We start from the raw sequence: 57,671 nt of genomic DNA, 5'->3' as shown, positions 1-57,671 counted from the left end.
GATCGAAGCGAGGAGTTTCATGACCGGCGACATTCAGTCACTGTCCCTGCGCGCGCTCGCGGCACACATCCGTGATCGCGAGATCTCGGCCCGCGAGGCGCTCGAGTCGCATCTGGCTCGCATCGACGACGTCAACCCTGTCGTCAACGCGATCGTGACCTTCGACATCGATGGGGCGACCGAACGTGCGAGTGCAGCAGACCGCGCAACGGTGTCCGGCGAGGCACTGCCCGTTCTGCACGGCGTCCCGATGACGCACAAGGACAATCACCTGACCGCCGGTCTGCGCACGACTTTCGGCTCGCCGATTCTGGCCGACAACATCCCCACCGAGGACTCGGGCATCGTCGCCCGCCTCAAGCGCGCAGGTGTCAACACCACCGGCAAATCCAACGTTCCCGAATTCGCTGCAGGCTCACACACTTTCAATCCGCTGTTCGGTACCACCACCAATCCGTACGATCCGACTCGCAGTGCCGGCGGCAGCAGTGGCGGTGCCGCCGCCGCCATCGCCGCCGGGATACAACCGGCGGGCGACGGGTCGGACATGGGCGGGTCGCTGCGCACTCCGGGATCGTTCTGCAACCTCGTCGGATACCGGCCGTCGTTGGGCCGAATTCCGATGCTTCCCGCAAAGAACCCGTGGGCCTGGATCGCTCGGCAGGGCGTGCTCGCGCACGACATCGAGGACGTGCGCTTTCTGATGCGCGCACTCGCCGGTCCGGATTCGTCCAGCCCTCGTGGTCTCCCGCTCGACGACTCGTACCGCTCGGAGGAGGCCGGCTCGCTGCGTGGGCTGAAAGTAGCGTGGACAACGGATTTCGGTCTCGGCGTACCCGTCGACCGTGAGGTGATCGACGTCCTGAGCCGCCAACTGCACGTGTTCGAGCAACTCGGTGCCAGTGTGGACGTCGATTGCCCGGACCTGTCCGGCGCGGACGAGGTGTTCCAGACGACGCGTGCGTTCGACTTCGCCACCGCCTACGGGCACCTGTTGGAGGAACATCGGCACCGCATGAAGAGCGCCGTGCAGTGGAACGTCGACAAGGGAATGGCGCTCACGACACGAGACATGATCTCCGCCAACACCGCTCGCAAGAATCTCGATGCCGGAGTGCGGCAGTTCTTCTCGCGATACGACGTGTTGATCGCGCCTGCCGTTCAGGTACTTCCGTTCCCCGCGGACGAGGAGTACCCCGCCGTCGTCGACGGCACGCCGATGAACAATTACCTCGACTGGATGCGGGCCGCTTCGCTGATCTCGGCGACAGGCCTACCGTCGCTGTCGATGCCCGGCGGCTTCAGCTCCTCCGGTCTTCCGGTTGGATTGCAGATCGTCACCGCCGACCGCGCCGATCACCTGCTGCTCCGGGTCGCGCATGCCTTCGAGGCCGAGACGGCATTCCACCGTCGTGCCCCCGCATCGGCGGCCGCCACCGTCTGACAGATCCGGCGGGCCGAGTTCAGGACCTGTCGACCGCGGCGACGATCAGATCGGTCAACTCCCCGATCGCTTCGGCCGGTGTGAGTGACCCGGATACGGCACCGTGGGACAACGCGTCTGCGGCACCGAAGACGGCGGTCAGAGATGGCGTGGACATGCCGTCGGCATCGGTGAACGGACGCAGAATCTCCCGACACCGCTCGAAGTAGGCGCGCTCGGCGGTGCGCTTGACCTGTTCGAGTTCGGGCGAACCTTCGAGTGCCGCAAGCACACCCGTCAATTCCCTCCCCTGGGCCAATGCGCACCCCACGTAGGAGTCGGCGATGGCCTTCGCCCGACCGCGGACCGTCATGGGTGCCGAGTCGAGAGATTCCTCCAGCATCGCCGCCTGCCTGGCATCGAATTCGGTGAACAGAGCGGCAAGAAGTTCGGCGCGGGAAGCGAAGTGGCTGTACACCACCGGTTTCGCGACACCGGCATGCTCTGCGAGCCGTCCGAGAGTCAACGCGTCGGCTCCTTCGGCGCGTACGAGAGCCCAGGACACCTTGATCAACTGGGCGTTTCGATCGGAGCGCGACAGCCTCGTCCGTGCCATTCCGCCACCTCCTTGCTTATGTACTAATAGTAACCTACTGTTCGTACATAGCCGATCTTCCCCAGCCGAAGGAACAGCCATGAACACGCTCGTCGTAGTCTCCCATCCCGACCCGCACTCTCTGACCCATCAGGTCGCTCACTCCGTAGTCGAGGCCATCCGATCCACCGGCACCACCGTGGAGACCGCAGATTTCGCCGCAGAGAGCTTCGATCCACGATTTTCGGCTGCAGATCTGAGCCTGTTTCGTGGAAACGGGAGCACACCGTCCGATGTAGCCGAGGAGCAGACACGGATCGACCGCGCCGAACACCTGATTCTCGTCTTCCCGATGTACTGGTGGTCGATGCCCGCACTACTGAAAGGCTGGATCGACCGCGTGTTCGTCGAGGGCTGGGCCTACGAATACGGGGACAGAGTATTCGTGAAGAAGCTGGACCGACTCACCATCCATCTGGTCGTCGTCGCGGGAGACGATGCAGACAGCTTCGAGCGCCATGGCGTCCATGAGGCCATTCGAACGCAGATCGAGCGCGGCATCATCGAATACTGCGGTGCCACAGTGGGACCCACGAACTTCGTATACGGGTCGGACACCAGGAGTCGCGCGGAACTCGCTACCGAGATCTCCGCTATCGGTAGCACGGTCGCAGACCGGGTCGCCGCGCAGCGCGCGCTCACCTGACCTGCCACCGCCACGCGGGACGAGGGTGGTCAGCGATTCCGCTTCTGCTCGGCACGGATCAAACCGCCGCCGACGATCAGCCGCTGAATTTCGCTCGTGCCCTCGTACAGGCGGAGAAGACGGACATCTCGATAGATTCGCTCGACGGGAACGCCGCGCATGTACCCTGCGCCGCCGTGGATTTGGACCGCGAGGTCGGCAACTGTGCCGACCATCTCGGTGCAGAACAGCTTCACCGCCGACGGCGCGATCCGTCGATCGGTGTTTTCCACCCAGGCCCGGGCAGCCTCACGCACCATGGCCCGGCCTGCCATGACTCCCGTCTGCTGGTCGGCGATCATCGCCTGGACGAGTTGATGATTGCCGATGGGCTCGCCACCCTGTGTGGAAGACGCAGCGTAGGAGACGGATTCGTCCAGGGCACGCTGCGCTTGACCGACGGCGAGAGCGGCGATGTGGACGCGGCCGCGCGCCAACGACGTCATCGCCGCCCGGTATCCGATGTCACCGTTGCCACCCACCAGAGCGTCGGCGTCGACCTCGACGTCGGTGAACGTCACATCCGCGGTTCCTGCTCCCTGCTGACCCATCTTCGCGTCCTTGTCACCGACCTCGACACCCGCAGCGTCGGCGGGGACCAGAAACACCGCGATCCCGTTGCCGCTGTTCGGCTTCGGGTCCACTCGCGCGAACACGACGAACAGGTCCGCGATGGGCGCATTGGTGATGTAGCGCTTGCTTCCGCTGATGATCCAGCCCGTACCGTCCACTACTGCAGTCGTTCTCAACCCTGCCGGGTTCGAGCCGGCACCGTCCTCGGTCAACGCGAACGACGCGACGACGTCGCCGGCCGCCATGCCGGGCAACCACGTTGCCTTCTGCTCGTCGGTGCCGAACCCGACGAGCACTTGGCCCGCGATTCCGTTGTTGGTGCCGAACATCGACCGCAACGACAGTGTGGTGTAGCCGAGCTCCATGGCAATCTCGACATCCTGAATCAAGTCCAGGCCGAGACCACCGAACTCTTGCGGAATCGCGTATCCGAACAACCCCATCTCGGCGGACTGTCTCCGCAGATCGTCGGGAATCGAATCGGCGTTCATGATCTCGAGTTCACGCGGAACCACCCGCGATCGGACGAACTGGGAGACCTGCTTCTTCACGTCCGCGAAGACGTCGTCGGGTACCTCGGCATTGCGCACGGTCATGGCACCACTATCGACGCTGCCCACGGATCGGACAACCGACAACCGCGAGTAATTGACACAACAATCATATTGAGTACTATCGAATACAGTTGACATCGCAACTACTTCGGATGTCCACCCGACGAAAGGTCTCATCGATGACGAAGATCGCAATCATCTACTACTCCGCAACCGGCCACGGATCCACGATGGCGAACAAGCTCGCCGACGCAGCGACGGCGGCTGGAGCCGAAGTACGCGTGCGGCACATCGCGGAGACGCGCGACCCCAGCACCTTCGCCGAGAACCCCGCCTGGTCCGCCAACTACGAGGCAACCAAGGATCTTCCCGCTGCCAGCGGCGACGACATCGTCTGGGCCGATGGCGTCATCCTCGGATCTCCGACGCGTTTCGGTAGCACCGCAGCACCGTTCCAGAACTTCATGGACTCGCTCGGCGGCTACTGGGCCAAGGGTGAACTTGCGAACAAGGCATACGCCGCCTTCACCTCGAGCCAGACCGCGCACGGCGGCCAGGAGACCACGCTCATCGGTCTCTACACCTCGCTGATGCACTTCGGCGGCGTCCTGGTTCCGCCCGGATACACCGACGGACTGAAGTTCGCCGACGGCAACCCCTACGGCGTCAGCCACGTCACCGGACCCGAGAACAAGAACGAGCTGGACGACGCGACCACCGCAGCGCTGACCCACATGGCCACGCGCGTCGTCACCATCGCCGAGGCTCTGGCGAAGTAGAGGCCGGCTCTCGTCACCTCGAGAAGACCGCCCGATTCGCGTTCGCGTCCGGGTCCGCACATCGCCAGTGCGGACCCGGACGTAGTACATGCGTGATGACAAACGGCGTGTTTGTCATCTCGGGCGTGCACCGCCATGCTGTGTGCAGGGAACAGCAACTCCGCTGACTTCTGCGATCGGTCGGTGGCGTCGCCCACCGACTCGTCGCTGCGACGAGTGCGAAACGGACATCGATGAACGATCCCGGCTTCGATCCGCTCGTTCTCCGCGCCCTGTTCGACGAATCCCCCGACATGGTGGCCCTGTCCGCGTTCTCCGGCAGCGTGATCGACGTCAATCCGGTCGGCCTCCACCTGGTCGGCCTGGAGGAACTGCCGTCGACAGGCCTGCTCACAGCAGATTTCTTCACCGCCCGCGGGCTCGAAGTCTCCGGTGACGTCGAACATGCGTTGCAGACGACCGGTCACTGGCAGGGCCGTACCGAATTACGCCACTTCGTCTCCGGCGCGGGCATTCCCGTTGCCCTGTCCACGTTCGTCGTCCGACGTTCCGGGCGAGAACCCGACCTGATCGCCACCATCGTCCGCGACCGCACCCGTGGACACCAGCGTGATCTGGACCTGCTGGCCGCGGCCGTATCGGCGGAGAGAATCGCAGTCGAGCAACGGGCACTGGCCGAATTGAGCGCACTTGCCGTCACGGCGGACTTCGATACTGTGCTGACTGCGGCCACGAGCACGGCGGCCAAGTTGGTGGGCGTCGAGTCTGCGGCCCTGGCCCGACGTTCGGAGGACTCGACCGACCCGCTTCTGTCCGTCGACGCGATCACCCGCACGCTCCCACACGATTTCGTGCTTGCCACCGGCGACGGGTCGTTGACCGGTTACGCCCTGGCGCGAAGGGCGATCACCGTGTGTTCCGACATCGAATCCGAAACACGATTCGACACCTCGGCCATGGCTGCCCTGGGCTTTCGCAGCGGTGCCGCCGTTCCGATCACCATCGGTGCCGGGCTGTGGGGCGTACTGATTCTGTTCGGCCGAGAACCACACGTTTTCGGCGACGGAGACATTGCGTTCGTCTCCGCAGTCGCCGGAGTGCTCTCCGCTGCACTCGAACGGGTGGAACTCGACCGCGAGCTGCGCTGGCGCAGCGCGCACGATCCCTTGACCGAACTGCCGAATCGCGCGGTGGCGTACGACGCGATCGACACTGCGCTCGCACAGGTCGCGGACACCGGCGGCCGAGTGGCCCTGCTGTTGCTCGACGTCGACGATTTCAAGATCATCAACGACAGCCTCGGCCACGACGTCGGAGACCGCGCACTCGTGCACTTCTCACGCCGCCTGGCCGCGACCGCGAGACCCGGCGATACCGTGGCCAGGCTCGGCGGCGACGAATTCCTGATGATCTGCAATCACATCGACGACGTCGCACATGCCGAACGCGTCGCCGAGTGCATCCGTTCCGCTCTCGCGGCCCCTACCGCGGAAGACGAGGGCGACGACCCGATTCCGGTGAGCGCCAGCATCGGAGTTGCGGTGTCCACTGCGGGCTCGACCCGACGCGAGCTCCTTCGATCGGCCGACCTGGCGATGTACCGCGCCAAGGACACCAGGGCCGGGCACGCCGTCTTCGACTCGAGCGACCTCTACGACGCCGACCGTGTGCGCTCCATGTCGGTGGACCTGCGCCGCGCCGTGGCCTCCGGCGACCTGACACTGGATTATCAACCCGTGATCGACGTCGAGACCGGACAGATCGTTTCCGTCGAAGCTCTGGCGCGTTGGCAGCACCCGAATCTCGGTCCCATCGAACCGTCCGAATTCGTTGCCGTGGCCGAACGCACGGGTGTGGCAACGCTTCTCGACGATTGGGCCCTCACCACCGCCTGTCGACAACTCGTCGACTGGCGCGGGCTGGGCTGCGTCGGCATGCGCGTCAACATCAGCGCGCTGCAACTGCGCGACCCGGCCTTTCCCGATCGAGTGGCTGCCGCCCTGCTCACCACCGGTGCGCACGCTGACGGCGTCGTTCTCGAACTCACCGAGACGGAATGGCTCGCCGACACCGGCACGGTTGCGTCCAATTTGGCGAGACTCCACGAGATGGGAGTTGCGTTGTCACTCGACGATGTCGGGAAGGGCTACAGCAGCCTGGCCTACCTCGAACGATTCCCGGTGATCGGCAGCTTCAAGATCGACCGAACGTACATCGACGCTCTCGACACCGAGCGAGGACGAGAAGTGTTGACCGCCATCGTGTCACTGGCGAAAGCCTACGGCGTGACAGTCGTGGGCGAAGGCGTCGAAACGCAGGCGCAGCTCGACGCTCTCACCGCAGCGGGATGCAATCTGGTGCAAGGGTTTCTGCTGGGTCGGCCCGCCGACGCCGAGCACACGGCGCTACTACTGTCGCGTGACAGCGCAGCGCGACAACGCTGAGCACGTCGAACACGGGCCTCGATCTCACCGCCGGGGGCGCGCCGATGCGACGAGCATCGCCAGACCCATCTCGAAGGCGCGGGTGGCAATGGGATCGTCGGCATCCTCGTGTTGGACGGTCTCGTAGGCCGCGGCCAACCGCGGGAAAGCCTCCTCCTGGCCGGCAGGATCGAATACGACACTCGGGCCGGACATGTCGAGGACACTGCCGAGGATGAACGATTCGAACGCGGTCAGCAGAGGCAACACGTCCCTGCTCGCCCAGCCCACCGCCTCTGCGGCAACAGAGAAATCCTCGTACTCCGCCAACAGCACCGGGGTCGATGCGCGTGTGGTCATGAGGAGGGGAACGGCGCGGTGATGCTCCGCGAACGCCCATCGATAGGACCTCGCCCATTCGACGAGGCCCTCCTCCCAGGGCAATTCGCGTAGCGGTGCCGAGTCGATTCGGGCCGAGACCAGAGCTCGGACGTCTTCGATCATCGCCGCGCGGTCGGCGACGTGGTTGTAGAGGGAAGTAGGGTTCACGCCCAATTTCAGCGCCACGCCCCGCATGCTCGCACCGTCGGCTCCGTGCCGATCGACCAGGGCCAATGCGGTGCGGGCGATCAGGTCACGGCTGAGAATGGCGCGAGGTGGTCGTGCCATGGTCGCCTCCTCTCGGGCGGTCGTCGAGTACGGACAGCCTTGCATGTCGGGATTTTTTTCGATTCACCCGTTCCCAAAACCGACAGTGTGTGTTTTAGTTCTGTCATGACTTCTTCTTCCTTCACCGTGGTCGAGGCCGATGTCGCCGGCGTTTCCGCCGCGCTCGCCGAGGGCACTGTGACGAGCGTCGAACTGGTAGCGCGTTACCTCAATCGAATCGGGCACTACGACCGCACCGGCATCAGTCTCAACGCCGTCCCGGTACTGAACCCCGACGCGTTCGAGGAAGCCCGCGCAGCCGACCGGCGCCGGAGCGCTGGGCAGACCCTCGGCCCGATGGACGGAATCCCCTACACCGCCAAGTCCAGCTACAAGGTGCGCGGCCTCCCGGTGACGGCCGGCTCGCCCGCATTCGAGACCCTCGTCGCGACCGACGACGCCTTCGCCGTGGCCCAGCTGCGAGCGGCAGGTGCCATTTGCCTGGGCCTGACCAACATGCCGCCGATGGCAGCGGGTGGAATGCAGCGCGGACTCTACGGACGCGCCGAAAGTCCCTACTCCGCAGAATTTCTCACCTCGGCGTTCGGCTCGGGATCATCCAACGGCTCGGGTACGGCGACAGCTGCGAGTTTCGCTGCCTTCGGACTCGCCGAGGAAACCTGGTCCTCGGGCCGCGCACCCGCGTCGAACAATGCGCTCGTCGCCTACACGCCCTCTCGCGGGGTGATCTCGGTGCGGGGCAACTGGCCGTTGGTGCCCACGATGGATGTCGTTGTGCCGCATGCCCGTACGGTCGACGACCTACTGCACCTACTGGACGTGGTCGTGGCCGAGGACGCGGTCACCGAGGGCGACCTGTGGCGCATGCAGGAGTGGGTGTCGATCCCCCCGGCCTCGGATGTTCGGCCCGCGTCCTTCACCGAATTGCCGCCACTGCCGTTGCAGGGGCTCCGGCTCGCCGTACCTCGCCTGTACGTCAACGGCGATCCCGACAGCGCATATCCGATCCACACCCGCGATTCGGTGATGACCCTGTGGCACTCCATGCGCGACGATCTGGTGGCTGCAGGCGCAGAAGTGATCGAAACCGACTTCCCCGTCGTGGAGAACTACGAAGGCCTGCACCCGAACTCGCAGACCATGGTCGACCGCGGTCTCGTTCCCGCCGAGTTCCTCGACCGCGAGCTGGAAGAGCTCTCGGTGTGGGCGTTCGACAGCTTCCTGGCCTCGAACGGGCAGCCCGGTCTGCGCGGCCTGGCCGAGACCGACGGGGCGCGCATCTTCCCGCATCCCACGGGCGCGCTACCCGATCGCTACGGCATTCTGCCGTTCGACACGGCCTACGATCTGGCGGACTACGTTCCCATGGCGAAGGCAGGGGTGACGCCGTTCGATCGCATTCCGTCTGTGGAGGCCGGCATGCGCGGATTGGAAGAGGTCCGCCGCGTCGACTTCGAGAAGTGGTTGCAGAACAACCGCTTCGACGCAGTCGTCTTTCCTGCCGTCGCCGATGTCGGCCCCGCCGACGCCGATGTCGACGTCGCGTCCGCCGATATCGCCTGGCGCAACGGAGTCTGGGTGGCCAACGGCAATCTCGTGCCCCGCCACCTCGGCATACCCACCGTCACCGTTCCCATGGGGTCGATGAGCGACACGTCGATGCCGGTCGGCTTGACCCTGGCCGGTGCGGCCTACTCCGATTCGACCCTGCTGCGTCTCGCCCGTTCCGTCGACGCCCTCGGGGCACGACGAGTGGCTCCCGCACGCACCCCGGCACTGACCGACGAGCACGTGTTCGACGGCATCGTCGGTGCCGGTGACTCGGATGCCTCCATCGCAGTGACCGACGTGCAGATTCGGCCGGGATCCGCGGGCGACGAACTCACCTTCGCCGTCCGGATCGACGGCGGTTCCATCGACGACGTACAGGCTTTCGTCGACGGAGTGCGGGTGCCGCTCCACACGACGGGCAGCGCCGTCACCGGGACAGTGTCGATTCCGCCGGGTTCGTACGACACCCTGCACAGTGAGTGGCGGGCACCGTACGGTCCCCTCGTCGTCGCCGTCGCCCGCTGCGCAGACGGTGGTGTCGCCGGTGCCATGGCGACCACCGACGGATCGCCTCTCTGATCATGACCATTCCACTGACGCCCGACGCCACCCGGCTTCCACTGAACACTCGACGAGCGACGTCGACATTCGGCATGTCCGTACTCGGCCTGCTGACCGCAAACCTGTTGCCGTTCATGGTGATCGCACTCCAGGACTCCCTCGGCGTCAGCGTCGCCGAGGCGGGGACCATCATGACGGGCTCGCTGCTCGCCACCGCGCTGGCCTGTATCGCGGTCACCCGACTGGCCGAGGGGTCGCGGCGGATCGCGGTAGCCCGAGTCGGTCTCGTGGTGACCGCACTCGGATTCGGTGTCGCTGCGTTCCCGCTCGGTGCCACCGTCACTGTCGTCGGCGTCATCGTCGGAGGTGCGGGAGCCGGCGGCGCACTGGCCGCGAGCGGTGCAGCTCTGGCGGCACTGCGCAATCCCAACCGGATGTCGGCCGCCAACGGACTCGTCAACCGAGCCGTCGTGACCCTCGTCCTCGCGGTGATCCCGCTGGTCGGGGTCGGCCTGGGCAGTGTCTACGGATTCGTCGCGGCTCTGGCGGTCGTTCTCCTGGTGACGTCGGGTTGGTTGCCCGCCGCACCCGTACTCGACTCACCCGACCCGGTGCGACGGGCTGTGGAGCCGCCGGCCTCGGTCGGCACGCGGCGCATCACAGTTGCCGGAGTGTCCCTGCTGGTGATGTACGCGGTGTGGGCGATCAGCGAGGATTCACTCTGGGCGATCGCAGGCACCATGGGCGCAGACAATGCGCAGCTGAGCGACGCAGCACTCGGTGTAGTTCTCAGCGCATCCAGCGCAGGGGGATTCTTCGCCGCCCTCGTGCTCATCCTGCTCGGCGACCGGGTGGGCCGCGCACTTCCGATGGCGGTCCTACTGATCGTCGGTGGTGCCCTGAAACTCGGTACGTCCCTCGCCACCGATCCCACGGTGTACGGCGTGCTCCTCGTCGCGTGGAACTCGGTGTACCTGGCGGCCTTCCTGTTCTTCATCGCCACCGCGGCCGCACTGGATGCCAACGGCAGATTCTCGGGTCCCTCGCTCGGCGTGTATCTCGTGGGTACCAGTTTCGCTCCAGCGTTCGGTGGTTGGCTCGTGGAGTCGTTCGGCTACAGCACATTCGGCTGGGTCGTAGGCGTGACCAGTTGGTTGTTGGTCGTACCGGTCGTTCTCGTCGCACGCTTGTCCACCCGCGTCGAACAGGCAGAAAACCAAGCACGGCAATCGGATTCGCTACCGCAGGAGACATCTCGATGACAACCCCGACCACCCGGACCGCACTGGTGAACGGCAGGATCCTCAGTTCCTCCGGCACCCTGGAGGCCGTCGCCGACGGTAGCTTGGCCGAGGCCGATCGTGTGGTGATCGACGGTGACCACATCGCCGAGGTGCACCTGCCCGGCACCACGCACGCGGCGTCCGCCGACGTCACGGTGGACCTCGAAGGCCGATTCGTCCTCCCCGGATTCGTCGACTCGCACGTACACCTGTTGTGGCTCGGTGCCGGGCTCAGCAGCGTAGCCCTCACCGACGCAGGCGATCTCGCGGAGATTCGACGCCGGCTGGTCGACGCACGAGAATCCCTCGGCTCCGAGGCGACCATGCTGCGCGGCCGCGGATGGCTCTTCGATGCCATCGACGGTGAACCCACCGCAGCCATGCTCGACGAGGTCGTCTCGGACATTCCGGTGTTCCTCGACTCCAACGACATGCACTCGATCTGGGTCAACACCGCCGCACTCGAAGCGATGGGAATCGACGCGACGACAACGGATCCGGCCGGTGGCCGGATCTCGCGTCTTCCCGACGGCTCACCCGCCGGGATGCTGTACGAACGCGCCGCGCACGAATTGGGTTGGGCCTACCCGTCTTCGGTCACCTCGAACCAGGATCGAGAGCGACACATAGGGCGTGCACTCGACGCGTTCGCGGCCGCCGGTGTCACCTCGGTCGTCGACATGGGGATGGACGAAGACGGCTGGCGCGCGCTGTGCGGTGTCGCGCAGCGCTCGGAAGGCCGGCTACCGGTCCGTGTCTCGGCACATTGGCTCGTCGTCGATACCGGTGACGCGCAGCGCAATCTGGACCAGGTGAACCGTGTTCTCGAGCTGCGGAACGACCCGACACCGTGGCTCGAGCTCGTCGGTATCAAGCTAGTACTCGACGGTGTCATCGACGCGTGTACCGCAGCGTTGAACTACCCGTACGCCAACGGCACCAACGGAGACCTGTTGTGGAGCGCCGAGGCCCTTCTACCCGTCGTCGTCGCCGCGGATGCTGCACAACTGCGTCTGGCCATCCATGCCATCGGCGATCTGGCCAGCGACATGGCCCTCGATGTTCTCGAGGAGATGATCGACGTCAATCCGCCGTGGGATCGACGACCGCGGCTCGAGCACCTCGAAATCGTCAGCGATCGGACACCCGACCGAATGGCTCGGCTGGGCATCACGGCATCGGTACAGCCGGTGCACTCCGACCCTGCGATCCAACCGAACTGGCGCGCCCAGTTGGGCGACGACCGCGTCGAACGCGGCTACCCGTGGAGGTTGTTCACCGCTGCGGGGGCCCGCCTGGCATTCGGCACCGATGCCCCGACCGCGCCCCACGAAGCGCTGGCGAATTTGTACATCGCCACCACGAGACGCTCGGCCACCGACCACTCGCTGCCACCGAACGAGCCGCAGTTCGCGGTACCGCTCGACGCCGCCCTACGCCACGCGACATTCGACTCCGCCGCTTCCTTCGATGCCGATTCGCGGGTCGGTCGAGTGCAACCCGGCATGTACGCCGACCTCGTCGTACTGGACGGTGACGTACTCGACGGAGGCAATCTGTTGGCTGTGTCGGTCGTACGCACCATCGTCGGCGGCAAGACCGTGTTCGAGAAAGAGACCGAGGAAACCCATGTCTGACACCGTGATCGACTTCTTCGCCCAGCCCGAGCTACCGACGCCGACCCTCGAGTCCGACGAGGTCCGTAGGCTGATGGACGAAAACTTCGGATTGGCATGCACCCTCACCGAACTCGGCAGCCAGCAGGACCAGAACTTCGTGGTTCGCGACATCGACAGCGGCAACCCGGTCGGCGTCCTCAAGCTGAGCAACCCGGTGTTCAGCGAGTCCGAGATCGAGTTGCAGGACCTCGCCGCAAGCATCGTTGCCGAGCGAGAGCCGACGCTGCGTACCCCGAAGGTGGTCGTCGGCCCGCGCGGACCTATGTCCGCATGGTGGAACTCGTCGCAGGGGCGCATCCACGGCCGGGTCATCGAATTCATCTCGGGCACAACGCTGATGGGTTCGAACTATCTCTCCCCCGCCACGGCCGCGCGGATGGGTGAACTCGCAGGCAAGGTGAGCGTTGCACTCTCCGATGTCGACCACCCGGCGTCGGGCCGGGTGCTGCAATGGGATCTGCGCCATGCCGATCGCGTCATCGCGACGCTGTTGCCCGACGAGCCGGACCAGGATGTCAGCGAATTCATCACCGACGTCACCGCATCGGCCATGCGTCAGTTGCATTCGGTGTCGGCCGACCTGCCCCGTCAACTCGGTCACTTCGACATCACCGACGACAACGTTCTCGCGCCGACGGCACCCGGGTCGCTCCCCGACGCCGTCATCGACTTCGGCGATGTCAGTCGATCGTGGGCGGTCAACGAAATTGCGGTGACCTTGTCCTCGCTGCTGCACCACGACGGCTTCGCGCCGGTCGACGCACTGCCCGCCATCCGCGCCTTCCATGCCGCACGTCCGCTGAGCGAGAACGAGATCGAGGCACTGTGGCCATTGGTCACCCTGCGCGGAGTGGTCCTCGTACTCAGCGGCCGTCAGCAGGTACGCCTCGACGCCGGGAACTCGTACGCCGACTCCGCGCTGGATCGCGAATTCCGCATCCTCACCCAAGCAACATCGGTGCCCTGCCCCGTGATGACCGAAACCATCCGTCGGGCACTGGGTTTGGACGCCCGGCCGCGACCGACCTGGCAGGGCGAACCGTTGGTCGCCGGTATGTCCGACGCCGTGACCATCGACGCGGGCACCACGTCTTCCGTCAACGACGAAGGGCGCTGGCTCGACCGACACACCCTGACGGCCGCCGCGCTTGCCGCACTCGATGCAGGCGCTCCCGCCGCTGTGGTACCTGCGTGGTCTGCTCGGCTCACCGGTGGACCCAGCCGCACTCCCACAGAGCCGGCCACGATCTCGACTGCGCTGACCATCTGGCTCGCCCAGGACACCACGCTCGACGTACCTGCAGACTGCTACACCACGCACACCGACGACGGCATCACCGTCACGTCCGGTGACGACGCCGTCCACTTCGTGGGCGTACCGAACTCGCCGAATACCCTTGTGCTGCCGGCGCGTACACCGATCGACGTCCAGCTCACCCGATCGAACTCGGGGCCGATACCACTGCGCGTCGAGCCCTCGTACTCCCACGGTTGGTCGGTACTCGCCGGTGACCCAGCGCCGGCACTCGGGCTGCCCGCTACCGTCGTCGCCCCCGAAGACGACACCCTCGAGCGCCGCGAACGACTGCTCGCCGAGGTCCAGGAGCACTACTACGCGCAGCCTCCCCGTATCGAGCGTGGCTGGCGTGAGTACCTGGCCGACGTCGACGGCCGGGTCTACCTCGACATGGTCAACAACGTCGCCTCCGTCGGCCATGCCCACCCGAAGGTGGTGGCGGCCGCCCATCGGCAGATGCACCTGCTGAACACAAACTCGCGCTTCAACTATCGCGCGATCACGGAATTCGCAGAACGCATCACCGCGACCCTCCCCGACGAACTCGACACCGTGTTCTTCGTCAACTCCGGTTCCGAGGCCACCGATCTCGCCATCCGCATCGCGATGGCCGCGACCGGACGTACCGACATCGTGGCCATGAAAGAGGCCTACCACGGGTGGACCTTCGCCAGCGACGCCGTCTCGACCTCGATAGCCGACAATCCCAATGCCCTTGCCACCCGGCCGGACTGGGTACACACCGTCGACGCCGCGAACTCCTACCGAGGAAAGCACCGCGGTGACGATGCGGCCCGCTACGCCCCCGAGGCCGTGCAGTTCATCGACGACCTGGCCGCTGCAGGGACTCTCCCCGCCGGGTTCATCGCCGAGTCCTATTTCGGCAACGCCGGAGGTGTCGCACTTCCCGACGGCTACCTCCAGCAGGTGTACGCCGCCGTCCGCAGGCACGGTGGCCTTGCGATCTCCGACGAGGTGCAGGTCGGTTACGGCCGACTCGGCGAATGGTTCTGGGGCTTCCAGCAACAGCAGGCGATTCCCGACGTCGTGGCGGTCGCGAAATCGATCGGCAGCGGCCAACCCGTCGGCGTTGTGGTGACCTCCCGGAGGATCGCCGACCGCTACCGCACCGGTGGTTACTTCTTCTCGTCGACGGGCGGGTCCCCGGTGTCGTCGATGATCGGCCTCGCCGTGCTCGACGTCATCCAACAAGAGGGGTTGCAGGAGAACGCGCGCGTCGTCGGTGGGCACCTGAAGTCTCGATTGCAAGCGCTCGCCGCTGAGGATCCGATCGTGGGTACCGTGCACGGATCGGGTCTGTACCTGGGACTCGAATTCATCCGTGACCACACCACCCTCGAGCCTGCGACCGAGGAAACCGAGGCCATCTGCAACCGGCTCCTCGAACTGGGAGTCGTCATGCAACCCACCGGCGACCACCAGAACGTGCTCAAGATCAAACCGCCCCTGTGCGTCTCGAAGGAATCGGTCGACTACTTCGTCGACTCGTTGAACAGAGTCCTGACCACCGGCTGGTAAGGGCGAATCGGCTCCTCGGTTTCGCGGCGAGGCTCCGAGGGCGGCAGTGATGAGAGTATTCAGGGCATGACGCAACTCGGTCTCGGACTTGCCGCACTCGGACGCCCGGAGTATCTGACCATCGGGCATTCGTGTGCGGTGGACGGGCGGTTCGACCCGGCTGCGCTCGAGCAACATTGCCACGCAGTACTGGACGCCGCCTGGGACAGTGGCATTCGGCACTTCGACGTCGCCCGCTCCTACGGTCTGGCCGAGCAGTTCCTCGGCAGCTGGTTGTCTGCCCGTCCGAACCGGCGCGAGGAACTCGTGATCGGCTCGAAGTGGGGATATGCCTATGTCGCCGACTTCCAGCGGGGCGCGGAGGTACACGAGGTCAAGGAACACTCGGTTGCACGTCTGGCCGAGCAGTGGCCGCTTACCGTGCGCGACCTCGGCGGAAAGCCCGACCACTACCTGAGTCACAGCGTCACCCCGGACAGCCCTGCCCTTCGCGACGCAGCCCTGCTCGACGATCTACGCGCGCTGGCAGCCGGTGGCACGCGCATCGGCATCAGCACCAGCGGGCCGCACCAGGCCGAAGTCGTGCGTGCCGCGCTCGCTACCGGGGTGTTCGGCTCGGTGCAGTCGACGTGGAACCCCCTCGAACCGTCCGTCGCCCCCGCCCTGGCGGAGGCGCACGAGGCCGGCTGGTTCGTCGTCGTCAAAGAGGCGATGGCGAACGGCCGACTCGTCGCCGAGAACTCCGAACTCTCCGCGCTCGCCGACTCGGCCGGAGTCGGACGCGACGCGCTCGCACTGGCCGTCGCCCTCGCGCAACCGTGGGCCGATGTGGTGCTCTCCGGTGCCGCCACGGTGGCGCAACTCGAACAGAACATCGCTGCGCTCTCCATCGACCACGACGTGATCGCGGCCGGCGACCTGAACATTGCCGACCTGGACATTGCCGAGTCGCCGCAGAGCTACTGGGACAACCGCTCCCGCATGGCCTGGACCTGACCTCCGTCCACCTTTCTCGAATCGGCGCGTTCAGTGGCGTCGAGGCATTCAGTGACGGGTCGCGCTGAACACGTCGACCGGATGCGGAACTCGAAGCCCGCCAACCGCATCCGGAACCGATACCGCCGCGAGGTAGGCCCGCACCGGCTCGTGCAGCTCGGGCGTCAACCGGGCTTGCACCGCGAAGTCCAGCACGTCGTCGCTCGCGGCGGAAAGATCGACCAGCGCATCGAGAGTCACCGTGTCGTCGAGGACGATCTCGGCGTCGACGAATGCTTTCTCGACGTCGGCGCTGAACCACTGCCGATGGCCCTCGAGTGGAGGGGCGAGGACTTCGACGAGTGCGTTGAGCGCGGCCGTCGGCGCAATCGCCACCCACAGTTCGCCGCCGGGTCGCAGCAGGGCGAGCGCGGCACGCAACGTTGCTCGTAAGTCTGCGACGTAGTACATCGAGTGCACGAACATCACGACGTCGAAAGTCTCGTCGACGGGTGCGTCGTCGAACGATGCAACGTACGCGTGGGCGTCGAGTTCGGCGGCCTCGAGCGCCGCCATCGTGGCGGCGAAGAGCTCGGTACTGCCGATCCAGGGGTCGATGCCGACGTACCGGACCGTACGGCCGGGTGCCCGCAGCACCAGGCCTGCTGCGAGCCTGGCATCGAGTGAGCCGTCTCCGCAGCCCACCGACAGCACCGAGAGCGGTCCATTCCCCATCCCGGCCAGCCGATCTGCGAAGTGCTGGGCGATCAGACCGCGCTGATCGGAGAGCATCTCGAAGGCGGCGTGGTGCTCGGCGTAGGACTCGGGCGGCAGGCCCGCCAGCGCCTCGGCCCCGCGACGCATCGCCCGCAATCCGTCGATGAGCACGACGGCAGTGTCGGTCGGCGAATTCGGAGCTATGTTGGACATTGGACCGAGTCAACCATGACGTCCCATCCGGTGCGTCGTAGTTGGCTTCCTAGGAGGAATCTCGTGAGCAGCGGAGACACAGCCGAACGCAGTCTCGAGCACTGGAGCGAGGCGGGCCGCACGGGTATGGAGGCGTTCTACGCTCTGGCCACCGAGGACTACCACCAGCTGGCGTTGGCAGCCGATTGGCCGACGCTGCTCGCCGGCCGGGCTCACGAGGGCTGGTCGCTACTCGACGTGGCTTGCGGCAGCGGTAAATTCCCCACTGCGCTCCGCCGGTACACCGACCTGTCCGCGGTACCCGAGGTCGCCTACGACCTGCTCGACCCATCCGAATTCTCGGTGGCCGAGGCACGCGGAGCTCTGGCCGCGCCTTTCGTCGCCCGGCACGATCTGGTGATGACGCTGCAGGATCTGCCCGCCGATCACGCCGGTTACGACGTCGTGTGGGCCACTCACGCGCTCTACGCCCTTCCGCCCGCGGAGTTGGATGCCGCAGCCGAAAGATTCGTGGCCGCACTGGCTCCCGGTGGTCTCGGTCTGGTCGCGCAGGCTACGGAAGCCTCCCACTACATCGCGTTCTACGATGCCTTCCGCGCCGGCGTACGCGAAGCAACGCCGTACACGACGGCCGAGCAGGTGCGCGACGCGCTGATCCGCGCGGGCGCGGACGTGCGCGATCAGCGCGTCTCGTACACCACCGGAACGTCCGATCGCGCTGTCGCCGAAGGCTTTCTGCAGCGGTGCGCCTTCGACGACTCCGTGTCACTCGACGAGATGGAGGCGGCCCCCGTGCTAGGCGACTACCTCGCTTCGTGCCGCGACGCGTCCGGTTCCTACACCTTCTCGCACGAGGCGGCCCTGCTGTGGCTCTGAACAACCCTGCCACCAACGAGCTTCTGCCCGAACGCAATCGCGAGGGCGGTATCGACCAGGACTGGGCGGGCAACGATCAGGACTGGTGGGACTGGTACGTCACGCTGGCCGCCAACGACGCCGCACCCGCAGAACTCGTCGATGGCCCTGGACTGCCGGATGTCGAGGCCGCCACGGACGAACAAGTCGAGCACGAACTCGCCGAGCCCTACGATCTCGACCCGGCGGCCGTCGACGCATTCGCGCGACACGCCTTCGTGCGGCTGCCCGCGGTGTTCTCGCCTGCCGTCGTACGACGCCTCGCCGAGCGGCTCGAGGAGTTACTGCGAGCCGAGCACGGCGACGACGTTGCGGGCCGGTTCACCGCGCTCGAGCAGATGTGGCTCCACGACGACCTGATGCGTGCCGTAGCACTGTCACCCCGGATCGGCGGCCTGGCCGCGGCACTGCTCGACGTGCCCGGCGTTCGGCTGTACCACGACAATGCGCTGTCCAAGGAGCCCGGCTGCGGACGCACACCGTGGCACCACGACGCCGAGCACTTCCCGTTGCAGACCACCGACGCCGTCACCGCCTGGATGCCGATGTCGGCCATTCCGGGCCCGATGGGTCCACTGTCGTTCGCGCGCGGACGCGACGTTCTCGGCGAAGTCGCAGACCTCAAATTCGACAAGGTCGGCACCTCCTACGACGAGGCCGTCACCCAGCGCTTCCGCACGCGCAACGTTGCGGTGGAGTCCGAGCCGTTCGCCGTGGGAGACGTATCGTTCCACTCCGCGCTGTGCTTCCACACCGCAGGCCCGAACCGGACGACACAGCCGCGTCGCGCACTGGCCACCACCTACTTCGCCGACGGCACCCGCGTCGTCGAGTCGCCGACCCTGATCAGCGGCACCTGGCGCGAATTCCTCCCCGGCATCGAGCCCGGTGGCCTCGCGAACTCCGAGCTCAACCCGGTGGTCGGCCGCCGGGACTGAGACGCCGATTCTGCGGGGCCAGCAGTTTCAGTGGACGTGCGTACACTGAATCCGGTGGGGACGAAACCTGGACCGGGGAAGAAATCTCGGCGCACACAGGAGTGGGGTGAGCTCGGCGAGCTCACACTTCGCGAGTTGGCGTCGGCTGCGGGTGGCGTTCGCGCGGTCCACTCGGCAATTGCACGACGCACGTTTGCTGCCGTAAAGCTCGGTATCGGTCCCGCCGCCCTGCCGACACAACTGATGCACGACGCGATCGCCGCCGGCACGTACGCGAGCATCGCGGCCGCCTGCACCGGCGCAGCCAAGATCGTCGGCTCCTTGACCGACGGCTCCCTGGCTGACGGCTCCCTGACCGACGGCGACGACGTGGCCGAGGACGACTCGCGGCCGTCACCGTCGCACACCAGCCGTGGCGCGCAAACCATCGCCGTTCTGAACGGTCTCATCGGCGACGACATGGAGAGAACAGCCCGGGTACTGGCCCATCCGATGTCGATTCGAGTCGACGGACGCCCTGTACCCCCGGAGTACCGCGCCTTGGCCGCCGGGTTTCCCACTGCGGGAGCGCACCTCGTGGTGTTCGTCCATGGGCTGGTCGAAACGGAATACGCATGGCGGCTCGGTGGGCGGCCCACATACGGAGAGCGGCTGGACGCCGAAGCCGGGACGACCTCGATCTTTTTGCGCTACAACACCGGACGGCGAATTGCGTCGAATGGCGTCGACCTGTCGGACTTGTTGGAGCAGCTCGTACCGGCATGGCCCGTCCGGGTACACCGGATCACGTTGGTCGGACATTCCATGGGCGGGCTGGTCTCACGCAGCGCCGCTCATCACGCCGCCGAAAGCGGTCGCCGATGGGTTGATCTGCTGACGGACGTATTCACTCTGGGGACACCACATCTGGGCGCGCCACTTGCTCACGGCGTCCACGTCGCCGCGGCCACAATGGCACTCGTACCCGAGACCCGGCCGTTCGCGAACCTACTGGCGCGTCGAAGTGCCGGTATCCGTGATCTGATCCACGGAGCGATCACCGACGAGGACGGTCATGCTCGGTACACCGACAGCTTCGATGTCGGTGCCGCCATGGACATCTCGGTTCCGGAACGGGTGCGTCATCATCACGCGTCCGCGGTCGTCACCGGAAGTCCGCGCAACCCGGTCGGAGTCTTCGTGGGTGACGGCCTGGTCCGTACCGACAGTGCCGGGGGCCGAAACAAGCTCCGCAACATCGGACTTCGACCGGACGACGGTCTGGCGATCTACAGTGCGCACCATTTCACCCTCCTCAACGACGAGAGGGTGTACAGCTGGATGCGGCGCAGCTTGGTCGATAACACTGCAGATCTAGGCCCGACATTTTGAGTCAGAAGTTGCCCGGTCTACTCGGTTCGGTTCGCCCGGCTCTACCCGAGTACCGCGGTCAGCTCCGGCCGCTTGGCCGTACGACTGTCCCCCGAGGAGCGTTTACGAATCCGACGAGTCAACCACGGCGCGAGGAACATTCCGGCCCAGGTGAGGTCGGCGCGAACTCGGGAGTGCAGGCGCGGTCTGGCAAGCGGTGCCAACGGAAGATTCCATGCGTCGGTGGCACCCGGTAGACCGAGGGCGTAGGCGGCGGCCGCAGCGAGCCGCGCGTGCCCTGTCTCGTTCAGATGCAGGCGGTCCCAGCTCCACAGCCGGGGATCCGAGGCCACGTCATGCTTCTCGAGGTCGATCACCACGACATCGGATTGGGCTGCGACCCGGCGAATCTCGGCGTTCAGCTCGGTCATACGCCTGGCGATGACGGTCCTTCCGGGGACCGGGTGAGCGAGGCGGGGGAACGTCATGGTGATCACGGTGCAGTCGGCCGCTCGGAGCGCGGCGAACATTGCGCCCACTTCACCTGCCACGGTCCGCGCATCGAACTGCGGACGCAAGATGTCGTTGACACCGGCAGCGACGGACGCGACCGTCGGCTTCAACGCCAAAGCGGCCGGCAACTGCTCGGCCTTGACCTGCGCGGCCTTACGACCACGTACCGCGAGGTTGGCATAGACGACCCCGTCTGCGCTCTCGGCCATGTGCTCGGCGAGCCGATCGGCCCAACCACGAAATCCCGTGTCGTCGTTGCCGTCGTTCAGCCCTTCCGTCTGGCTGTCGCCCAGGGCTACGTATCGCAATTGTTTCGTCCGATCCACCACGTCCACCGTTCTTTCACTCGACGTCAATATACAACAAGTTGTCTAATACGTGGCCTGCCCGCCGCCTCGCGACGGGTACTGTCCTTGATCATGTCGCTACGTGATGCCGTGCTCGCCGCACTGGTCGACGGGGAGATGTCGGGTTACGACCTGTCCAAGGCGTTCGACGCAACCGTCGCCAACTTCTGGACTGCCACTCCCCAACAGCTCTATCGCGAACTCGACCGAATGGATCGAGACGAGGTGATCTCGGCGCGACTGGTCGAGCAGGACGGTCGACCCAACAAACGCCTGTTCAGCCTCACCGACAAGGGACGCGCAGCGCTGCGCCAGGTCAGCCATCGGCAACCCAAACTTCCTGCGATACGCGACGAGCACCTGGTGGCGATCCACGCTCTCGAAGCCGGGGACCTCGAGCCGATGACCGATGCGATCCGAGAACGAATGCAGCTCTCACGAGACAAGCTGGCTCGGTACGACCGGATGGCGCACCGCCTGCTCGATGGACGTACCGAGACCGAGTTCCTGGCCACCGCCGATCGCATCGGCCCGTACCTCACCCTGATGCGCGGACGGATGTTCGAGGAGGAATCGCTTCGCTGGGGTGCCCGTGTCCTCGAAGTTCTCGACACCCGCGCGGGACACAGATGAAAACGCCGATCACCCGTTCATAGTCGCAAAATTGTGTATCGTTCGGTCACCAGCCGAGGGTGTCTCAGGCCCTGGCCCCACCCAGGAGATGACGCGTGCAGCAGTTTCGACAGGCCGTCGAGGCCAACGACCAAGATGCCATGGCCGCCACCCTGGCCGATGACGTCGTCTTCAGTTCCCCCGTCGCATTCAAGCCGTACCACGGCAAGGAGCTGACCGCGGCGATACTGCGCGCCGTCACCCGCGTCTTCGAGGACCTTCGCTACGTGAAAACCGTCGAAGACATCGGCGGCCGTGATCACGTCCTGTTCTTCGAGACCCGTATCGACGACGTGACCGTCCACGGCTGCGACATCCTCCACCTGAATTCCGACGGCCTGATCGACAATTTCACCGTGATGGTGCGTCCGCTGTCGGCTGCGCAGGCACTCTCCAAAGCCATGGCGACAGAATTTGCCGCCGAAATGGGTTCGATGACTCCCGCGGAGAAGCAAGACAAGCGGTGATATCGGGCTTGTGGAACGAACAGAGCCGCGCACCTCTGGGTGCGCGGCTCTGATCGGTATTGGGTGACGGTGTTCGCCAGTGCGCCTCTCGGCAGGTGGCCGCTCGTAGCGGCTGATGGTTGGTACCCGGGGCATTGGGATCGAACACCGTCGATGAAGTCAACGACGACTCGGCTCTTCGTATTCCGACCCGTGGCGATGTGGTGGGCCCGCGGTCGCGCAGCGATGACTTGAATTCACGCCCCCAATCGGAATCGACACCTCCTACGAAGGGTGTGGATTCCGACGAAGGGCGTAGATGCGGGCCGTCCGCTCGATCAGCTCCCACGTTTCGGATATCCGACTCCCATCGGCGTCGGGTATCCGAAACCGAGGAGCCGATCCGAGACGAAAACGCAAAAACTCCGATCCCAGGGACGGAATCGGAGCCAAGAGAGCCTCCTAACGGGATTGAACCGTTGACCGCTCGCTTACAAGTATGTTGCGAGACAACCACATACGTCCGCATGGAACCACCAGAGACGCTCTGACCTGTGTCAATCGTCCAGGCAGCACCACCCGAATCCACGTCCGTTCGGACCGACATGTGACACGTTCGTGACACCGAGACCCGCTTCGAAAGTCCATCGAGACCGTGGTGAATTCGCCTGAACGCGCACCGAATCGAAGCAGCCTTCGGCACCCGAACCACCGCTCGCTATCCACGAAATGCCCACGCTTTCAGTGTGGGACTCACCACTCGGTGTGCGATTCGAACGCCGCACCTCTTGGTAGTACCTCACACGGATTCGCGGACCGGTATGGATCCACACACGCCCTTTGGCCTGCTGATTTTGGAGTCCAAGTGTGACCTCAGCTCGGGTGGAACCACCCGAGCTGAGGTCACAGTGTTGAGTACAGTTCCGCGGTTGACGTCACCGTCCTGTGTAGTCTCACGCAATCCATCCCGGACTACGGTTGCCGCCTACGGCGGCCAGGGCTGTGTCAAGCCCGACCGCGTCACCCGTGGACGTGCTCGACTTGAAGGAGTCGAAACCTCCAGTAATCGAGTTCTGATGACCGGTGCGTTGGGTTCGGGTAGCGCCTCGCCGTAAGCCGCGGCGCACCAAGCGCCGAACAGCGACCACTGGTGGCTGTGACCGCTCGCCGTGCTGCCTGTCTCGGTGTCACAGGTGCGACGGCACCGGGCCGAAGGCCGACCGGATCGGGCTACTGGTGATCAGAATCCGCTTTAGGCATGAATTTGACGTCGCCAGGAGTGGCGGATGTCGACGCACCGCTGTGTCCGAGAAAGTCTGCGCGGACGCGTAGTCATCCTCGTGTCGTCGACAACAAGTAGTGTCGCGACTATGTCGGTTGAAGGATCGCAGTTCAATCTCGACGAGGTCCGAGCCTTCGCAGTGAAGGCCAGCAACGTCGGGCAGTACATAGCCCACTTCGCGCTCGCGGCAGCGAAGCATTCGCCGCAGTATCGGGAGCCTGGAGTGGAATCGATGGACGCGGTAGATCTGGAGATCGGCCACGCGGACGACGTTGAAGGCCCACTGCTCACTGCGCATCGGTTAGCGAAGTTCTACGTGATCTCTGCTGGTGATGCGTTGCTGTCATGTTGTGAACTGGTTGGACGCGACTTTCCGATGCACATCGGATCCGCGGCCCTTGCCCGTGTTACGGCCGAACATGCAAGCAGAGCCATGTTCGTCGGCGATCCCGAAATCGGGTGGAAGATTCGAGTTTTACGCACTCATGCGCTGTTTCATGCAGCTCTTCAGGAGTACAGATCCTCATCAGAACTTGGAGCGCTTGAACTCCTCGAAGCCTGGAAGAAGTGGCGAAACAGGACAGGCGCCACGTTCAGTGATATCCCGAAGCAATCCGCAGGTAGCAATCGGAAACTGATCGAGGATGCGTTCCCGCATGCATTGGCGTACGACGAGCTGAGTCGCCCGACACACGGCAACGCAGTTTGGCTGACACTCGCCGTCATTCAAGAGCAGAAACGCACCAACTACACCTGGTGTGCGACTTTGAGAAACGTACAGTTCGCAATGGACGCTACGATCGCTGCGGCACATAGACTTTGTTTGTTGTGGGACCTGGACCCGAATGAAGTCTTCACCGCTTCTCAAAACGGTCTTGGCGTCGACGACCCACTCACATGGGACACGTTGCTCGGTGCCTGTGATGCCGTCCGGGCAGGAGTGGACGAACTCTCGAATGCAGTCGTCGTCGATAGCACCCCTGACCCCCAGCCCCCACGGTAAGCGTAATTTGTTCCGCATCTGAACGTTCGGTGCCGGACGAACTCAACGGTGGGCTGTCTCGATTCCTGTAAGACGCAAATGCAGGAAAGCCGCTCGCCGCGATGCGTGGCTACAGGACGCTGCGCCCGACAAACGCACCGGGCACCACGTGGCAGGCGACGTCACCGACCGGCAGAACGAACGTCTCGGTGCTGTCCTCCAGCGCAGCGACCGGGCTCTTCGTCGGAGCGCCCAGATCTCGGCCTTGCCGTGTCGGACGCACTTCTTCAGGATCCATTGGTATCTATGGTTGTTCGCCGTCTGTATGCGAGTAAAATTCGTCTCGCCAGATCCGGAACGCAGCATCGCTGCTTCGGTAACGGGTCTCATCGAGCAGGCTGTCGAGAAGCTCCTGCTTGCGCCTCTTTGAAGCGTAAGCCTGAATGCTCTCCCTGCCGGTGAACAAGCTCGTCGTACGGGGAAATTTTGGACTACGAACCAGTCTGGATTTCAGCATCTCGATCAGATTCCCAGCCGCCAACCTGGTTTCGTTTGCGCTCGCTGTTGTGTACCGCTGACCGCGGTGAACAATTCTGTTTCGCCTCGTGAGGACCGCTTGCTTGTATGCCTGGATCACGCCGGCCTTGTCGTAGTCCCACGATCCGCCACCCAATGGATCGCACTTGCGAAGGAGCGCAAGCGGCCCGTTGTGAACTAGGTCGAGGGCGGCCGCCGCGGCTACGACGCCCTCTCCGTTCTCCCAACGAATAGCCAACGCAAGATTGCTGATGAAATACTCGCAGGCGACGGCGTATCCGACGATAGCGTTGTCGGGTTGGCCTGCGTCTAGGGAGACGTGAGCACGGTAGAGAAGGTCGATGGCCACTGCTGCCGGCACTTCAACACGAAGGCCGGCGAAGTCGGTAACCACAGCCCGCTGTTCTGATGCTGGAATCGGAGCGCCCCAGTAGCCAGCGTCGGCATCCGGACCCGGTAGGGGATGAGTCCACCAATTGCCGGTCCAGCGCAGGGTTGTGTTCACCACGTCGGCGTAGGTCAATGCGATTTCCTGTGCAGGTAGCGATTCGACTGTCAGGTCGGGAAGAGGATGACCTCTGAGTCGGGTCGCGCGAACCAGATCGTCGATTACCCACATTGCGAGATCAAGCGGTCCGAGTTGCACTCCATTGCGCACATCTTGAATGGTGGGGGCGGCAGCCACTGTCGGTACGTACACGCTGACGACTGACGCCGCACGCGGCGAATCGATGCGAAGCAAAGCAGGTGGCGCCACCGTGCCTGTTTCCCGCGCAAGTCCACGCACAGTTGCCTGCTGGGAGCCAACGCTGGTTGGGTCGTCGCTGAGTTCGGCGTTCCAGCACAAACGAATTGTGGTCGGGACGTGCAGCCATTCATAGTCGATGGGCATGTCTCGGTATCGGCCACGAGCGAGCCGCTCGCTGTCGATGTCGACGTCGATTCGCATATTGATTGGCACGAGCACTGGCAGCCGAATTCCTATACCAAGGCAACGTGGTGCGATGGTGCTGTCGAACCATGCCAGGTCAAGAATGGTGTCTGCGGAATCCGACATGGCTCGACTGTTCCAGATCCCGGGTGGGTCCGCACGTGCATTCTAGAACGTGGTGGTCGCGACAATGGTCCAACCAACAGCGTCGGAATGCAGGCAGATCGGAGACGAGGGAGCCAGTCTGGACACCCCCTTGTTCAGCGTCGCAGGTATTCGTACCGAAGGGCGTTCATCGCCGGTCGTAAAATCGCATCACGCCAGTCCACGAGAGGCGATATCTCAGCCACGCAGGGTGCATCCCTGCGATCCTTCGATCGTCCTGGGCGACCCCACCGGAAGCCGTGACGGCGGCGGGACTAGGTGCGGAAGCGTAGGGGCAGTCAGGAGGTTTCCTGGCGTCGCGAAGGTCCGGCGAAGCGAATCAGTTCTTGATCGATCGGCACGGGAGACAACGATGGCAACAAGTTCGGCGGGGGAATTCCAACAGCCTGATGACGTCGAAACACTACCGGTGGCACCGCGGCCGCTGAAGACTGATTCTGAACTCGTTCAGGAGGTTACTGCGATTTTTTCTCGCCATCTCAAGGGGAGCGATGTCGCTGTGGATGATGACTTCTTTGGGCTCGGTGGCAACTCCATGATCGGAATCAAGATCATCGATCGCATTCTCCAAGATTACGGAGTGGAGCTATCGGTGCGAGCCTTCTATCTGGCGCAGACACCTGCGAAAGTCGCTGAGCTGGTTGAGATGGGTCGGGCCCAGAAGTGAGGTTGGAGCCCAGAGCCGAGGCGATGGTAGACATTGACGGCATTGACCTGCTCGACCTTGATCTCTTTACCGCTGGTGACCCGCATGCGGTCTGGAGCGTTCTACGAGATCAAGCACCACTGCATCACCAAGTGATGGCTGACGGCCGGGAATTCTGGTCGGTAACACGATACGACGATGTGTGCTCTGTGCTCGGTGACCATCGTCGGTTCACTTCCGAGCGCGGCACGATTGTCACCCACCTCGGCGAAAATGATATCGCCGCGGGCAAGTTGATGACGTCCACCGATCCCCCTCGGCACACGCAGGTCCGACGAGCGATCGGCGAGCGCCTCACCACCCGTGCAGTTGCGCCGATGGAGGACCGAATCAGGCAGTCGATCGCGACCTTCCTCGATCCTGCGATTAGTGGGGAGATCTGGGATCTAGCCGAAGCTGCGCGGCTTCTTCCAATGTTGGTTGCGGGCCCCCTCCTCGGGATTCCTGAACGCGATTGGCGGGAACTAGTGACGCTGAGCGGTATGGTCGCCGCACCCGCTGACCCGGAATTTCAGTGTGGCAGCCAGTCCGCGACATTGACAATCGCCCATCACGAGATAATCAGCTATATCACCGATTGGGTACAGCAAAAGCGAGCCGTTGGGGGCGAAGACGGGAGCTTGCTCGATCATCTGATGAGCGTGAAAATAGACGATGTTCCGCTCAACGATGACGAAATTGCTTTCGACGGATATAGCTTGCTGTTGGGTGCCAATGCCACAACTCCTCACACTGTATCGGGCACGGTTCTCGCTCTCGTCAAACGGCCCGACCAATTCGCCATGGTTCGCGCAAACCACGCCCTGGTTCCCGGGTTGGTCGAGGAGGGTCTTCGGTGGACTTCGGCAGCCACCAACTTTATGCGCTATGCCGTCACGGATGCCGAAATAGGGGGTGGAACGGTGCCCGCGGGCGGTGCCGTCGTTGCGTGGATCGGCTCGGCAAACCGGGACCCGACGAAGTTCTTGAACCCTCACGTGTTCGATGTCAGGAGAACCAGCAACAGGCACATTGCGTTTGGGTTTGGTCCGCACTATTGCATCGGTGCACCGCTCGCCCGACTAACTGCTCGAATCTTCTTTGAAGAGCTAACTACCCAATTCGTGTCGGTTGAACTCGGTGGCCAGCCTCGTCACTTGCGGTCATTTTTCATAGCCGGGTTGGCAAACCTTCCAATTGTTGCCAGAAAGTAGATGACATGGTCTTCGGTGCTCGTCCAGCTCTCGATAAATCGTCCTCTGCCGCAAATGGGGCCGACTCAAAAACACACACTCGGTGGCTGGTCCGGGCTCCGGCGGATGAGGACACCGCGCGCCTATTTTGCTTTCCCCATGCAGGCGCTGGAGCTTCGGTTTTCAGTTCCTGGCCCATCCACTTAGGCGGAATTGGGATATATCCACTCCAGTTTCCCGGGCGTGAGAATCGTCTCGGAGAGCAGAGCGCCGCTACGTACGGCCAACTCGCCGCAGGTATAGCACATGCCCTAAATCCGCATCTTGATCGCCCATTCGCATTCTTTGGACACTGTGTGGGTGCTTGGTCGGCTTATGAGACGGCGATCTATCTCAGGGAAGCTGGCATGTCACGCCCCCGTCGGCTGTTCGCATCAGGCCAGGCCGCCCCGCATAATTCGGACAGCGATCCGATGCTAAAGATGTCTGAGCTCGAATTGCGAGAGAACCTGACAACTGTATTGAAAAGTAGAGGGGTCGAACCCAGACCGGACATGATCGAGCTCGGTTTCACAGTGTTGTGGACAGACATCGAAGCTGTGCGGATGTACCAGCGCACTGCTCCAGTTGAGCTGAACTGCCCGATATCAGTCCTGCGCTGGCGCGACGACGCTGACGTTGATCATGAGGCATTCAAAGAATGGAACCGATACTCGAATAATGTCGACATGCACGAACTCGGGGGCGGGAAGTACGAGTTCATCGATCTCTCCGAGAAGCTGCAAACTCTACTCCAAACATGGTGACCGTCATCAAAGCGGTGTCCCGCTAGCGGGGTAGGAAGAGTTCCGGTGCCAGAACGTGTGATCGTTGAGTCGCCGATGCCCTGATCGACAGGATCGATCAGTTTTTCGATCAGTTGATTCATCGGGCGTTAGCAGCACTGGTGCCAGGGCCGGCTGAATGGAGATCGGCATGGGGCAACCAAGGCCCTCCGATCGGACGGGCTCACGCCCTCGAGCACTCCTATGTCCGTGCAAATTACTCCTTCGCGCGAACGTGCCGACGCCGGAAGTCCCGGATGGCCGTGTCGCAAGCCGGCCTCAACACGGCCGGCTCCACCTCCGCCTCCTCGATGTCAGCCGGTGGCGCGAACGCGCAGAGTGCGTACCGCAGGTGATCGCATCGACGTGGGTCAGCCGAGCTTCTGGGCGATGACTTCAAAGGTGCATTTTCGCACTCCTCCGTACTTCACAAGACACTGCGAGACCTCGTCGGTGACGGCTTACGGCGATGTGACAGGTGAGTGAACTCCGCTCACCTTAGATCCGACTGGAAGGTATGTCCCAACCATTTCTTTCAGCAACGTCTTTCGCGAGCCTTCGGTGGAGCACGTATGGCATGAAGAAGGCAAGAGCATTGCCGATGCTGCGAGTCACGTCGCCCCTATGCGACAGAAAATCTATCGAAGTTTGCAAGTGGATCGGTCAAACTCCTTCCAAGGCATCGGATGGGGTGTAAGGTCCACGCACAGAATCAGTGGATGGCAAACGCATTACCTCGCCGCATTGGAGAACTGATAATGACGCCAGAACTCAAAAACATGTTTCGAGTAGGAATATCATTCCTTGTGCTAGCTATTTATGCTCTGGTCTGGGTCTGGCTTTCCGTTTCGACTTGGCAGTATGTTGCGACCGAGACGGCACCCACGTTGCCTGTAAGCGCAGCCAACGCATCGTTAGCAGGACTGCTGGCCACTGCGGTGGCCACAGGGTCTGCAAATGTGTTGGGCTTTAAGCTGCCGGAGAACGATGTTCAAACATACGGACAACTGAGCCTGGGTGGGCGCCTGTCGTCGGCTCTTAGGTCTATGTTTTCGGTGTCGGTTCTTCTGACCGCGGGATGCGTCTGTTACATCGTCGTAGGTACTCTTGTTCTTGTCACTTATGTGTTCAATCAAGCAGAGTCACCTGGAATAATCGCTGGCTTTGGCTTGGCGATCGTCGCGTGGTTCGTTGCGGCCTTTACGAGCGTCTTCAGTACTACTGGGTAGAGCTAGCCGTTGAGTCAGCCTCGAATAGCACTACTCCCATCCTGAATGGCTGCTACTTGCAGGTAGTCGGGACAGGGTTTGCGGCGGCTGGCCGATGCCGCAGGGCAGTTACCCCGATTCATGCACGCCGCCGCGAGACACGCTATGAAGTGGGATCGCTTAGTGTCCAGTGCTTTGGGGAGTCTCAATACAGCCGTCCGTTCGAGGCGGCGTCACAGGGGCTATTTTCTTTGGTTTCAGTGGTAGTCGAGAGCCTTCGAGATATCGGAGGGAGGCTGCCTTGAGTTCGCTCGGCCGTTAGGGGGCAGTGCTCGATTCGTAGATGAGGTCACGAAGCAGCTCGCTGGGCCCTGCCGCAATACTGCCCGCGGCGGCGTCGCGGTAGATACGCGAGGGAACGGCATCTTCGGTATAACCGCGAGCTCCGTGATACTGCAGACATACGGCGGCCGCGCGGCGCGCGAGCTCTGTGGCCTGAAGCTTGGCGATCGATGCGGTGCGGGTACTCAAGGTCCCTGAGATGTGCTGCTGAGCAGCGTGATAGGTGTAATGACGAGTCGTTTCGAGATCGCTGTGTAGGTTCGAAATTTCTTGTCTGACTGACTGTTTAGCGCTCAAAGGAGCTCCGTTGATCTTGTGGGCGCGAGTGAAGGCGTCGAGTAATTCGATGCAGTGCCTCGCACCGCCAAGTGCAAGAAGTGCGGCCGCCAGGCGTTCGAAATCAAGCGCGCGCATCAGATGGAGGATGGCCCTGTCCTGACGTCCGATGAGTGCTCCTTCTGGTACCGGTGTGTCGCGGAAGGTGATCGTGCCGATATCGGCGCTGTGCCATCCGAGCATGGGTGTCTGGACTCGTTCCACCGACTCGTGATGCGCATCGATGATCAGCAGCGATCCACCTACGAGACCGCGTGTGGCGGTGGATTGACCGCTTTTCACCAGCGTGATGAAGACATCGGCCGTGGTCGCGTTGGCGATGTAGGTCTTGGTACCAGAAACGTTGTAGCCCGCTCCGGTTGCGACGGCGGTTGTGGAGAGTGCGTGAAGGTCCGAACCTGATCCCTGTTCGCTGATGGCCAATCCCGCTACGAGGGAGCCTCGACGACAAGGCTCTAGGTAACGCTCCCGTTGTTCCGGTGTACCGAACATCTCGAGGTAGGACGCAGCCATGTACGCGTGCACACCGATACTTGCTCTGATTCCCGCGTAGCCCGTTCGGCCGAGCTCTTCGAGCAATATTGCACTAAACAAGAAATCGGATCCAGACAAACCATGCTGAAGAAGCCCATGATCGGCAAGGGACCGCCACACGGACTTGTCCATGCGGCGATCCGCCTCCCATTCGTCAGCGTGAGGGAGAATTATTTCCCCGAGGATCTGCCGAACTTCGTCCCGGAAGACATCAAGGGTGCCAATTACAATGGGTCCGTGTTGTTTTCGCAGTGCCAGAGCATTTGCTGCAGTCATGCGATGGAGCTGACGGCGTGTGGGGGCAACACTGCGGTGATAGGGCCCTTGATCTGAAAGACGGCGTTCGGAGTTCCTGCCGCAGCCCAAGTAGTTGAGTATTGGAGCAAGTCCTCGTCGACGACAGTTGTCAGGGGTTGCAGATGGCCAAACGGGGGTAGACCCCCGATTGCATATCCGGTCACGGCCTTGACGAACGCCGCATCCGCCTTGACGATTTCGACCTGTAGCAGACGTTCGAGTGCTCGTTCGTTGACCCGGTTCGGGCCGCTTGCGAGCACAAGTACCGGATCGTTCGCCAACGTCGCTCGAAAGACGAGCGACTTGACGATCTGTTCCTTGGCACAGCCAAGGGCAGATGCTGCGTCATCTGCTGTTCGCGTGGATGCGGGGAGTTCGATCACCTGAAAGTCATGGCCGCGATCCTGGAGTGTCTGTTGAAATTGCTGTGCACGTTTGGCCAAAGTCATGAGATCAGCTCTTTCGACGGTGACATGGTCTGTAAGAGTGTTCGCCGGTCGATCTTGCCTGTCGGTGTCAAGGGGAAGTCGTCACAAAGTCGTACGGCAGACGGCACCATGTACGGGGGAAGTTCGGCGTGAAGTTGGCTCTTGATCCAGTCGGGGGTGCACTCTGCGGTGTGCGGGACGATGAATGCGACTAATCGTCTGTCGGGTGCGGTGTCGTCGACGGTGACAAAGCAGTGTTTGACTGAGTCGAATAGATCCAAATGATGTGTGACTTCGCCGATTTCGATTCGGTGGCCGTTGATCTTGACTTGGTCGTCGTCTCGCCCGAGGAAAACTAGGTCACCTGTGTCGAGGAAGTATGCGCGGTCCCCCGTACGGTAGAGGCGTTCGGGTCGTCCGTCTACGGTGGCCTCGAAGAACGCATCGTCTGGTGCGGCTCGGGGATCGGTCAAGTATCCAGGTGAGAGACCTGGCCCTGCAAGATGTAGAGTTCCGGATTCTCCTATGCCACAAAGCCGCCCGTTTCTGAGCAAGTACACACGGGTGTTTTGTAGAGGCCGCCCGATCGGGAGCCCAGTGGTTCCCGACTCGATACGTCTGACGGGGTAATAGGTGGCAAACGTAGTAGCTTCGGTGGGTCCGTAGACGCTGACGATCTTGTCTGGACCGAGAGCCTGTAGCGCCATGTCCATATGTTTGAGTGAATGAGCCTCTCCCCCGGTCAAGATGGTGTCGAGGCCGGAAAAAATCGCAGGGTCTTCCTCGATGGCGAGGTTGAACAAAGCCGTCGTCAGAAACAGGGTAGTGATCGAGTTGTCTGCCAGGACTCTTCGAAGCTCCATCAGCCGTACGAACTTGGATGGGTAAAGCACACAGGTGCCGCCAGTGAGCAGGGCACCCCAGATCTCGAATGTTGCTGCGTCGAAGACGACAGGTGCCAGGTGGAGCAGGACGCTTCCCTGTCCGAGCCTTGCGTACCTTGCGTTCTGCACGAGCCTCATCACAGACCGGTGTTGTATCGGAACGCCTTTAGGTGTTCCTGTGGATCCCGAAGTGAAGCAGATGTAGGCAACGCTGTCAGCCCGAGCGCCCGTCCGCCGGCGGACTCCATCGTTTTCATCGAGTTTCGGTGCCTCGGTGGAAACTACACGCAGCTGTCGGAACCGGGCACTCAACATGTCGGGGCGATCCGATATCGCCGCGGAGCATTGCGCCAGGCCGATTACGGACTCGATCCTGTTGTCGGGCCAGGAATTGTCGAGCGGGAGGTAGGTGCCACCGGATTTGATTACCGCCAACAGGGCGGTGATCAGATCCGGTGTCCGCGCGACGTCGACAGCAACCACCTCGCCAGGTTGAATCCCCTGTGCGCGCATGTGAGCACACATCTGCTCGGCGCGCTCGTAGAGTGCGCGGTAGGTCAAAACTGTTTCTCGGTAGACCACCGCAATGGCGTCAGGGGTGGCAGTGACCTGCGTGTCGAAGACGTCTGCGATTGTGCAGTCGTCGAGATAGGGGGCGTCCGTGTCGTTGACGTATGTGTGCAACGAGAGGGCGTCAGGGGACGTCGATACAGTGCGCACTCGCTGTCTCCAATCGTTTGGTGATCATCGCCAACACATCGGTTCTATGGGTGTTGAGGAAGAAGTGACCGCCGGAAATCTCGACGGTTTCGAGCTCGTCTGTGGTGTGTTCCCGCCATCCCTGTGTAGCGCGAAGGTTGTCGATGGAGTCGTCACGCCCGTAGAACGCAGTGATAGGCGTCTCGAGCGCAATGCCCGCGTGTCGGTCGCCCCATTGTTCTGCCAGCGCGATGTCACGGCGGACCGTAGGAGAGAGCACGTCCATGAGTACCTTGTTTGCCAGTAGCTCCGGTGGTGTTCCACCAAGAAGCCGGAGAGCTTTGCGAAATTCGTCTTCATCGAGGGTGTGCATGAAGGGAAGGCTCTGAGGCGTTCTGGGACTGCGAGAACCTGACACAAACAGACGGTCTGCGGAGTGAACGCCGCGGACAGCCAGGGCGTGAAGTACCTCATAGGCCAGCCTCGCACCAAAGCTGTGGCCGAAGAAGGCGTAGCGACCGTCCAGATAGGGCGTGATTGCGGTAGTGACATCCTCGATCAGGGATGGCCATTCCGTGTGTGCCCGTTCGGATATACGGGTGGACCTGCCTGGGAGGCGAACTGCGAGCAGTTCGATCTCTGCCGGCAGTAGCTGCGCCCAGGGTCGGAAGATGTCGTGGGTTCCGCCGGCGTACGGGAAGCAGACCAACGTCGTCTTCGATTGGCCGCCAACAGTGCCCAACTGGGCAATCCAGCGATCCTCAGCTTCCGTCACAGTCAGAGACTGTCTGACGAGTCGAGCCTGGTCGTCGATCGAGCGATGGTCGCGGCGATCTCGGCAATGGTGGGTCGCTCGAACAGGTCGTCGGGCGGCAATGCGTCTTCACCGAAGGCGTCCTCCGCGCGAGCGATCAACTTCAGTGCCGTCAAAGAGGTTGCCCCGACTGCGAAGATGTCGTTTGCGGTTTCCGTGATCGGAAGCCCGAGTGAGATGCATGTTTCGAGTACCCACGCTTCGGTAGTAGAACTACTGCTCACAGTCATCCCTGAACCCCTCCCCGTGGAACGAAGCGATGTCCATTGACCGTGCTGTCGGCAAACTTGTTGTAGCCGTACTCGTCCCGTCCCGAGACCAAGACGTTTCCGAATTTGTCCAAGCTTGCTTCGCCGCCGAACTCGGCCAGCGCATCGGAGTAGGGATAGACCCGTACCGAGGTCGGAAGATAGCGTCCGGCGAACCCGAGCCGCATCTTGTCGGTGAGGCCGCTGTGCGGATGCGATGCATGCATCAACGTTGACCAGAAGATGATGAACTGACCCTGCCTCATCACCTGGGATACGGCCTTCGACTCGTCGGGACTCCAGTTCGGGTCCTTCTGTAGCTGGCGGTAGTCGTACCCGAAGAAGCCTCGCCGGGTTCCGTCCTTCTCGACCTTGTTTACCGAGTCGGCGTCGTACTCCATGGTCTTCGACTCGTCGTAGTTCATCGTCTTGTGTGACCCTGGAATGAACTGCAGGCAGCCGTTGTCGATGGAGGCTTCCGTGAACGCCGACCAGACGGTGATTGTTCCACCGAATTCAGCGTCGTCCGGCCAGACGATCTGTGGGTGCTTGGAGCCGGCGACGTTGGAGAAATTGTCGGCCTGGTGCCAGTCGGTGCCCTCGTCGCCAGGATATTTCGGGAAGAATTCGCTTCTCCAGCACAAGGTGTCGGGTCCAAGAATGCTCGAGACTCGGTCGACTATCTCGGGTCTCGTGATGTGGTCGGCAAGGAAGTCGATATCCAAGTGGCGGTCGTAGTTCGACAGATTCGTGACCCCAGAGACTGCGCTTTCGCCCTTGTATATCGCATTCTTGGTATTCAGGAGTTTCGGGCGAAGAGCCCGAAGGTGTTGCTCCATCTCGTCGGGCTCATACAGGTCGAATGGCCCGATGTAGCCGTCTCGGTGGAACTGTTCCAGCTCGGCGCTGGTGAGCGCGAAGTCAATTGTCTGCTGTTGCACGGTTTTCCTTTCGTTCACTCCGTCGGCAGGAACGCCACACGGAGTGCTGATCAGCTGGTGCTTCGTCTGTTGAGGTAGTTCTGGATGGTTTGTGCTGCGAAGCTGATGTGGCGTTCGAGCACACGAACTGCTTCCTCGACTGCCTGTCCTCTCGCTGCCTCGATGAGTGCCCTGTGATCGTCTTGGGCCAGCTCCTCGATCCCCAGCGCCGCCAGATGAAAACGAAGCAGTCGTTCTTCGTCCTGCAGCTCGCTCTCGACCATTCGCAGGAGCTTGGTGTTTCCGGCGCGACGGTACAAACACATGTGAAATTTGGCGTTCTCTCGCCCCAGAACATGCAGGTCGGTCGTCTGCTCCATGGCGCTCACATGACTCTCCGCTTCTGCGAGGTCGTCGACTGTCAGGTGCGGTACGGATTTCCTCAACGCTGCAGGTTCGAGCGCGAGGCGCACTTCATAGGTTTCAGCCGCATCGGTCGCGGTGACCTGGGTGACCATTGCTCCCCTGTTCGGCACGATCGTCACCAGCGCATGTGATTGAAGCTGCAGGAGTGCCTCTCGGACCGGCATTCGACTCACCCCGAACACGCGCGCCAGCTCCTCTTGGCGCAGGGTGGTTCCGCTCGGAATCCGCCCGTCGAGAATGGCGGATGAAAGCGTCTCCTCGATCAACGCTCTTGCGAGGTGAGGCTCGGTCGTCACGGTTCCCAGAACGTCGAGAACAGGGGTCGGTCGAGAGGTCATCGAGAACTCCAATCATTCGAAATGTTGCTTAATCATCCCCCTTGACTGTTGCTAGCGAATGCGGTGTAGTAAATCGGATCCTGGATCCAATTTGACTCTAAGTACGCCGAACGAATGTGTCAAGACATCCGATACAGCCCCTCCGGTCGGTGCAACATGCTGGTCGGGAAGGCAAGGAAGGTTCGCGTTGATGGAAATCTGCGTGTGTTCGTCGTGGGTCTTTCAGCCGCCGAGCAGGCTTTCGACCTCCGAGCGATGGCAAATGCCGCTGCAGCTGGACGATTTCTCCACTCGGGGCGATCTTGATGGACCTCCAGAACCCGAGGAGCAATCGGCGCACCACGCCCTTCTCGTGTCCACGGCGAGAAACTAAATGGACCCTGTCAACTCTGATCACTACCCACACGCTTCTCGTGCGCAGCCGGTCACAGCCGGGATTGTTACTGCCCTCGTGGGATTCACCAGCTCGTTCGCGGTTGTCTTGACCGGTTTACGTGCAGTCGGCGCATCCGACACCCAGGCGGCATCGGGACTGCTGGCCCTATGTGTAGTGATGGGTTTGGGGATCGTATTTCTCGCAAGCCGATACCGGATACCCATCACTTTGGCGTGGTCCACTCCGGGAGCGGCGCTGCTAGCGGGGGCTGGTTCGGTCGTTGGGGGCTGGCCTGCGGCGTTGGGAGCCTTCGTTCTGGTCGGCGTCGCGATCGTTCTCACCGGTCTCATACCGAAACTCAGCACTCTCATTGCCGCCATCCCAGTCTCACTCGCACAAGCAATGCTGGCCGGCATACTCCTGCCGTTGTGTACTGCCCCTATATCGGCGGTAGTTCACACACCTCAAACGATCGCGCCAGTGGTCATCACATGGTTGATCCTGCAACGTTTCTACCCGCGTTGGTCGGTTCTGGCGGCTTTCACAGTTGCGGCCATTGTTATTGCTGTGGACCGAGTTGCCTCGAACAACTCAGTCTCCTTCGGCAGCATCGTGCCACGTCTAGAACTGGTGATGCCGCAGTGGACATGGCAGGCAGCTGTTGCTCTGGCGCTGCCTTTGTATGTCGTCACCATGGCATCGCAGAACGTTCCCGGATCAGCGGTGATGGCGTCGTACGGTTACACCGTTCCCTGGCGTTCGTCGATGGTCTTGACTGGCATTGGTACGGCGGTAGCCGCTCCAGCCGGCGCACACGCTATCAATCTTGCTGCGATAAGTGCTGCGCTCGCCGCCGACGAACAAGCCCATCCAGATCCGCGCAAGCGATGGATTGCGGCCCTCACCGCGGGGTGGGCCTACCTCCTGCTAGGAGGGTGTTCCGCTGCCCTGGCGGCCCTCATTGTTGTTGCCCCGGCCGGAATCGTCGAAACCATTGCAGGCCTTGCGCTTTTCGGCACCCTAGCTTCAGCACTGACTTCCGCCTTACACCGCGATGTTGACAGACATAGCGCAGCGATCACATTTGTAGTCGCGGCATCGGGGGTGAGTGCTGCAGGGATCGGGTCAGCATTTTGGGCGCTCATCGCCGGCCTCGCAGTTCACGCCCTCGGATTCGTTCGGCGGCGTCCTTGCGGGTCGAAGGGCCACACCAGCACCGGCGCTCACACCGCCGAAGAGAGCGTCGCATGAGTACAGCCGTTGATTCACGGGTGACAGGACAGTCCAGAAGTACGAGAAGTGCAGCACTGCAACGTAATACGACTGTCAGGTGTTGCTCGACTCGGCCGGCGGCGGTGACTGAGCTTTGGACTGGACCGATTGGTCGTCAAGATGCCCGACGGGCGATTGCCAGAGAGCTACCGAGGAGCTTCATTCGATGATTGTTCTTACCAACCCGGTATCGAGCGGAACTGCGCTGGCGCGGGCGTTCGACGAGCGAACCAGCGACACGCTGCGCATCTACACACCAGAACTGGTTCCAGCTGATCATGGCGACAGGACACTCGTACACCAAGATTTAGAAGAGACCTGCGTGACACTCGCCCGGGCGGGCGCAAGTCATGTAGTCGCGGCCAGCGAATACGGCGTAACGCTTGCCGATGAATTGAACCATCGACTCGGCTTACCCGGAAACGACCCGTTTCTGTCGGGGGCACGTCGTGATAAGTACCTGATGATCCGCGCCATCAACGAAGCACGAGTACCAATCGGCAATGCAGTCATGGTGCAATCCATCGCGGAAATGACGGCTGCGCTGGATGGGTGCGAGTTTCCGATCATGGTCAAGCCGGTGGACAGTGCTGGAAGTGACGGGTGCAGGGTCTGCCCCGACCGTCTGGCCGCCCACAGAGCCGGCGCGGCGGTGTTGGGAAACCGGAATCTCCTGGGCCGAAACAATGATCGAGTTCTGTTGCAAGAGTATATCAGCGGGCCTCAGTACGTCGTCAACACGGTGAGCATCGGTGGGACTCATCTGCTGTCCGACTACTACCACTGTCGAATCGACGAAGTCGAGGGAGGTGCCCCGGTGTATCGACATATGAGGGCACCGCAGCTGTTGGACGACCGCGACCACGACGTCATCCGCTACACACTTCGATGCCTTGATGCACTGGGGATCAAGGAGGGGGCCGCGCACTCGGAGGTTCGGATGACGTCGAACGGCCCGCGTATGGTGGAGGTCAATTCGCGCGTGATGGGTCCATGCCTGGAACCTGATCCATATTTCGCCGCATTGGGAACGACGCACCAGCACGCGACGGCCGAGCGATACCTCGATCCGGAGGCGTTCAGGGCACGCTTCCAGATGCCGTATCGAGCCCGGAAGCACCTCGCCAAGGTGTTCTTGCGCGCACACAGCGAGGGAACTATATCGGCTGTCCCGGGCCTCGCGGCCCTACGCCGACTTCCTAACTTGCACACCGTTGTCGGCGTCCCCGGTGCCGGCACCACTGTCCGCGACCGGCTGCTGACTACCGGTTTCACTGGAATTGCGTTCCTCGTCGATGACGACGGGGACCGACTGACCGAGTCGTTGGCGACTATTCACGACCTCGAAAACGCCGGGCAGCTCTTCGACATCGTTCCCGACGACAGATTGAACAGGAAGGCATGATGCACGGCGAGAAGTTCGACGAGGTACAGGACATTGAACAAACTGGGTCGACCGTCCGCGGAGCGTTACCAGTACGCGACCCGTCGGCCAACGAGCCGCAGCACAAATGGCCGGCAGAGTGACTACTCACAACCGGTACCTGCTGTTGATCCTCCTATCGGTCGGAATGCAAGCGACGGTCCAAGGCTTCATGACGGAAAGGACCAGTCCGTCGGACAGCTTGGTGTTCTCGATCATGGCATTCGCCACTACCGCAGGCATTTTCGGTGTGGTTCACCGAGTGCGCTCGGGTCGGACAACACCAGCTCCACGGGAGACGCGTGTGGCGATGGCCTGGATGAATTTGGCCACGGCTATCACTTTTCTCAGCTACTACCTGTCTATCAGCATAATCCCGGCCTCGACGACCAGCTCGATTGAGGCGGCTTTGGGGCCAGCAGTGCTCATCCTCATAGCACTGGTGGTATTCCGGCGCCGAGAATGGAAGGGGCGAGTCGACCTGTGGTCGATATCCATCATGATGGCCTTCGGGCTGCTCCTCGCCGGCCGGACGTGGCAACTGTCAGACCGGAGTACCGGGTCAGCGGCGGCGATGATCGGTCTCGTGCTGGCCGTCGCAGCCGGTAGTGGCATGGCAGTGGTTGTGCTTCTGTCGAAGAGTTTCGGCAAAACCAATACAAGCCCAGTCTGGGTCACCGCACACAGATTTCATCTGACATACGTTCTCGCGGCGCTGGCGTGGCTAGTCAGCGAACCGCAGGTCCCCGATGCGAGTGAACTGGTCACACTGTTCGTTTTCGGTGTATTCGCCGTCGTCATCCCTCTGTTTCTGCTGCAAGTCGGGTTCCAGCGGGCGGATTCGCTTCCGGCGATTACTCTCGTTGCGCTGCTACCAGCTATGACCTGGTTAGCCCAGCTGGCCGCAGGGCAGAGCGCCGACGCCATATCGTTGTTGCTGATTGTGGGCGTGGTTTCAGCCTCGGTTACCTTCACTACGAGGCAAGCGTCGAAGCGCGTTGAGAACCCGACATGACTGGGCACGTCGCGATCATCGGTGCGGGCGCTGCCGGAACGGCGGTGCTATGGGCCGTCGCTCGCCACGGTGCCGCTGAGTCGATCGAGATCATCGATCCGCTGGAGCCCGGCCGTGGCCGGGTATTCGACACGGCACACACTCTCCTACGGTGCAACACTTCGGCCGCGGTGATGTCGCTCAGAGCCGACGACGTCGACGACTTCGTCGAGTACTTACGTCGTACCGGAGCCCCTTCTGAACCTTCCGAATTCGTTCCCCGACACTTGTTCGGTGGCTACATCAGATCCTGTTTGCGCGAGGCACGGAGTGCTGCAGCGAACCGGGGCCTATCGGTTGAGAACCAGCGGGCGCGGGCAATGTGGGTCGCTCCGCGTGTGAACGGTCGAGGGTACCGAATCGGACTCGATGACGGGCGATCGACAACTGCAGACCATGTCCTGGTCGCCCCAGGAGTAGGTCCTCCGACCGTGCCCTTCTCTCTACGCGGCTTCGTCAGTTCACCGACGTTCTTCGCGACCCCCTACCCGGTTGATAGAGTGATTCACTCACTTTCGGCTCGCTCGCGCATCCTCGTCATCGGCACGCGCCTGTCGGCTGTCGACTCGGCACTCACCCTTGGGGCCGCCGGCCACCAGGTCACCCTGACCTCTCGCTCGGGTGAACTACCGGCAGTACGGACGTCGTTGCGGCACAACCTCGTTGCGACACTCGACACAAATGCACTGGAGTCACTGTCGATCGAGAGTGAGCACCTACCCAGCGCGCTCTTGCGTCTGATTCGCAGAGCCACGCGCGACATCTGCGACCTTCCACTAGCACGGCAGACATCCTCGGCTGTCGATCCGGTATTGCGCATGCGCGAAGAACTAGCGCTCGCGGACGCCGGAGAAACGTTGTGGCAGGAAACCATTGCGCAACTGATCGATGTCATCAACGATCGCCTGTCCCGCGTGGATGATCCACGCGTTCGTGGTGTGGCAATGCAACGCGGCAGTCGCTTGGTGAATCGCTATATCTCGGCCATCCCCACAACGAACGCGCGTTTGCTCATGGAGTTGATCGACGCGGGCCAAGCGAGGGTTGCATCGGGCGTGCCGATTAACATCGCCCGAACTGGCAATGACGGCTGGCGGTGCACGTGGCGCGACGGAACGCAGGACTTCTACGATGCCATCGTCTGTGCCGCGGGGTTCCAACCTCCAACATTGAGCATCACTGGACGAGGATTGTCGTTCTCGTCGCCAAAAAGCACAGGGGGTGCACCACCCATGCTTGAGACAGACCTGCGGTTGCGTCTACCAGGATCGCTCACGTCCGAAGATGTCATGTTGATCGGTACGGCGTCATTCACCCGGGTACCCATCGTCAACTATGTCCGGACGGCAGTTCTCCAGGCCGATTCTGTGGCGAGGGAGCTAAAATTGGCGACACCAGCAGTCAGGTTGGGGCACTGATGTCGCGGGCAGACGTAGTGGAAAGCCCGATTGATTGGGGCGCAATTTCGCACTGTCGTCATGCGCTACCATCCACAGCCTTACTGAAACCCTCTGTTGCTTTCGCGGCGATCAGCGTGCTGGTGGTAGCCATCGTGGGTAAGTTCCTCGGCGTGTACCTCGGCTCCAGGTTGTGTCGACTGGGGCACTGGGAAGCGGTTGCCGTCGGCTCTGCCTTGAACTCGCGAGGAGTGGTCGAGATCGTCATTGCGATGGCGGGATTGCGGCTTGGAATCATCTCGTCGGAAATGTTCTCCATTATCGTGCTAGTCGCCGTCGTTACATCTTTGATGGCGCCGCCCCTCCTTCGAGCCGCAGTTGCTCGAATCCATTCGCCTGACGAAGAACGCCGAAAGCACACAAAATATACGGCCATGAACGAACCATCTATCCCATAATTTCAGCACCGAGTCGGCAATTTATGCCCGTGCCTCGGTTGTGCCCGTCGAACGGCGCGAGACCGTTTCATGGCAGTGTCATTCATCAACGCCATGCCACCATCCTAAAAGAGAGGCTGATCGACAGAGATGTCAATAAATGCTTTCTTTACAAACGAGATGCACCTTTGGTTGGACGCACATCCCTGTGACACCCACAGATTGATAACTGCAGACGGTCCGAAAACGGGGTTTCCCATAGTCGGCGTTACAACGAACCCGAGTATTGTGGCCGACTTCGTGCAGCGGGCGCCCCAATTTTGGAACCGGTCCACGACGGAGGAGCGGATGATGGAGGTGATCCGTGCGGGAGCAACTACTTTACTTTCCCTGCATTCCCAGTCCCGTCGTGAGAGTGGATGGATATCGGCGCAAATATCTCCTGAAATCATGGGTGATGCCGGTTCGATAGTCGAACAAGGAATACTGTATTCGTCGATTGCTCCGAACGTAATGGTTAAAGTGCCCTGCCATCAGGAAGGAATCGAGGCCGTCGAAGAACTTGTCTCTCGTGGAATTTCGGTCAACGGGACCATGACCTTCTACGCTTCGCAGGTCAAAGCGTTCGCAACAGCAGTGTCGCACGGCAGGCGACGTCTTAGGCCAGGAAGTTTGGAGCCAAAATCGGTCGTAACACACATGATAGGTCGAGTGGGCGATGGGATCCACCCCTCAATTCTCGCTAATATAGACACCGTGCAATTGCGGCAGTTCGAATGTGCCATAGGCCGCCATGAGCAGGAAATATTGGCGACGGTGGATCCTGAGACGACGTTGCTTCTATCATCTGTACGAATGGATCAGGGACATGGAATTCCCATTCATATCGAGGCTTTTAAATCCACAAAGGTTATTTTCACTTTGAAGCCCGATCACATCCATCAGATTGGGGCGATGAAATCCAACTTCGTCGAGGGCGACATACTTGAGGGTATAAACTCGATTCGTGCGGACTTGAGTCTGTCGCACGAAGCATTTCCGGATATACCGGCTGAAATACTTCAAATGCATCTCGACGAAGACGCGCTTCCGATTAAGCATTTCTCCTCGACTCCGCAATTTGCTCAAGTTCGGTCTGAAATAGCGTTAAATTCATCTATTCACCGTCGCTGGAACAGCGTTCGTCAGGCTGCGCCATGATTAGTACGTTTAAATACTGATCTTGCAACCAAATCGATCTATTTCATGATATTTTATCCTCGTCTGGAAGGTGAGTAGCAATGACTGAGACCCAACGTACCGAGTCGGACTTCAGAACCGGAGCCGAATTCGGCCGTGGTCGGCTATCGGGGACCGTGATGATAATTGGGTTCGGAGATTTGGCCCAAAAGCTTACAATGCTTCTTTTGCAGCAAGGTTATGTGAAGCGAATTGTTGCAGTGGGTCGGGACGAGGAGTCTCTGATCAGAGACGTCAACTTGTGTCGTTACACGGCGGCTAATGCAAGATCTGCCACGGAAATTGTGGCTTATGCGTGCGACGCCACGGACACCGAACGTCTCTCCGACTGCATTGTGACGACAAACCCCGACATAATTGTCAACTGCACCACGGTTCAGAGCTGGCGACGCTTGACCGAGCTCCCTCAAGGTGTCTTCGACTCTCTCGACGAGGCGCAATTTGGGCCGTGGCTGCCGATGCATCTCGCACCTGCTCTGGCGGTGTACGACGCATACCTCGCAAGTGGATCTCAGGCCGTACTGGTAAATTGCGGGTTCCCAGACGCAGTCAATCCGATACTTGCTGCCGTACATGGATCTTGCCGCGCGCTAGGAGCTGGCAATGCCAGCAACTTGATCCCCGCACTCCGATTCGCATGTGCGAGACTCTGGGAGATTGACCCTCGGCAGGTTGAAATTCTACTAGCAGCTCAGCACTACGTCAGTCACCGCGTCCCGCGATATGGTGATAGTGGCGGCGCTCCAATGTTGTTGGGTGCATTCGTGGGCTGCTGTGAATATCGCTCGGTCGAAGGAGATGATCTCTTAACGGTGTTGAACGACGTCGCAACGACCGGGCGCCGCCGTGGCGGAATCAACGGACAATTTTTGACCGCGAGCTCAGTTTTGTCGGTCGTAGCGGCTAGCTTCAGTGATTCTTCGCGGATAGTGCACTCGCCCGGAGTAGGAGGTCTTCCAGGTGGCTATCCGATCGAAATGGACAAAAAGGGATGGAGAATGCGAGTGCATCCCGGTCATATTGTCCAAGAGCTCGTGGATGTCAACCGCCGTGGGCAAGAGTTCGATGGAATCGTCGACATCGATTCATCGACGGGTATTGCAACTCTAGCGGCGGCGAATCTTGAGCGGGTGCGCCATCACATGGACTATCCGTGGGGCGATATCTCACCTTCACGGGCATGGCAAATCTCAAAATCCCTTCGCGGTAGCTTCGTTGATTTGCTAAAGACGAGCAATAAGACGGTGTCCGATCACTAGAAACGAATGACCAGGAGGTCTATTTGGAATCAGTAATGTCTGCGGGGTCCACGGGATCGAGATGCAACGGCAGTAGCGCTTGAGTTGTTGCGTAACAGTTCGGAGCGGTCATTGTCGTGGTCTGGAATTCTGTGGACGATGGTAGATTGTGCTGGTCGATTTGAGGTTCGTATCGGCTAGTGGGGCCGGAGTCAGGGCGTGCCATCTGGATAGCGTCCGCCAAGGCTCCGAATAATTCTGTCTGCTCGGGAAACCAACAGCTCCCCCCACTCCTCGCATCGTTCCTGGGGCATGCGATAGGCAGGCCCACTGATAGTGAGCACGCCGATGACGTCAGCCGCAGAATCGAAGATTGGTGCAGACAGGGCGGATACGTCTGACGAGCACCCGCCAACAGTTGTTGCGTACCCACCAGCCCGTATCTTGGACGTGGTCCTGCATTCGGCTTCTGAGGTAGTATTCAGTTCACCCGTCACCATCTGCATCTGGCCGCCCAGAACTTTAGATGCCGAATGAGGTGCGTAGGCCAGAAAGACCCTGCCTGCGAGGCAGTTATCCAGTGGGATCACCTTGCCTACGTGCATTTCATGGCGCAACGAATGTCTTGTTTCGGCAACGGCGACAGCAACGCAGAAGCTCTGCTCGGTTCGGAAATAAGATACTGTCTCTCCGGTTAAATCTCTAATTTCTTCAAGGATCGATTTTGCAGTCGTAAGAAAATCCAGATCTCTTGTAGCTGCTGCTGCCCAAACCCTCATTTTGGCCCCAACGAGAACCTGGTCGCCACTCTTGTCGAGGAAACCCTGGGACACCATGTTGCTTACCAGGCGCTGAACCGTGGACCGTGGCATTCCGGTTGCTCGTTGTATTTCACTGAGGGTTAACGCTCGACGCTGCAATGTGAATGTTTCTAGGATCTCGGAGATTTTTCCCAGCACAAGGAGTGGGGACGCCGCCATATTTGAGTCAGTGGACATTCTTCCGCCCGGAACCGGTGTGATGCAAGATTCTTATCTCCTGGGTGCATGGTGACATTTCGTTGACGTAAATCTAAATCACCTCTTGCCATTTCTTGTTCGACAGCGCGGCTGCTGTTTGGTGGGCGTGTTTACGCGTAGTAGAATTCAGACTTTCGTTTGCTCTCGTCCTCAGTCAGGGAAACTCGGCGCATCGAAAAGCGCAGTAATGGCGGTGCCATCAAGGACGTTACGATCGCGACCAACACGATGATTGTGAACATCTCCGAAGAGATGACACCCAGTCGCAGGCCTGTCATCGCTATAACAATTTCTACGACTCCGCGTGCGTTGAGGGCCGATCCGACAGCTACAGCCTCCCATCGTCCGAGTCGGCTCAACCTGGATCCGATGTAGGCACCAACGAATTTGCCGATGATCGCAACCAAAAGCACAGTGGCTGCGGCCAAAGCTACCGACGGCTCCAATAGTTCTGTCAGGTCCATACGAAGACCGGCGGTTGCAAAGAAGACGGGTGCCAGGACTCCAGTCATGACAGTTCTCAAGGGCACCATCACCGCAGCCCTGGGTGGAAGGTATCGGCGGATCAGGATCCCGCAAAGGAATGCGCCAAGCAGAGCCTCGAGACCGACGGCGTGTGTGCCTGCTGCCGACAGCAGCACGAGGACTACCGTAACCGCCGAGGCGTGAGCCGGATCGGCTTTACTGGTCACCCAACCCATCAACCGTTTGATGAGAGGACGCGCGATCAGCAAGGCAAACAGCAGCGTGCCCAGCAGAGCTGCGAGCACGCTGATGACAGTTCCCGTAGTGAGTCCACCGATGGCGAGTGCGGCGACCACCGAAAGCAGAAACCACGCGACCGTGTCGTCCACTATTGCCGCGCCCAGTGTCAACTGAGCGACATTGCGGTGCATAAGGCCCATGTCAGTCAGCGTCTTTGCAATCACCGGGATCGCGCTCACACACAGGGCGACGCCGACGAACAGGACGAACGAGGAATCGTTGGACTCGTTGCCGCGCAGGGATTGTGGGAGGACGAAACCTACCGCCACGCCGGCGGCAAGCGGGACCACGAGTCCGAACACGCTGATCGTGAGAGTCTTTCCTGAGTTGCGGCGTGCGGCCGCCATGTCGAGATCGGTTCCGGCGAAAGCGACCAGCAAGAGGACGCCTAGCTGCCCGACGGCGTCCAGTAGATGAAACTGTTCTGCTTGCGACGGGAAGACAGCGGACGCGAAACCTGGCCATGCATTCTGCAGAACTGAGGGTCCGAGGATGATCCCCGCTCCGATCTCCCCCACAAGCGACGGGAGCCCGACATGCCGTGCGAGTCGGCCAAGACCTACTGCGACGGCGAGGAGCAGACCGACTTGAAAGAGAAAGAGGAAAAGGACATGCCCCGACAGAAAGGGAACTGGCTGCATCTCGGCATCCTATGGTTGATCCAGTGAACGGACGGAACAGAGATCTGTTGTGTCAGATGGCGGTTGGCAGATTTGGGCAGCCTGAGGAATGTGAATCATTCGGTTCGTCTGTGTCCCGGAGGAAGCGGCGCACGAGCGCATGAAGTCGGTAGCGGCCCGGATCTCCGTGTTCCAACAGGTTTGCATCGACGAGGTCTTCGAGCAACCGCTCACGACGCGCACCAAACGACGCACTAGCAGTGGTAGCCGCGAGGTCACTCTCACGAGCGACGGAGTGGAGCATCTCCAAGTGCTCTCGATCCTGGCGCATAACGGACACCGTTAGCGCCGCGGCCAGCGACTTCCGCTCGGGCCCGATATGAAGTAGACGAGACGGATCCTGATTTACGTGATCCGCAAAGGCGCGGATCGTCCATGCAGGTCTATGTCTGACTCGTGCGGCGGCGGCGCAGATCACCATCGGGATCCCGCCGCAGAGTTCTACGATGCTCTGCGTGGCGGGCAGATCGGACTCGGGCCGTCCGTCACCGACGATCACAGCGAACAGTTGCGCACCGGCTTCGACGTCCAGCGGTTCGAGAGTCATGGCCCGCACAAGGTCCAGGCCAGTCAGTCGTGTGCGACTGGTGACGATTGCTATCGATGAACTCTTGTTTGCCACAAGGGCATTGACCTGCACTTCGTCTACGACGTCATCGAGAACAAATACGACCGCCCGTTCCGTCTGCAGCTGGAACCACAGTTCGCGGCGCACGTCGAACGACGCGTGGAGTTCGACACCTGTGACACCGGACTGCGCCAGCAGGGCAGTCAGCGCCTCACTCGTTGTCATCGGAGCGGTTGTTGGAGAGTGGGAGCGTATGTCGACCATGCAGAAACCGTCTGCGTACTTGGTCGCGAGACGCCGCGCCAGATTGGCGGCAAACACGGATTTACCAACGCATGCCATACCGTCCACGGCGTAAATGTGTGCATCACCAGCACGATCCGTGCACTGTTTCTCTGCAGTATCGAGCTGTGAGTCTCGTCCAACAATCGGTCCGTTTTGCCGTTGAACGACTTCGGTTCTCAGTCTCGGGACCGAAGTCCGGACGACGGGTTCGTATACGCCGGACGTGATCTGTTCCATTGCTCGCCGTAGGGCGGCACCGGGCGCAACACCGAGCTCGGACGACATGGCACTTTCAGTTGCTCTGTACAAGCTCAGTGCGCGCTCGCGCGACCCGCACGCAGCGAATGCTTGCATCGCAAGTGTGACTAGATTCTCTCGGTACGGATTAGAGGTAAGTGCTTCGCACACCACGGTCATCTGACCGAGATTGATTGTACCGAAGTCGATTTCAAGTTGAAGCCAACGCTCAGTGACCTCCAGTCGACGATCATCGAGCAGACGGGTACGTGCCTCGATTGCGGTGTTCCCTGCACCCTCGACCGCGGTTCCCTGCCACATGTCGATCGCTTGACGGTAGTGATCGATGGCACTCTGGCAGTTCGATTCTTCTTCGGTCCGCGCAGTGTCGGCCAGTGTGCAGAATCGATCGATGTCGAGCGAGCACTGCGACAATCGGAGGCGGTACCCATGAAACGCCGTCTCTACGGCTGCAGCGACACTCGGGTGAATGCCCCGCATCTCCGAGACTGTGTTACGCACTTGTTTTGCGGCAGTAGTAGGAGGGTCGGACTCTTCCCACAAAGCGTCGATCAGTTTGCTCAACGGTACGACCTCGCCGTGGGCGAGAGCCAGTAATGCCATGACCGTCCTCTGCCTCCTTCCCTTCAGCGGCAGATCTATACCGTTGCAGCCGATCTCGAGTGGGCCCAATAAACGCACGTTCAAAAGCGACAAGATTCCCCCACCGATTCAATTCATTACGTTTCAGTTGTCTACCGGGTTCGCCGAACGCTTGTCGCCACCGGTCGAGCGGAGGCGGCCGTCTGTGACGGCCAAGAGTGCTCCGCCAATGGTGATCACCGATGCAAGCACTTGAACTCCGGTGAACGATTCCCCTAAAAATGCAGTTGCGCATACAGTTCCGAACACTGGAACCGCAAACATCATGATGGTCGCAGTGGTTGGCGCGACGTGACGCAGCCCCCGGTAGTACAGGAGGTAGGCGAGCGCCGTCGGCCCGATCGCAAGATAGGCGACATTCAGCCAGGACGTCGTCGAGACCGCCGCCCAGTCCACGTTCGGGATTGCGGGCGCTGCGACGGCTGCTAGCGCGAGAGCGCCGACCGCCGTGCCTACTGTCGTTGCCTGCAGTGGGTCAGCTCCTTTGAGGACGCTTTTGGAGGTGATGGTGTATGCCGCCCAGCACACTGCGCCTGCAACGAAGATGGCATCGCCCGCGAGTCGTGTGCTGTTGAGTCCACCTTCTGCCCCGCCGACGCTGATGAAGAACAGAGCCGCTCCGAGTACTGCGACCACGAGGCCGGCGACTCTCGTTCTCGACGCTCGTTCGCGTCTCGTGACCACCATGAAAGCGATGGTGATGACTGGGCTCATGACTGGCACGATGACCGCGCCGTCGAGCGACGGAGCCAATGAGAGGCCCCAGAAGAAGAAGACGTTGTAGGCGAACACACCGAGCAATCCGACCGCGCCGGCACGGATCGCTGTTCCGCGATCGAGAGTGAATCGACCTCGCGCGACGAGTAGCACTGCTACGACGAGTACCAGCGCACCACCACCGAAGCGTAGTACGGCTGCCACCTGGTGAGGGATCTCACCGACCACCTGCTTCGAGCTAGCGAATGCGCTACCAAAAAATGCCATGGTGATGAGCAGATTCAAGTACGCGAGTTGCGCGGTTCGGTCCGCAGCTGGACGGGTTTCGGTAGTCACGATGGTCCTCAGTTCTGTGGAGTCGGCGTGGTCAGGGATGCATACGGGTGCCCTTGAGAATCTTGTCCACCGCGTTCTTTTTGGAGTGAACAGCCAGTCCGACCAGGTCCAGTTCGTCACGGGCGACGGCGCGCACCGCTGCACGATTGTCATCGTCGTTGTTCGTATGAAATAGATCGGCGGTGAACACAGAGATCGCTAGCCCGCGACCAACAGCTCGTGTGTGAGCAGCTGTTAGATCTTCTTTCGAGCCCGAAAAAACAAGTACGGGCTGGCGGAACATAGCTAGATACTGAGTGTCGTCGGCGTCGGAGTACGGCTGTCCGATGAGGTCAGGATTTGCGGCGGCGATTCCACTGACGAGAAAGGCGGACACGTTCAGTCGTTGCCAGCTTTCCAAGTCGTCTCTCAAGAGAACTGCGATCTTGGTGTCGAACCTGACTGGTGCACTTTCTGGATCCATGATCCAAGTCTGTCCGGCAGGAAACCGCTGAGTCTTGTACATTCTTGACGTAGTGGACAAACCCGAGATCACAGCATGGAACCCTGGTGTCCCCGGGGTGGTCGAGGTGTTCCATGCCCGCTTCGTCGAGCACAGATACCCCCTGCACACTCACGATTCGTGGACCTTGCTGATCGTGGACTCTGGTGCGATCAGCTACGACATGGCTGGGCACGAGCACGGTTCGGTGCAGTCCACGGTGACCTTGCTTCCGCCGCATGTTCCGCACGACGGCAGGACGGTCACCGACACAGGCTTCCGTAAGCGTGTCATCTACTTGGCTCCGGAGGTACTGACCAATATCGGCTCAGCGGTGGACACCCCGAGCATCCGCGACGATGCCCTCCGTGATCGTGTGGATTTACTCCACCGATCACTGAGTTGTCCGCTCAAGCGTTTCGAGGCGCAGAGCAGGTTGGCGTTTGTCGTAGAACGGCTACAAGGTCACCTGCGGCACGAGAGCGGTCCCCCCGTCTTTCGTGCTGACGGTTCGCTCGCTCGTCGGCTTCGAGATCTGATCGACTCGCGAATAGAGTCCGGAGTCACACTTGAGGAAGCCAGCAACATACTGCATGTGTCACCGACTCACTTGGTTCGCGCGTTCACCCACGAGTTCGGCATCGCACCGCACCGATATCTGATCGGTAGAAGGATCGATGCCGCCCGGCGAATGCTCCTGGCCGGCGTTCCGGCATCGCAGGTCGCCACGGTAGCGGGTTTTCATGATCAGGCTCACCTGCATCGGCACTTCAAGCGAATGGTCGGAACAACTCCGGCTCGATTCGCGCGGGACGCCGTTTTGCTCTCCACACCCGTGGAGTAGCTTCTACTCGCTGCCAGCGTCGGTTGTCCGGTCCCTTATGGTTCGCAACGCCACAACCATCAGACCGATGCCCCGGGCAATGGTGTCCACGTCCCGGCTCAGGCTGATACGCACACACTGATGTGCATGGTCGTTGGCTACGTCACCGGAGTCGCCCAAGACGAAAAAATTGTTCCCGGGAACAACACAGACCTTGTACGTTTTGAGCAGCTGGTAGAACTCTCCGACCTGGAACCACGGTTCGCGAATCCACAGCCAGCAGAACATTCCTCCCTCGCTGACGTGCAGCCGCCAATCGAACTCGTCATCAAACGCATCGTGCAGCAAGGCTTCGGCGTCTCGTCGTTTCTGCTCGTAGTGGGGTGTAATTCGGTCCCGTACTACGTCGTCGACGCTGCCGTCGCGTAGGGCCCTGGCGGTAGCGGCCTGAAACAGCTGCGGCCCATGCAACACAGTGTTCGATACAAACGCGCACAGCGGTTCTATGAGGGACGACGGCCCGATTGCGAACCCCAATCGTTCTCCAGGTATCCCGAATTTCGAGAAGGTGAAGAAGTGCACGACGTTCGGGTGCCATCGCGGCAAGGCACGCGACCCGGCCACTTTTGGGAAGGGTTCCCCATAGGCATGATCAACCAGCAGCGGCACCTTCTTCGTCTCTGCGATACGCAACAGCTCGTCGAACTCGGTAGCAGTCAAGCTGTCACCAGTGGGATTACGCGGATCGGACAGCAATAACGCGCCAACATCCGTGCGGGCATTCACCGCATCTGTATCGAGTGCATACCGAAACATGTTGTTGGACAACAGGCATACTTCCGAAGCAACGCCGACTACTCCGTTGACGTCCAACTCGAGTCCCTGATAGCCGGTGTAGTCGGGCAGGCATGGCAACACCAGCACCTTGTGGCCGTCCGGGCCCGGCCCGGTGAAGACCGTGGTCGCCGCGAAAAGGAGCATCTGACTACCGGGTCCGACCACTATGTTGCTTCGATCCAACGACCATCCGAATCGGGAGGAGAAGTACTCGATAATTGCGTCGAGCAGCACACTGGAACCTCTTGAGGGGCCGTACGCGGTGCTGGAACTATCGAGATCGAGTTCGACTGCCGTTCGAGCGAATCCTGTCACCGCGCTCAGTACTTCGGGAATCCGCGCAGGGCTGCCTGCGCCGAGATCGACCCACTCGTCGCGATCGTCGCCGGCCGTTGCCAGAGCGATGTCTTGTAGAATTTCCCGAATTCCGGACAGCTGCGACATCTTCTCGCCGCGATCGGACAGACGCATCAGTGGACCTGGGCGGATGCGTCTGCAGGCCCGTTTGCCGACCTCCGGTGCGGAGCCCTCACGCTATACAACCGATCGCTGAGTATCGAGGTAGGCAGCGATCTGGCCTACCGTGGGTCGACGAAACAGATCGTCCATTGCCACTTCGATTCCGAAACTGTCCGCGAACTCGTTCTGAATCTCCGCCATGATCAATGAGTGACCTCCGAGTGTGAAGAAGTCGTCGTCGTCTCCGATGGCGGACTGATCGAGCTTGAGGTTTCGCGACCAGATGTCGCGAACGTCGTCGATGGTCATGTTTGACGGGAACCTTTCGGTAAGTGTTCGGGGGTAGATCAGGAGAATTCGAAGCGCTCGCCATGATTGTTCGTGGAGCGGATTCGGTTGTGCTCGAAGCGGTTCTCTCCAGCGACCAGGACACTGCCGTAGTTCTGAAGATCGAACGTTGCGCCGTGGGCAGTGAAAGCGCTCTGATTGGGGTACACACGCACGTGAGTCGGCACGTAGCGGCCCGCGATCGCAAACCGGGTTTCACGTTCGGTAGTGTTGGGTAGCGAACCGTGGACACACGAAGCCGTGAAGATCACGGCCTCACCGGGCTGCATCGGCATCTCGACAACGTCCTCGGGGTCTGGCTCCCAGTTCGCGTCGATCTTGAAGTCCGCGAAGTCATAGCCAAAGAAACCGGTGTCAGCGCGCGCTACGTCGTAGTCGTCTGTGCGACCCGCAGTGGTTGGCTTGTGTTCGTCAAAGATCCTGTCACGGTGTGACCCCCGTACGAAGCGCATGCAAGCCGTTTCGGACGTGGCCGGCGTGAAAGTGGTCCACACAGTGATGTCGATGAATGCATTCCAGTCGGACTGCGTCGGCTCGAGCTGAGCTTTGCCGTTCGCGTAGCTGTAGTCGCGGACCTGATGCCATTCAGTGGCCTTTGCGCCAGGGAATTTGGGGAACCATTCGGTTCGCCATGACAGGACGTCCGGCCCGAGGATCGCAGTCAAGTACTTGAGGATCGTGGGATGGGCGACGTGTCGAGTGAGTTCAGGGATGTCGAAGTGGCGATCGTAGTTCACGCTGTTCTGGTAGAGCGCCTTCGATCCGTCGAAGTTCCGAATGCGGATCTCACGAATCAGTTCTGCAGCCTCGTCGGGTTCGTACAGCTTGATCGGTCCGAGGAAGCCGTCTCTCGTGAACTGCTCGATCTCGCTCCTGATGTCCTCCGGAACGACGGCATTGGGAGCGATGTGCGAAGTCGGGGTGGTTGCTGACATTTCGGTCACGGATTCTCCTGGTGGTGATGGTAGTAACGGTGGTCAGAGCCGCACAGAGGCGGCGTCGACGAGAGCTTTGCGATCGACCTTGTTGTTGGGAGTCATTGGGAATTCAGAGGTTTCGATGAATTTTGCGGGAATCATGGCTTTGGGAATCGATGAATGGAGATCTTCGCGCAGGCGCCGAGGGTCGAAGTCTGAGTCTGAGTCGGCAGAGATCACGAAAGCAACCAAGTCCAACTCGCCGGCATCGTTGGCCACTGCCACGACCGCGGCGTCACGCACTGCCGAGCTTCGACGCAATGCGTAGTCGACATCACCCAGATCAATCCTGTTCCCACGAATCTTGACTTGCGAATCCATCCGGCCGACGACCACCAGCTCGTCATCGGCGGTGATGAACCCGCGGTCGCCAGTGCGATAGATCGGCAGAGCCGCGCCCTCGCGATCAACGACAGTGAAGCGCGCTGACGACGTTTCAGAGGCTCCGAGATAGCCTGCTCCGACGCCGGCTCCCGAGATGCACACCTCACCGGTCTCGCCACGCTCAACGTCGCGGAGGTCGTCGTCGAGAATGTGAATTGCAGTGTTATACACCGGCGTTCCGACAGGAACATGGCCGTCGGCGTATCGGTCATAGTCAGCCAGGACATGCGATGTAGCAACGTCAGTACATTCGGATACTCCATACTGGTGCAACAAAGTGCACTGGTGCCCGCGGCCCTTCGCCCAACTCTCGACACGGGCGATCGTCAGTGCTTCACCGCCGATGAAGACGTAGCGCAGTGACCTGAGCCCATCCTCCTCCCTCGTACTGTCCCTGTCGATCAACAGATACAGCGTGCTCGGTGGGCAGTGCAGAGTCCGCACCTGTGAGGTGCTGATGATGCGGTAGGCCATCGCGGCATCGAAGCTGCGGCTCGGGAGGAGGTCAAGGCGTGCTCCGCAAAAGAGCGGAGTGAGCAGGCTTCGTTGAGTGATATCGAAGCCGAACGAGCTGACGACCAAGTTGTGTGCCGTGTCGTCGAGTCCGTACTCAAGGACAAGCCACGTGAGCAGATTGTGCCAACCGCGGTGGCGAACTGACACTGCCTTGGGCGTTCCAGTCGAACCAGAGGTGAAGACAACATAGCAAAGGTCTTCCGGGCTCAATGTCACGTGCGGCCGGTCGCTGGTGTGGGCTTCGATGTCATTCGACGAGCCGTCGAGAGACATCACCAGAGTGTCGCGGTCCCGTGGTGTCATCTCTTCGGTGTCTGCAGTGCAGCACACCAACGACAGCCCGGGCAGCTGTTCCACCATCCGACGCAATCGATCTTGCGGATAGCTGGTATCCAAAGGAACGTACGCCGCACCGGCCTTGAGCACCCCTAGCAAGGCCACAACCAGTGCGGGGGTCCTGTCCATGCAGATTCCTACCACGTCTCCGCGACCTATTCCGCGCCCGAGAAGTAGGTGGGCGAGTCTGTTCGCTTGGTCATCGAGTTGCCGATAGGTCAGGCTGCGCTCCCCCGCTGTTACGGCCGTTCGATTCGGGAATCGTGCGGCATGCCGCTCGAACTCGTGGTGAACAAAAGGCTCGGTAGCTCTTGTGATAGTCAAGCCTTGCAGCGCCGTCGAGGTGGTCATGAGCTAAGTTCCGCCCTGTTGAGAGCGACGACGAGTGCCTTGAGGGTTGCGTTCTCGGCGACGTCGTCGATGCCAACTCCCATTGTTTGGAGCCCGTTCACCGTCAAGCGGGCGTATGCAATATTCCGACCTTCATCGGACGAGTCGACTACGAGCTCGTCGATTTCGGCGGCATAACCTTGATCGCGTAATCCCTCTTCGAAGGCGGCTTCGACGGTGTCTGACTCGCCGGTGACTACAACTTCTGCGCCATCGCCGCCAGCCAAATGCACCGTAATCGCGACGAGACCTCCGGTCCGAGAACGGTCTACCAAGGCCTCTTTGAAAAGGAATGGAACCTGCTTGTCGACATACTCTTCCCGAAAAAGTGCCCAGAGCTCTGATACCTCGAGCTCGGCCCCGCTGGTGTCCACCACCGCTTGGACGACTGTTGCAACCTCGCGCCGCATCGATTTCGGTAGTCGCAGTCCGTGCTGGTGCTCCAGAACGTGCGCGATCCCGCCTTTCCCGGACTGGCTGTTGACCCGAACTATTGATTCGTAGGTACGGCCCACGTCCATCGGATCAATAGGTAGGTAAGGCACGTCCCACGGCACGGAATCCCTGGACATACCTGTCCGGTCCGCCAGGGATGTCACCGCGGTCATCCCTTTCGATATTGCGTCTTGATGAGTTCCAGAGAACGCCGTGTAGACGAGGTCGCCGACGTATGGATGCCGCGGGTGTACTTCCATCTGATTACAGGACTCCACCGTCCTGCGCACAGAGTCGATATCGGTGAAATCCAACTGAGGATCGATGCCCTGACTGAACATGTTCAGTGCTAGCGTCACCAGGCACACATTGCCCGTGCGCTCGCCGTTACCGAAGAGAGTGCCTTCAACTCGATCCGCACCGCTCATCATGGCCAGTTCAGCAGAGGCGACCGCTGTGCCGCGGTCGTTGTGAGGGTGAACGGACAGGATGATCGAATCCCGGCGATCGAGATTTCGATTCATGAAGTCGATCTGATTGGCAAAGACGTTCGGTGTATCTGTCTCGACGGTGGTCGGCAAGTTCAGAACCAAGGGTCGGTCTACCGAGGCGTCGCAAATCGAGGCGACGCGGTCAGATATTTCCAATGCGAAGTCCGGCTCCGTCACATTGAACGTCTCGGGCGAATATTCGAATCGAAAATTCGTCGACGTGATCGCGTTCGCTCGGCGCATCATGTGGGTTGCCGAAGTGTCGACCATCTCTCGCACCTGGGCTGTAGTCATCCCGAATACGGCTTCGCGCCACAGACAAGCAGTGGCGTTGCAAAGATGCACCATCGCTTTCGATGCGCCGGCTAGGGCCTCGAACGTTCGATCGATAAGTTCCGTTTTCGCGGGGGTGAATACACCAATCGTGACATCATCAGGAATGAGGTCGTTCTCGATCAGATGTCGAACAAAATCGAAATCTGCCCGACTGGCCGACGGATACCCAACCTCGATGTCTTTGAATCCGATGCGAACCAGGAGGTCGAACATAGCCTGCTTGCGTCGACGATCCATCGGGTTCGGGAGCGACTGATTTCCGTCTCTGAGGTCGACTGAACTCCAGAGAGGTGCCCGCAGAACCTCAGGCACCGGCCACATA

At 61.3% G+C, this 57,671-nt stretch carries 51 protein-coding genes (1 of these 51 cut by a window edge); 27 read left to right on the top strand and 24 right to left on the bottom strand.

The features are described from left to right. The first annotated feature begins 19 nt into the window (after window positions 1-19). Window positions 20-1,444: an amidase family protein gene (locus tag AB0O58_RS15655; RefSeq protein ID WP_366238476.1), complete on the top strand. Its 1,425-nt coding sequence runs from the start codon at window positions 20-22 to the stop codon at window positions 1,442-1,444. Between the two features lie 19 nt (window positions 1,445-1,463). Here AB0O58_RS15655 and AB0O58_RS15650 read toward each other — a convergent pair whose 3' ends face one another. Beyond that, window positions 1,464-2,039, bottom strand: coding sequence for a TetR/AcrR family transcriptional regulator (locus AB0O58_RS15650; RefSeq protein ID WP_366238475.1), 576 nt, complete (start codon window positions 2,037-2,039; stop codon window positions 1,464-1,466). Between the two features lie 79 nt (window positions 2,040-2,118). Here AB0O58_RS15650 and AB0O58_RS15645 point away from each other — a divergent pair, with 79 nt between their 5' ends. After that, window positions 2,119-2,724 (top strand): NAD(P)H-dependent oxidoreductase, encoded by a 606-nt coding sequence (locus AB0O58_RS15645; protein ID WP_366238474.1) that lies wholly within the window; start codon window positions 2,119-2,121, stop codon window positions 2,722-2,724. A gap of 29 nt (window positions 2,725-2,753) precedes the next feature. Here AB0O58_RS15645 and AB0O58_RS15640 read toward each other — a convergent pair whose 3' ends face one another. Further along, on the bottom strand, window positions 2,754-3,932 hold the full coding sequence (locus tag AB0O58_RS15640; RefSeq protein WP_283551096.1) for an acyl-CoA dehydrogenase family protein: 1,179 nt from the start codon (window positions 3,930-3,932) through the stop codon (window positions 2,754-2,756). Window positions 3,933-4,069: 137 nt separating this feature from the next. Here AB0O58_RS15640 and wrbA point away from each other — a divergent pair, with 137 nt between their 5' ends. Further along, window positions 4,070-4,669, top strand: coding sequence for an NAD(P)H:quinone oxidoreductase (wrbA, locus tag AB0O58_RS15635; protein ID WP_027495694.1), 600 nt, complete (start codon window positions 4,070-4,072; stop codon window positions 4,667-4,669). A gap of 233 nt (window positions 4,670-4,902) precedes the next feature. Beyond that, on the top strand, window positions 4,903-7,113 hold the full coding sequence (locus AB0O58_RS15630) for a GGDEF domain-containing protein (protein ID WP_283551095.1): 2,211 nt from the start codon (window positions 4,903-4,905) through the stop codon (window positions 7,111-7,113). Between the two features lie 24 nt (window positions 7,114-7,137). Here AB0O58_RS15630 and AB0O58_RS15625 read toward each other — a convergent pair whose 3' ends face one another. Beyond that, window positions 7,138-7,761 carry a TetR/AcrR family transcriptional regulator C-terminal domain-containing protein gene (locus AB0O58_RS15625; protein ID WP_366238473.1) on the bottom strand — a complete coding sequence of 208 codons (624 nt, stop codon included), beginning with the start codon at window positions 7,759-7,761 and terminating at the stop codon, window positions 7,138-7,140. A 105-nt stretch (window positions 7,762-7,866) separates the two neighbouring features. Between AB0O58_RS15625 and AB0O58_RS15620 the strand changes: the two genes are divergently transcribed. The 5 genes from AB0O58_RS15620 to AB0O58_RS15600 all read left to right on the top strand — a co-directional run bounded on the left by AB0O58_RS15620 (window position 7,867) and on the right by AB0O58_RS15600 (window position 16,667). Further along, a complete protein-coding gene (locus tag AB0O58_RS15620) occupies window positions 7,867-9,891 on the top strand; it encodes an amidase (protein WP_366238472.1) in 2,025 nt (674 codons plus the stop codon). A 2-nt stretch (window positions 9,892-9,893) separates the two neighbouring features. Then, window positions 9,894-11,135 carry an MFS transporter gene (locus AB0O58_RS15615; RefSeq protein ID WP_032391862.1) on the top strand — a complete coding sequence of 414 codons (1,242 nt, stop codon included), beginning with the start codon at window positions 9,894-9,896 and terminating at the stop codon, window positions 11,133-11,135. Next, a complete protein-coding gene (locus AB0O58_RS15610) occupies window positions 11,132-12,793 on the top strand; it encodes an amidohydrolase (protein WP_366238471.1) in 1,662 nt (553 codons plus the stop codon). The genes AB0O58_RS15615 and AB0O58_RS15610 overlap by 4 nt, the downstream gene beginning before the upstream one ends. Further along, window positions 12,786-15,671, top strand: a complete 2,886-nt coding sequence (locus AB0O58_RS15605) for an aminotransferase (protein WP_366238470.1) — start codon at window positions 12,786-12,788, stop codon at window positions 15,669-15,671. Before AB0O58_RS15610 ends, AB0O58_RS15605 begins: the two co-directional genes overlap by 8 nt. A gap of 66 nt (window positions 15,672-15,737) precedes the next feature. Further along, window positions 15,738-16,667, top strand: a complete 930-nt coding sequence (locus AB0O58_RS15600; RefSeq protein WP_366238469.1) for an aldo/keto reductase — start codon at window positions 15,738-15,740, stop codon at window positions 16,665-16,667. 48 nt (window positions 16,668-16,715) lie between these two features. Here the strand turns inward: AB0O58_RS15600 and AB0O58_RS15595 are convergent, their stop codons facing one another. Continuing rightward, complete coding sequence (locus AB0O58_RS15595) at window positions 16,716-17,576, bottom strand: methyltransferase domain-containing protein (RefSeq protein ID WP_206498794.1); 861 nt, start codon at window positions 17,574-17,576, stop codon at window positions 16,716-16,718. Window positions 17,577-17,639: 63 nt separating this feature from the next. On the opposite strand from AB0O58_RS15595, the gene AB0O58_RS15590 reads away from it, so the two are divergent. From AB0O58_RS15590 to AB0O58_RS15580, 3 genes are read left to right on the top strand one after another with little or no spacing between them, the layout of a single operon-like run. Next, window positions 17,640-18,452, top strand: a complete 813-nt coding sequence (locus tag AB0O58_RS15590) for a class I SAM-dependent methyltransferase (RefSeq protein ID WP_057473594.1) — start codon at window positions 17,640-17,642, stop codon at window positions 18,450-18,452. After that, the gene (locus AB0O58_RS15585) at window positions 18,443-19,429 is read left to right on the top strand and encodes a phytanoyl-CoA dioxygenase family protein (protein WP_052061261.1); all 987 of its coding nucleotides are present in this window, start codon (window positions 18,443-18,445) and stop codon (window positions 19,427-19,429) included. Before AB0O58_RS15590 ends, AB0O58_RS15585 begins: the two co-directional genes overlap by 10 nt. Window positions 19,430-19,483: 54 nt before the next feature. After that, window positions 19,484-20,800, top strand: coding sequence for an alpha/beta hydrolase (locus tag AB0O58_RS15580; protein ID WP_283542447.1), 1,317 nt, complete (start codon window positions 19,484-19,486; stop codon window positions 20,798-20,800). Between the two features lie 41 nt (window positions 20,801-20,841). Here AB0O58_RS15580 and AB0O58_RS15575 read toward each other — a convergent pair whose 3' ends face one another. Continuing rightward, window positions 20,842-21,618 (bottom strand): SGNH/GDSL hydrolase family protein, encoded by a 777-nt coding sequence (locus tag AB0O58_RS15575; protein WP_283542448.1) that lies wholly within the window; start codon window positions 21,616-21,618, stop codon window positions 20,842-20,844. Between the two features lie 93 nt (window positions 21,619-21,711). On the opposite strand from AB0O58_RS15575, the gene AB0O58_RS15570 reads away from it, so the two are divergent. From AB0O58_RS15570 to AB0O58_RS15560, 3 genes are all read left to right on the top strand, one after another. Next, the gene (locus AB0O58_RS15570; protein ID WP_032399233.1) at window positions 21,712-22,272 is read left to right on the top strand and encodes a PadR family transcriptional regulator; all 561 of its coding nucleotides are present in this window, start codon (window positions 21,712-21,714) and stop codon (window positions 22,270-22,272) included. A gap of 95 nt (window positions 22,273-22,367) precedes the next feature. Further along, the gene (locus AB0O58_RS15565; RefSeq protein ID WP_283542449.1) at window positions 22,368-22,778 is read left to right on the top strand and encodes a nuclear transport factor 2 family protein; all 411 of its coding nucleotides are present in this window, start codon (window positions 22,368-22,370) and stop codon (window positions 22,776-22,778) included. Between the two features lie 1,349 nt (window positions 22,779-24,127). Next, window positions 24,128-25,042 (top strand): hypothetical protein, encoded by a 915-nt coding sequence (locus AB0O58_RS15560; RefSeq protein ID WP_366238468.1) that lies wholly within the window; start codon window positions 24,128-24,130, stop codon window positions 25,040-25,042. 109 nt (window positions 25,043-25,151) lie between these two features. On the opposite strand, the gene AB0O58_RS15555 is transcribed toward AB0O58_RS15560, so the two are convergent. Together AB0O58_RS15555 and AB0O58_RS15550 are read right to left on the bottom strand one after the other, a co-directional pair. Next, window positions 25,152-25,319 (bottom strand): hypothetical protein, encoded by a 168-nt coding sequence (locus tag AB0O58_RS15555; RefSeq protein ID WP_366238467.1) that lies wholly within the window; start codon window positions 25,317-25,319, stop codon window positions 25,152-25,154. Window positions 25,320-25,325: 6 nt separating this feature from the next. After that, the gene (locus AB0O58_RS15550) at window positions 25,326-26,615 is read right to left on the bottom strand and encodes a hypothetical protein (protein WP_366238466.1); all 1,290 of its coding nucleotides are present in this window, start codon (window positions 26,613-26,615) and stop codon (window positions 25,326-25,328) included. 391 nt (window positions 26,616-27,006) lie between these two features. Between AB0O58_RS15550 and AB0O58_RS15545 the strand changes: the two genes are divergently transcribed. The 4 genes from AB0O58_RS15545 to AB0O58_RS15530 all read left to right on the top strand — a co-directional run bounded on the left by AB0O58_RS15545 (window position 27,007) and on the right by AB0O58_RS15530 (window position 30,585). Continuing rightward, the gene (locus AB0O58_RS15545; RefSeq protein WP_366238465.1) at window positions 27,007-27,321 is read left to right on the top strand and encodes a phosphopantetheine-binding protein; all 315 of its coding nucleotides are present in this window, start codon (window positions 27,007-27,009) and stop codon (window positions 27,319-27,321) included. A 23-nt stretch (window positions 27,322-27,344) separates the two neighbouring features. Further along, entirely contained in the window at window positions 27,345-28,553 is a 1,209-nt protein-coding gene (locus AB0O58_RS15540) for a cytochrome P450 (protein WP_366238464.1), read from the top strand. 5 nt (window positions 28,554-28,558) lie between these two features. After that, window positions 28,559-29,338, top strand: coding sequence for a thioesterase domain-containing protein (locus tag AB0O58_RS15535; RefSeq protein WP_366238463.1), 780 nt, complete (start codon window positions 28,559-28,561; stop codon window positions 29,336-29,338). A gap of 737 nt (window positions 29,339-30,075) precedes the next feature. Continuing rightward, a complete protein-coding gene (locus tag AB0O58_RS15530) occupies window positions 30,076-30,585 on the top strand; it encodes a hypothetical protein (protein WP_366238462.1) in 510 nt (169 codons plus the stop codon). A 297-nt stretch (window positions 30,586-30,882) separates the two neighbouring features. On the opposite strand, the gene AB0O58_RS15525 is transcribed toward AB0O58_RS15530, so the two are convergent. From AB0O58_RS15525 to AB0O58_RS15495, 7 genes are read right to left on the bottom strand one after another with little or no spacing between them, the layout of a single operon-like run. Then, a complete protein-coding gene (locus AB0O58_RS15525) occupies window positions 30,883-32,052 on the bottom strand; it encodes an acyl-CoA dehydrogenase family protein (RefSeq protein ID WP_366238461.1) in 1,170 nt (389 codons plus the stop codon). Continuing rightward, the gene (locus tag AB0O58_RS15520; RefSeq protein WP_366238460.1) at window positions 32,049-32,522 is read right to left on the bottom strand and encodes a YbaK/EbsC family protein; all 474 of its coding nucleotides are present in this window, start codon (window positions 32,520-32,522) and stop codon (window positions 32,049-32,051) included. Before AB0O58_RS15520 ends, AB0O58_RS15525 begins: the two co-directional genes overlap by 4 nt. Further along, window positions 32,519-34,105 (bottom strand): amino acid adenylation domain-containing protein, encoded by a 1,587-nt coding sequence (locus AB0O58_RS15515; RefSeq protein ID WP_366238459.1) that lies wholly within the window; start codon window positions 34,103-34,105, stop codon window positions 32,519-32,521. The genes AB0O58_RS15520 and AB0O58_RS15515 overlap by 4 nt, the downstream gene beginning before the upstream one ends. Beyond that, window positions 34,080-34,859 carry an alpha/beta fold hydrolase gene (locus AB0O58_RS15510; RefSeq protein ID WP_366238458.1) on the bottom strand — a complete coding sequence of 260 codons (780 nt, stop codon included), beginning with the start codon at window positions 34,857-34,859 and terminating at the stop codon, window positions 34,080-34,082. Before AB0O58_RS15510 ends, AB0O58_RS15515 begins: the two co-directional genes overlap by 26 nt. A 2-nt stretch (window positions 34,860-34,861) precedes the next feature. Further along, a complete protein-coding gene (locus AB0O58_RS15505) occupies window positions 34,862-35,128 on the bottom strand; it encodes a phosphopantetheine-binding protein (RefSeq protein ID WP_366238457.1) in 267 nt (88 codons plus the stop codon). Further along, a complete protein-coding gene (locus AB0O58_RS15500) occupies window positions 35,125-36,087 on the bottom strand; it encodes a chlorinating enzyme (protein WP_366238456.1) in 963 nt (320 codons plus the stop codon). The genes AB0O58_RS15505 and AB0O58_RS15500 overlap by 4 nt, the downstream gene beginning before the upstream one ends. Before the next feature lie 50 nt (window positions 36,088-36,137). After that, window positions 36,138-36,788, bottom strand: a complete 651-nt coding sequence (locus AB0O58_RS15495; protein ID WP_366238455.1) for a GntR family transcriptional regulator — start codon at window positions 36,786-36,788, stop codon at window positions 36,138-36,140. A 415-nt stretch (window positions 36,789-37,203) separates the two neighbouring features. On the opposite strand from AB0O58_RS15495, the gene AB0O58_RS15490 reads away from it, so the two are divergent. The 7 genes from AB0O58_RS15490 (at window position 37,204) to AB0O58_RS15460 (ending at window position 45,287) form a co-directional block, all read left to right on the top strand. Continuing rightward, window positions 37,204-38,457, top strand: a complete 1,254-nt coding sequence (locus tag AB0O58_RS15490) for a benzoate/H(+) symporter BenE family transporter (protein ID WP_366238454.1) — start codon at window positions 37,204-37,206, stop codon at window positions 38,455-38,457. A 115-nt stretch (window positions 38,458-38,572) separates the two neighbouring features. Continuing rightward, complete coding sequence (locus tag AB0O58_RS15485) at window positions 38,573-39,883, top strand: ATP-grasp domain-containing protein (RefSeq protein WP_366238453.1); 1,311 nt, start codon at window positions 38,573-38,575, stop codon at window positions 39,881-39,883. A gap of 322 nt (window positions 39,884-40,205) precedes the next feature. After that, window positions 40,206-40,916, top strand: a complete 711-nt coding sequence (locus AB0O58_RS15480; RefSeq protein WP_366238452.1) for a hypothetical protein — start codon at window positions 40,206-40,208, stop codon at window positions 40,914-40,916. Further along, complete coding sequence (locus AB0O58_RS15475) at window positions 40,913-42,373, top strand: FAD/NAD(P)-binding protein (RefSeq protein ID WP_366238451.1); 1,461 nt, start codon at window positions 40,913-40,915, stop codon at window positions 42,371-42,373. Before AB0O58_RS15480 ends, AB0O58_RS15475 begins: the two co-directional genes overlap by 4 nt. Continuing rightward, window positions 42,373-42,810 carry a cation:proton antiporter gene (locus AB0O58_RS15470; RefSeq protein ID WP_366238450.1) on the top strand — a complete coding sequence of 146 codons (438 nt, stop codon included), beginning with the start codon at window positions 42,373-42,375 and terminating at the stop codon, window positions 42,808-42,810. The genes AB0O58_RS15475 and AB0O58_RS15470 overlap by 1 nt, the downstream gene beginning before the upstream one ends. Window positions 42,811-42,939: 129 nt before the next feature. After that, window positions 42,940-43,989, top strand: a complete 1,050-nt coding sequence (locus tag AB0O58_RS15465) for a transaldolase family protein (protein ID WP_366238449.1) — start codon at window positions 42,940-42,942, stop codon at window positions 43,987-43,989. Window positions 43,990-44,069: 80 nt separating this feature from the next. Then, window positions 44,070-45,287 carry a hypothetical protein gene (locus tag AB0O58_RS15460; RefSeq protein ID WP_366238448.1) on the top strand — a complete coding sequence of 406 codons (1,218 nt, stop codon included), beginning with the start codon at window positions 44,070-44,072 and terminating at the stop codon, window positions 45,285-45,287. 191 nt (window positions 45,288-45,478) lie between these two features. On the opposite strand, the gene AB0O58_RS15455 is transcribed toward AB0O58_RS15460, so the two are convergent. The 5 genes from AB0O58_RS15455 to AB0O58_RS15435 all read right to left on the bottom strand — a co-directional run bounded on the left by AB0O58_RS15455 (window position 45,479) and on the right by AB0O58_RS15435 (window position 50,999). Continuing rightward, window positions 45,479-46,264: an IclR family transcriptional regulator gene (locus tag AB0O58_RS15455; RefSeq protein ID WP_366238447.1), complete on the bottom strand. Its 786-nt coding sequence runs from the start codon at window positions 46,262-46,264 to the stop codon at window positions 45,479-45,481. 131 nt (window positions 46,265-46,395) lie between these two features. Next, complete coding sequence (locus AB0O58_RS15450; protein WP_366238446.1) at window positions 46,396-47,691, bottom strand: cation:proton antiporter; 1,296 nt, start codon at window positions 47,689-47,691, stop codon at window positions 46,396-46,398. Between the two features lie 52 nt (window positions 47,692-47,743). Then, window positions 47,744-49,444, bottom strand: coding sequence for a bacterial transcriptional activator domain-containing protein (locus AB0O58_RS15445; protein ID WP_366238445.1), 1,701 nt, complete (start codon window positions 49,442-49,444; stop codon window positions 47,744-47,746). 123 nt (window positions 49,445-49,567) lie between these two features. Further along, a complete protein-coding gene (locus AB0O58_RS15440; protein WP_366238444.1) occupies window positions 49,568-50,536 on the bottom strand; it encodes a DMT family transporter in 969 nt (322 codons plus the stop codon). 31 nt (window positions 50,537-50,567) lie between these two features. Beyond that, the gene (locus AB0O58_RS15435) at window positions 50,568-50,999 is read right to left on the bottom strand and encodes a DUF2000 domain-containing protein (protein ID WP_366238443.1); all 432 of its coding nucleotides are present in this window, start codon (window positions 50,997-50,999) and stop codon (window positions 50,568-50,570) included. A 52-nt stretch (window positions 51,000-51,051) separates the two neighbouring features. Here AB0O58_RS15435 and AB0O58_RS15430 point away from each other — a divergent pair, with 52 nt between their 5' ends. After that, a complete protein-coding gene (locus AB0O58_RS15430) occupies window positions 51,052-51,861 on the top strand; it encodes an AraC family transcriptional regulator (protein ID WP_366238442.1) in 810 nt (269 codons plus the stop codon). A gap of 3 nt (window positions 51,862-51,864) precedes the next feature. Here the strand turns inward: AB0O58_RS15430 and AB0O58_RS15425 are convergent, their stop codons facing one another. From AB0O58_RS15425 to AB0O58_RS15405, 5 genes are all read right to left on the bottom strand, one after another. After that, the gene (locus AB0O58_RS15425; protein ID WP_366238441.1) at window positions 51,865-53,121 is read right to left on the bottom strand and encodes an aminotransferase class I/II-fold pyridoxal phosphate-dependent enzyme; all 1,257 of its coding nucleotides are present in this window, start codon (window positions 53,119-53,121) and stop codon (window positions 51,865-51,867) included. 90 nt (window positions 53,122-53,211) lie between these two features. Next, window positions 53,212-53,445, bottom strand: coding sequence for an acyl carrier protein (locus AB0O58_RS15420; RefSeq protein WP_366238440.1), 234 nt, complete (start codon window positions 53,443-53,445; stop codon window positions 53,212-53,214). A 38-nt stretch (window positions 53,446-53,483) separates the two neighbouring features. Next, the gene (locus tag AB0O58_RS15415; protein WP_366238490.1) at window positions 53,484-54,419 is read right to left on the bottom strand and encodes a chlorinating enzyme; all 936 of its coding nucleotides are present in this window, start codon (window positions 54,417-54,419) and stop codon (window positions 53,484-53,486) included. Window positions 54,420-54,461: 42 nt separating this feature from the next. Beyond that, a complete protein-coding gene (locus tag AB0O58_RS15410; protein ID WP_366238439.1) occupies window positions 54,462-56,048 on the bottom strand; it encodes an amino acid adenylation domain-containing protein in 1,587 nt (528 codons plus the stop codon). After that, on the bottom strand, window positions 56,045-57,671 hold the 3' portion of the coding sequence (locus tag AB0O58_RS15405; RefSeq protein ID WP_366238438.1) for a 2-isopropylmalate synthase. Its footprint extends 116 nt past the window's final position; 1,627 of the gene's 1,743 nt are visible here — the last part of the coding sequence; its start codon lies beyond the right edge, outside the window; the stop codon is at window positions 56,045-56,047. Before AB0O58_RS15405 ends, AB0O58_RS15410 begins: the two co-directional genes overlap by 4 nt.

This window comes from Rhodococcus sp. NPDC080181 (genome assembly GCF_040702225.1).
Lineage (GTDB): Bacteria > Actinomycetota > Actinomycetes > Mycobacteriales > Mycobacteriaceae > Rhodococcoides > Rhodococcoides fascians.
The sequence above is the reverse complement of the archived record's forward strand: the minus strand, read 5'-3'. Positions and strand labels throughout refer to the sequence as shown.

What these genes read in the sequence shown, in the direction of transcription:
- AB0O58_RS15655 (WP_366238476.1), top strand. Translation starts at nt 20, where the DNA reads ATGACCGGCGACATTCAGTCACTGTCCCTGCGCGCGCTCGCGGCACAC.
- AB0O58_RS15650 (WP_366238475.1), bottom strand. Translation starts at nt 2,039, where the DNA reads ATGGCACGGACGAGGCTGTCGCGCTCCGATCGAAACGCCCAGTTGATC.
- AB0O58_RS15645 (WP_366238474.1), top strand. Translation starts at nt 2,119, where the DNA reads ATGAACACGCTCGTCGTAGTCTCCCATCCCGACCCGCACTCTCTGACC.
- AB0O58_RS15640 (WP_283551096.1), bottom strand. Translation starts at nt 3,932, where the DNA reads ATGACCGTGCGCAATGCCGAGGTACCCGACGACGTCTTCGCGGACGTG.
- wrbA (WP_027495694.1), top strand. Translation starts at nt 4,070, where the DNA reads ATGACGAAGATCGCAATCATCTACTACTCCGCAACCGGCCACGGATCC.
- AB0O58_RS15630 (WP_283551095.1), top strand. Translation starts at nt 4,903, where the DNA reads ATGAACGATCCCGGCTTCGATCCGCTCGTTCTCCGCGCCCTGTTCGAC.
- AB0O58_RS15625 (WP_366238473.1), bottom strand. Translation starts at nt 7,761, where the DNA reads ATGGCACGACCACCTCGCGCCATTCTCAGCCGTGACCTGATCGCCCGC.
- AB0O58_RS15620 (WP_366238472.1), top strand. Translation starts at nt 7,867, where the DNA reads ATGACTTCTTCTTCCTTCACCGTGGTCGAGGCCGATGTCGCCGGCGTT.
- AB0O58_RS15615 (WP_032391862.1), top strand. Translation starts at nt 9,894, where the DNA reads ATGACCATTCCACTGACGCCCGACGCCACCCGGCTTCCACTGAACACT.
- AB0O58_RS15610 (WP_366238471.1), top strand. Translation starts at nt 11,132, where the DNA reads ATGACAACCCCGACCACCCGGACCGCACTGGTGAACGGCAGGATCCTC.
- AB0O58_RS15605 (WP_366238470.1), top strand. Translation starts at nt 12,786, where the DNA reads ATGTCTGACACCGTGATCGACTTCTTCGCCCAGCCCGAGCTACCGACG.
- AB0O58_RS15600 (WP_366238469.1), top strand. Translation starts at nt 15,738, where the DNA reads ATGACGCAACTCGGTCTCGGACTTGCCGCACTCGGACGCCCGGAGTAT.
- AB0O58_RS15595 (WP_206498794.1), bottom strand. Translation starts at nt 17,576, where the DNA reads ATGTCCAACATAGCTCCGAATTCGCCGACCGACACTGCCGTCGTGCTC.
- AB0O58_RS15570 (WP_032399233.1), top strand. Translation starts at nt 21,712, where the DNA reads ATGTCGCTACGTGATGCCGTGCTCGCCGCACTGGTCGACGGGGAGATG.
- AB0O58_RS15560 (WP_366238468.1), top strand. Translation starts at nt 24,128, where the DNA reads ATGTCGGTTGAAGGATCGCAGTTCAATCTCGACGAGGTCCGAGCCTTC.
- AB0O58_RS15555 (WP_366238467.1), bottom strand. Translation starts at nt 25,319, where the DNA reads ATGGATCCTGAAGAAGTGCGTCCGACACGGCAAGGCCGAGATCTGGGC.
- AB0O58_RS15550 (WP_366238466.1), bottom strand. Translation starts at nt 26,615, where the DNA reads ATGTCGGATTCCGCAGACACCATTCTTGACCTGGCATGGTTCGACAGC.
- AB0O58_RS15545 (WP_366238465.1), top strand. Translation starts at nt 27,007, where the DNA reads ATGGCAACAAGTTCGGCGGGGGAATTCCAACAGCCTGATGACGTCGAA.
- AB0O58_RS15540 (WP_366238464.1), top strand. Translation starts at nt 27,345, where the DNA reads ATGGTAGACATTGACGGCATTGACCTGCTCGACCTTGATCTCTTTACC.
- AB0O58_RS15535 (WP_366238463.1), top strand. Translation starts at nt 28,559, where the DNA reads ATGGTCTTCGGTGCTCGTCCAGCTCTCGATAAATCGTCCTCTGCCGCA.
- AB0O58_RS15530 (WP_366238462.1), top strand. Translation starts at nt 30,076, where the DNA reads ATGGCAAACGCATTACCTCGCCGCATTGGAGAACTGATAATGACGCCA.
- AB0O58_RS15525 (WP_366238461.1), bottom strand. Translation starts at nt 32,052, where the DNA reads ATGACTGCAGCAAATGCTCTGGCACTGCGAAAACAACACGGACCCATT.
- AB0O58_RS15520 (WP_366238460.1), bottom strand. Translation starts at nt 32,522, where the DNA reads ATGACTTTGGCCAAACGTGCACAGCAATTTCAACAGACACTCCAGGAT.
- AB0O58_RS15505 (WP_366238457.1), bottom strand. Translation starts at nt 35,128, where the DNA reads ATGACTGTGAGCAGTAGTTCTACTACCGAAGCGTGGGTACTCGAAACA.
- AB0O58_RS15490 (WP_366238454.1), top strand. Translation starts at nt 37,204, where the DNA reads ATGGACCCTGTCAACTCTGATCACTACCCACACGCTTCTCGTGCGCAG.
- AB0O58_RS15475 (WP_366238451.1), top strand. Translation starts at nt 40,913, where the DNA reads ATGACTGGGCACGTCGCGATCATCGGTGCGGGCGCTGCCGGAACGGCG.
- AB0O58_RS15470 (WP_366238450.1), top strand. Translation starts at nt 42,373, where the DNA reads ATGTCGCGGGCAGACGTAGTGGAAAGCCCGATTGATTGGGGCGCAATT.
- AB0O58_RS15465 (WP_366238449.1), top strand. Translation starts at nt 42,940, where the DNA reads ATGTCAATAAATGCTTTCTTTACAAACGAGATGCACCTTTGGTTGGAC.
- AB0O58_RS15460 (WP_366238448.1), top strand. Translation starts at nt 44,070, where the DNA reads ATGACTGAGACCCAACGTACCGAGTCGGACTTCAGAACCGGAGCCGAA.
- AB0O58_RS15455 (WP_366238447.1), bottom strand. Translation starts at nt 46,264, where the DNA reads ATGTCCACTGACTCAAATATGGCGGCGTCCCCACTCCTTGTGCTGGGA.
- AB0O58_RS15450 (WP_366238446.1), bottom strand. Translation starts at nt 47,691, where the DNA reads ATGCAGCCAGTTCCCTTTCTGTCGGGGCATGTCCTTTTCCTCTTTCTC.
- AB0O58_RS15445 (WP_366238445.1), bottom strand. Translation starts at nt 49,444, where the DNA reads ATGGCATTACTGGCTCTCGCCCACGGCGAGGTCGTACCGTTGAGCAAA.
- AB0O58_RS15435 (WP_366238443.1), bottom strand. Translation starts at nt 50,999, where the DNA reads ATGGATCCAGAAAGTGCACCAGTCAGGTTCGACACCAAGATCGCAGTT.
- AB0O58_RS15425 (WP_366238441.1), bottom strand. Translation starts at nt 53,121, where the DNA reads ATGTCGCAGCTGTCCGGAATTCGGGAAATTCTACAAGACATCGCTCTG.
- AB0O58_RS15420 (WP_366238440.1), bottom strand. Translation starts at nt 53,445, where the DNA reads ATGACCATCGACGACGTTCGCGACATCTGGTCGCGAAACCTCAAGCTC.
- AB0O58_RS15415 (WP_366238490.1), bottom strand. Translation starts at nt 54,419, where the DNA reads ATGTCAGCAACCACCCCGACTTCGCACATCGCTCCCAATGCCGTCGTT.
- AB0O58_RS15410 (WP_366238439.1), bottom strand. Translation starts at nt 56,048, where the DNA reads ATGACCACCTCGACGGCGCTGCAAGGCTTGACTATCACAAGAGCTACC.